This window comes from Bacillus sp. F9_6S_D1_P_5, from assembly GCF_054823925.1.
On record NZ_JBTREW010000013.1, the window covers coordinates 114,550 to 168,520 of the forward strand.

At 35.9% G+C, this 53,971-nt stretch carries 43 protein-coding genes; 27 read left to right on the forward strand and 16 right to left on the reverse strand.

All coding sequences use genetic code 11. From position 1 onward, the window contains the following. Positions 1-26: 26 nt before the first annotated feature. A complete protein-coding gene (gapN, locus tag ACUXEY_RS17485; protein WP_061677872.1) occupies positions 27-1,466 on the reverse strand; it encodes an NADP-dependent glyceraldehyde-3-phosphate dehydrogenase in 1,440 nt (479 codons plus the stop codon). 595 nt (positions 1,467-2,061) lie between these two features. On the opposite strand from gapN, the gene ACUXEY_RS17490 reads away from it, so the two are divergent. The 5 genes from ACUXEY_RS17490 (at position 2,062) to ACUXEY_RS17510 (ending at position 8,337) form a co-directional block, all read left to right on the forward strand. Then, positions 2,062-3,822: an ABC transporter ATP-binding protein gene (locus ACUXEY_RS17490; RefSeq protein WP_461301225.1), complete on the forward strand. Its 1,761-nt coding sequence runs from the start codon at positions 2,062-2,064 to the stop codon at positions 3,820-3,822. After that, positions 3,819-5,819, forward strand: a complete 2,001-nt coding sequence (locus ACUXEY_RS17495) for an ABC transporter ATP-binding protein (protein WP_461301226.1) — start codon at positions 3,819-3,821, stop codon at positions 5,817-5,819. Before ACUXEY_RS17490 ends, ACUXEY_RS17495 begins: the two co-directional genes overlap by 4 nt. 272 nt (positions 5,820-6,091) lie before the next feature. Beyond that, a complete protein-coding gene (locus ACUXEY_RS17500) occupies positions 6,092-6,889 on the forward strand; it encodes an amino acid ABC transporter substrate-binding protein (protein ID WP_000732850.1) in 798 nt (265 codons plus the stop codon). Beyond that, positions 6,876-7,574: an amino acid ABC transporter permease gene (locus tag ACUXEY_RS17505; protein WP_033655982.1), complete on the forward strand. Its 699-nt coding sequence runs from the start codon at positions 6,876-6,878 to the stop codon at positions 7,572-7,574. Before ACUXEY_RS17500 ends, ACUXEY_RS17505 begins: the two co-directional genes overlap by 14 nt. Before the next feature lie 28 nt (positions 7,575-7,602). Further along, entirely contained in the window at positions 7,603-8,337 is a 735-nt protein-coding gene (locus tag ACUXEY_RS17510) for an amino acid ABC transporter ATP-binding protein (RefSeq protein ID WP_098884280.1), read from the forward strand. Between the two features lie 51 nt (positions 8,338-8,388). Here the strand turns inward: ACUXEY_RS17510 and sasP are convergent, their stop codons facing one another. Next, positions 8,389-8,592 (reverse strand): small acid-soluble spore protein, SasP family, encoded by a 204-nt coding sequence (gene sasP / locus ACUXEY_RS17515; protein WP_000013339.1) that lies wholly within the window; start codon positions 8,590-8,592, stop codon positions 8,389-8,391. Positions 8,593-8,979: 387 nt separating this feature from the next. Between sasP and ACUXEY_RS17520 the strand changes: the two genes are divergently transcribed. Next, entirely contained in the window at positions 8,980-9,225 is a 246-nt protein-coding gene (locus ACUXEY_RS17520; RefSeq protein ID WP_071759244.1) for a hypothetical protein, read from the forward strand. A gap of 16 nt (positions 9,226-9,241) precedes the next feature. On the opposite strand, the gene ACUXEY_RS17525 is transcribed toward ACUXEY_RS17520, so the two are convergent. Together ACUXEY_RS17525 and ACUXEY_RS17530 are read right to left on the reverse strand one after the other, a co-directional pair. Continuing rightward, positions 9,242-10,702: a YheC/YheD family endospore coat-associated protein gene (locus ACUXEY_RS17525; protein WP_429600926.1), complete on the reverse strand. Its 1,461-nt coding sequence runs from the start codon at positions 10,700-10,702 to the stop codon at positions 9,242-9,244. 20 nt (positions 10,703-10,722) lie between these two features. Beyond that, complete coding sequence (locus ACUXEY_RS17530; RefSeq protein ID WP_461301227.1) at positions 10,723-11,775, reverse strand: YheC/YheD family protein; 1,053 nt, start codon at positions 11,773-11,775, stop codon at positions 10,723-10,725. Between the two features lie 134 nt (positions 11,776-11,909). Here ACUXEY_RS17530 and ACUXEY_RS17535 point away from each other — a divergent pair, with 134 nt between their 5' ends. Further along, complete coding sequence (locus ACUXEY_RS17535) at positions 11,910-13,046, forward strand: DUF445 domain-containing protein (RefSeq protein ID WP_461301228.1); 1,137 nt, start codon at positions 11,910-11,912, stop codon at positions 13,044-13,046. Between the two features lie 142 nt (positions 13,047-13,188). Then, a complete protein-coding gene (locus ACUXEY_RS17540; RefSeq protein ID WP_461301229.1) occupies positions 13,189-13,545 on the forward strand; it encodes a YlbF/YmcA family competence regulator in 357 nt (118 codons plus the stop codon). A gap of 41 nt (positions 13,546-13,586) precedes the next feature. Here the strand turns inward: ACUXEY_RS17540 and ACUXEY_RS17545 are convergent, their stop codons facing one another. Together ACUXEY_RS17545 and ACUXEY_RS17550 are read right to left on the reverse strand one after the other, a co-directional pair. Next, entirely contained in the window at positions 13,587-14,207 is a 621-nt protein-coding gene (locus tag ACUXEY_RS17545; RefSeq protein ID WP_461301230.1) for an NDxxF motif lipoprotein, read from the reverse strand. Positions 14,208-14,231: 24 nt separating this feature from the next. Continuing rightward, positions 14,232-14,789, reverse strand: a complete 558-nt coding sequence (locus ACUXEY_RS17550) for a DUF1700 domain-containing protein (protein WP_461301231.1) — start codon at positions 14,787-14,789, stop codon at positions 14,232-14,234. Positions 14,790-15,187: 398 nt separating this feature from the next. Here ACUXEY_RS17550 and alsS point away from each other — a divergent pair, with 398 nt between their 5' ends. After that, positions 15,188-16,876, forward strand: coding sequence for an acetolactate synthase AlsS (gene alsS / locus ACUXEY_RS17555; RefSeq protein ID WP_461301232.1), 1,689 nt, complete (start codon positions 15,188-15,190; stop codon positions 16,874-16,876). Positions 16,877-16,892: 16 nt separating this feature from the next. Continuing rightward, positions 16,893-17,651, forward strand: a complete 759-nt coding sequence (gene alsD, locus ACUXEY_RS17560) for an alpha-acetolactate decarboxylase (protein WP_461301233.1) — start codon at positions 16,893-16,895, stop codon at positions 17,649-17,651. A gap of 179 nt (positions 17,652-17,830) precedes the next feature. Here the strand turns inward: alsD and ACUXEY_RS17565 are convergent, their stop codons facing one another. After that, the gene (locus ACUXEY_RS17565; protein WP_461301234.1) at positions 17,831-18,448 is read right to left on the reverse strand and encodes a DNA-3-methyladenine glycosylase; all 618 of its coding nucleotides are present in this window, start codon (positions 18,446-18,448) and stop codon (positions 17,831-17,833) included. 134 nt (positions 18,449-18,582) lie between these two features. Between ACUXEY_RS17565 and ACUXEY_RS17570 the strand changes: the two genes are divergently transcribed. Then, positions 18,583-19,452, forward strand: a complete 870-nt coding sequence (locus tag ACUXEY_RS17570; RefSeq protein WP_461301235.1) for a Cof-type HAD-IIB family hydrolase — start codon at positions 18,583-18,585, stop codon at positions 19,450-19,452. Between the two features lie 40 nt (positions 19,453-19,492). Here ACUXEY_RS17570 and ACUXEY_RS17575 read toward each other — a convergent pair whose 3' ends face one another. Continuing rightward, on the reverse strand, positions 19,493-21,232 hold the full coding sequence (locus ACUXEY_RS17575) for an S-layer homology domain-containing protein (RefSeq protein WP_461301236.1): 1,740 nt from the start codon (positions 21,230-21,232) through the stop codon (positions 19,493-19,495). A 257-nt stretch (positions 21,233-21,489) separates the two neighbouring features. Between ACUXEY_RS17575 and ACUXEY_RS17580 the strand changes: the two genes are divergently transcribed. Then, positions 21,490-22,980, forward strand: coding sequence for a coproporphyrinogen III oxidase (locus tag ACUXEY_RS17580; protein WP_306187301.1), 1,491 nt, complete (start codon positions 21,490-21,492; stop codon positions 22,978-22,980). A gap of 345 nt (positions 22,981-23,325) precedes the next feature. After that, complete coding sequence (locus tag ACUXEY_RS17585; RefSeq protein WP_461301237.1) at positions 23,326-24,882, forward strand: fatty acid--CoA ligase; 1,557 nt, start codon at positions 23,326-23,328, stop codon at positions 24,880-24,882. Positions 24,883-25,458: 576 nt separating this feature from the next. Here ACUXEY_RS17585 and ACUXEY_RS17590 read toward each other — a convergent pair. Further along, positions 25,459-25,656, reverse strand: a complete 198-nt coding sequence (locus tag ACUXEY_RS17590; protein WP_001098287.1) for a hypothetical protein — start codon at positions 25,654-25,656, stop codon at positions 25,459-25,461. 157 nt (positions 25,657-25,813) lie between these two features. On the opposite strand from ACUXEY_RS17590, the gene ACUXEY_RS17595 reads away from it, so the two are divergent. Continuing rightward, positions 25,814-25,942 (forward strand): hypothetical protein, encoded by a 129-nt coding sequence (locus tag ACUXEY_RS17595; RefSeq protein ID WP_276570886.1) that lies wholly within the window; start codon positions 25,814-25,816, stop codon positions 25,940-25,942. A gap of 149 nt (positions 25,943-26,091) precedes the next feature. Here ACUXEY_RS17595 and ACUXEY_RS17600 read toward each other — a convergent pair whose 3' ends face one another. After that, positions 26,092-26,556, reverse strand: coding sequence for a hypothetical protein (locus tag ACUXEY_RS17600; RefSeq protein WP_098759192.1), 465 nt, complete (start codon positions 26,554-26,556; stop codon positions 26,092-26,094). 187 nt (positions 26,557-26,743) lie between these two features. Here ACUXEY_RS17600 and ACUXEY_RS17605 point away from each other — a divergent pair, with 187 nt between their 5' ends. Then, a complete protein-coding gene (locus ACUXEY_RS17605; RefSeq protein WP_461301238.1) occupies positions 26,744-28,222 on the forward strand; it encodes a SulP family inorganic anion transporter in 1,479 nt (492 codons plus the stop codon). A gap of 197 nt (positions 28,223-28,419) precedes the next feature. Next, positions 28,420-28,791, forward strand: a complete 372-nt coding sequence (locus tag ACUXEY_RS17610) for a hypothetical protein (RefSeq protein WP_429600914.1) — start codon at positions 28,420-28,422, stop codon at positions 28,789-28,791. Positions 28,792-28,902: 111 nt separating this feature from the next. Here the strand turns inward: ACUXEY_RS17610 and ACUXEY_RS17615 are convergent, their stop codons facing one another. Then, positions 28,903-29,784 (reverse strand): accessory Sec system S-layer assembly protein, encoded by an 882-nt coding sequence (locus ACUXEY_RS17615; protein ID WP_429605487.1) that lies wholly within the window; start codon positions 29,782-29,784, stop codon positions 28,903-28,905. Positions 29,785-29,798: 14 nt separating this feature from the next. Beyond that, positions 29,799-32,165, reverse strand: coding sequence for an accessory Sec system translocase SecA2 (gene secA2, locus ACUXEY_RS17620; RefSeq protein ID WP_461301239.1), 2,367 nt, complete (start codon positions 32,163-32,165; stop codon positions 29,799-29,801). Positions 32,166-32,448: 283 nt separating this feature from the next. Here secA2 and ACUXEY_RS17625 point away from each other — a divergent pair, with 283 nt between their 5' ends. The 4 genes from ACUXEY_RS17625 (at position 32,449) to ea1 (ending at position 41,651) form a co-directional block, all read left to right on the forward strand. Then, positions 32,449-33,969: a putative polysaccharide biosynthesis protein gene (locus tag ACUXEY_RS17625; protein ID WP_461301240.1), complete on the forward strand. Its 1,521-nt coding sequence runs from the start codon at positions 32,449-32,451 to the stop codon at positions 33,967-33,969. Positions 33,970-34,110: 141 nt separating this feature from the next. Further along, positions 34,111-35,208 (forward strand): polysaccharide pyruvyl transferase CsaB, encoded by a 1,098-nt coding sequence (gene csaB / locus ACUXEY_RS17630; RefSeq protein ID WP_429600910.1) that lies wholly within the window; start codon positions 34,111-34,113, stop codon positions 35,206-35,208. Between the two features lie 684 nt (positions 35,209-35,892). Next, positions 35,893-38,337 carry an S-layer protein Sap gene (gene sap / locus ACUXEY_RS17635; RefSeq protein WP_461301241.1) on the forward strand — a complete coding sequence of 815 codons (2,445 nt, stop codon included), beginning with the start codon at positions 35,893-35,895 and terminating at the stop codon, positions 38,335-38,337. 725 nt (positions 38,338-39,062) lie between these two features. Beyond that, the gene (ea1, locus tag ACUXEY_RS17640; protein ID WP_461301242.1) at positions 39,063-41,651 is read left to right on the forward strand and encodes an S-layer protein EA1; all 2,589 of its coding nucleotides are present in this window, start codon (positions 39,063-39,065) and stop codon (positions 41,649-41,651) included. A 96-nt stretch (positions 41,652-41,747) separates the two neighbouring features. Here ea1 and patB1 read toward each other — a convergent pair whose 3' ends face one another. Together patB1 and ACUXEY_RS17650 are read right to left on the reverse strand one after the other, a co-directional pair. Continuing rightward, positions 41,748-42,938 (reverse strand): secondary cell wall polysaccharide O-acetyltransferase PatB1, encoded by a 1,191-nt coding sequence (patB1, locus tag ACUXEY_RS17645; protein WP_461301243.1) that lies wholly within the window; start codon positions 42,936-42,938, stop codon positions 41,748-41,750. Positions 42,939-43,059: 121 nt separating this feature from the next. Further along, on the reverse strand, positions 43,060-44,475 hold the full coding sequence (locus ACUXEY_RS17650) for an MBOAT family O-acyltransferase (protein ID WP_429600906.1): 1,416 nt from the start codon (positions 44,473-44,475) through the stop codon (positions 43,060-43,062). Between the two features lie 228 nt (positions 44,476-44,703). Between ACUXEY_RS17650 and ACUXEY_RS17655 the strand changes: the two genes are divergently transcribed. Beyond that, positions 44,704-46,161, forward strand: a complete 1,458-nt coding sequence (locus tag ACUXEY_RS17655; RefSeq protein WP_461301244.1) for an MBOAT family O-acyltransferase — start codon at positions 44,704-44,706, stop codon at positions 46,159-46,161. Between the two features lie 9 nt (positions 46,162-46,170). Beyond that, positions 46,171-47,202, forward strand: a complete 1,032-nt coding sequence (locus ACUXEY_RS17660; RefSeq protein ID WP_461301245.1) for a hypothetical protein — start codon at positions 46,171-46,173, stop codon at positions 47,200-47,202. Positions 47,203-47,242: 40 nt separating this feature from the next. On the opposite strand, the gene ACUXEY_RS17665 is transcribed toward ACUXEY_RS17660, so the two are convergent. Then, positions 47,243-48,622: an O-antigen ligase family protein gene (locus tag ACUXEY_RS17665; protein WP_461301246.1), complete on the reverse strand. Its 1,380-nt coding sequence runs from the start codon at positions 48,620-48,622 to the stop codon at positions 47,243-47,245. Positions 48,623-48,921: 299 nt separating this feature from the next. Here ACUXEY_RS17665 and ACUXEY_RS17670 point away from each other — a divergent pair, with 299 nt between their 5' ends. The 3 genes from ACUXEY_RS17670 to ACUXEY_RS17680 all read left to right on the forward strand — a co-directional run bounded on the left by ACUXEY_RS17670 (position 48,922) and on the right by ACUXEY_RS17680 (position 50,637). Beyond that, positions 48,922-49,710 carry an enoyl-CoA hydratase gene (locus ACUXEY_RS17670; RefSeq protein WP_461301247.1) on the forward strand — a complete coding sequence of 263 codons (789 nt, stop codon included), beginning with the start codon at positions 48,922-48,924 and terminating at the stop codon, positions 49,708-49,710. A 265-nt stretch (positions 49,711-49,975) separates the two neighbouring features. Continuing rightward, positions 49,976-50,293 (forward strand): hypothetical protein, encoded by a 318-nt coding sequence (locus ACUXEY_RS17675; RefSeq protein ID WP_429600903.1) that lies wholly within the window; start codon positions 49,976-49,978, stop codon positions 50,291-50,293. A gap of 17 nt (positions 50,294-50,310) precedes the next feature. Beyond that, positions 50,311-50,637: a nucleoside triphosphate pyrophosphohydrolase gene (locus tag ACUXEY_RS17680; protein ID WP_429600902.1), complete on the forward strand. Its 327-nt coding sequence runs from the start codon at positions 50,311-50,313 to the stop codon at positions 50,635-50,637. A gap of 21 nt (positions 50,638-50,658) precedes the next feature. On the opposite strand, the gene ACUXEY_RS17685 is transcribed toward ACUXEY_RS17680, so the two are convergent. Further along, positions 50,659-50,835 carry a hypothetical protein gene (locus ACUXEY_RS17685; protein WP_461301248.1) on the reverse strand — a complete coding sequence of 59 codons (177 nt, stop codon included), beginning with the start codon at positions 50,833-50,835 and terminating at the stop codon, positions 50,659-50,661. A 126-nt stretch (positions 50,836-50,961) separates the two neighbouring features. On the opposite strand from ACUXEY_RS17685, the gene ACUXEY_RS17690 reads away from it, so the two are divergent. Both ACUXEY_RS17690 and ACUXEY_RS17695 read left to right on the forward strand, forming a co-directional pair. Continuing rightward, positions 50,962-52,011, forward strand: a complete 1,050-nt coding sequence (locus ACUXEY_RS17690) for a M42 family metallopeptidase (protein ID WP_461301249.1) — start codon at positions 50,962-50,964, stop codon at positions 52,009-52,011. A 240-nt stretch (positions 52,012-52,251) separates the two neighbouring features. Then, positions 52,252-53,841 carry an N-acetylmuramoyl-L-alanine amidase gene (locus ACUXEY_RS17695; RefSeq protein ID WP_429600899.1) on the forward strand — a complete coding sequence of 530 codons (1,590 nt, stop codon included), beginning with the start codon at positions 52,252-52,254 and terminating at the stop codon, positions 53,839-53,841. Positions 53,842-53,971 lie beyond the last annotated feature (130 nt).

Consider the following 53,971-nt stretch of genomic DNA (forward strand, 5'->3'; position numbering starts at 1 on the left):
AACTAGATCAGCTTCTACATATAAGATTAAACTAAGTTTAATACAGTTACTTTTTCACGTGTCATAGACTCAAGGCTCTTACGAATACCTTGTGCGCCCATACCTGAACCTTTTACACCGATGAATGGGAAGTGGTCAGGGCCGCGCTCTGTGCGTCCGTTAATTTGAACAGAACCAGTTTCGATTTTGTTAGCAATTGCAAATGCTTTGTTAATGTCTTTTGTGAAGACACTTGCTTGTAAGCCGAACTCTGATTTGTTAGCAATCTCAATTGCTTGCTCATCTGAAGAAACACGGATGATTGGAAGGATTGGGCCGAATGGCTCTTCCCAAGCAACTTTCATTTCTTCTGTTACGTGGTCGATTAATGTTGGGTAAATTAAGTTACGCTCACGTTTGTTACCGATAACGATTGTAGCACCTTTTTCAACAGCATCGTCAACTAAACCTTGAACGAAGTCAGCAGACTTGTCGTCGATTAATGGAACGATTGTGCTGTCTTGTTCTGGAGATCCAACTGATAGTTCAGCTACTTGCGCTTTTAATAAGCTAACAAGCTCGTCTGCTACGTTTTCGTGTACAAGTACACGTTTAATAGCTGTACAACGTTGACCAGAGTAAGAGAATGCACCGCTTACGATATGGTTTGCAGCATCTTGTAAGTCAGCATCTTCACGAACGATACCAGGGTCTTTACCACCAAGTTCTAATACAAGTGGAATCATTGCAGCTTTTTTCGCTAAATGTTTACCTGTGTTTGTACCGCCTGTGAACGATACCATATTGATGCCTTCGTGCTCTACTAAGTAGTCACCAATTACAGAACCGCGTCCTGTCGCTACGTTTACAAGACCTTTTGGAAGACCGGCTTTATGAAGTGCTTCCACCATTTTAATACCACTAATTGCACCTTGAGTTGCTGGTTTGAAAATAACAGCGTTACCCATAATTAATGCTGGTGCAAGTTTTGCAGCAGATAAGTTTACTGGGTAGTTAAATGGTGCGATTGCCAATACAACACCAAGTGGTGCGCGTTGGATGATCGCAAGTTTCGATTTCGTTCCGCCAGGGAAGCTATCGCCCATCATGCTTTCTCCATGCATATGAAGAGCTTCTTCAATTGTGTAACGAATGAAATCAGCTGTACGAACAACTTCTTTCTTCGCATCTTTATATCCTTTACCGACTTCTTTCATAATGATATCGGCAATTTCATCTTGCATATTTACGAGCTCATCAGCCCATTTATATAAATATTTTGCGCGATCTTGTAGAGAAGCTTCAGCCCATGATTTTTGAGCTTCTTTTGCAGATGCAATTGCTTCATCTACTTCTCCGCGAGTAATTGCTTGTACTTGTCCAATTACTTCGTGTAAGTATGGAGATGGAATTTCGATTGTTTCTCCTGAAGAGCTTTCTCTCCATTCTCCGTTTAAATAAAATTTGTACGTATTGCTAGTTGTCATGATTAGTCCTCCTAAAATAGCAACTTGTAAGAGTGAGTATAAGGTGATTGTAGGGGGTTTGATAACATTTTTCAAATGAAATGTTTGTGAAAACGATTTCTTATTCTTTTTTTATTTTGTATGCCCTTTCTTACAGAACATTCTCTTATTTCAAAATGATGTAGCACATATTTTTATTCGGTGTGTAAAAAAACAATTGACAGAATACTCAATAAAGTTGTAAGATTATAAATGGAAAATAAATGAAGGGGGTGTGCGTAATGATTGTAATCGTAAATGTAATGGGCTTAGCTCTGTTAAATGGCAGAAAACATTCATATCATTACGCAACCCGTACGGATATATAGGGCATCTTTGTCTTATAAAAAGCGTACGTTGCGTATATCGTAACGTACGCTTTTTATGCATTCCTGTGCATATCGTCAAGCGGCGGTATGCTTTTTTTTGTTTATTTTCCCTTGTTTAGTTCCGATAAAAAACTTTGGAAGGTGGAAAAATGTGATGAGATTGTATGGGTTACGAAATGTAAATGTGATGGGTCTGGATAGCGGATAAAGAATGAGAGGTAAACGAGAACGAGAAGGGAGAGGTTACATTGTTATCAGTATTACTAAAGTTAAAATGGTTTTTTAAAGAGCATTGGAAGAGATATAGTATCGCCATTGGAGCTCTTTTAATTGTAAATATAGTTGAAGTCATTCCCCCGAAAGTGTTAGGGGTTACGATTGATAATATAAAAACAGGAACGTTATCGAACGATGCTATTATACAGTCTATTCTTATTTTAATAGGGGTTACGATCGTTGGATATGGTCTTACTTTCGTTTGGCAACATCAGTTGTTTGGTGGTGCATTCGTACTGGAGAAGACGATGCGCTCTAAATTTATGGGGCATTTACTTAAAATGACACCGACGTTTTATCAAAAAAATCGTACTGGTGATTTAATGGCGAGAGCGACAAATGATTTAAAAGCAATTGCTATGACAGCTGGTTTCGGTATATTAACGCTCGTGGATTCGAGTTTATATATGCTTACGATTGTCTTTATGATGGGATTTACAATTAGTTGGGAGCTTACATTTGCGGCACTTATACCGCTTCCGATTATGGCGTATGCGATGAATATATATGGAAAGAAATTGCATGAAAGATTTACAGTTGCGCAAGATGCTTTCGGTGATATGAACGATAAAGTACTAGAATCGATCGCTGGTGTACGCGTTATTCGTGCATACGTACAAGAAAATGCAGATCAAGAAAGATTTCATCATTTAGGAGATGACGTCTACGAAAAAAATATGAAGGTAGCTAGAATCGATGCATTATTCCAGCCGACTGTGAAAATGCTTGTTGGTCTTAGTTATTTAATCGGTTTAGTGTATGGCGCGTATCTTGTATTTCAATCGAAGGTGACACTTGGTGAACTCGTTTCATTTAACGTGTATTTAGGGATGATGATTTGGCCGATGTTTGCAATTGGCGAATTAATTAATGTTATGCAACGAGGAAATGCATCATTAGACCGTGTGAATGAAACGCTAGCGTATGAACCAGATGTAAAGGATCCGAAAAATCCAAAGCTTGTACAAGAGCCGGATTATATTCAGTTTGATGACGTTACCTTTTCATATCCTTCATCAACTGAAACAAATTTAAAGAAGGTTTCATTTACATTAAAACAAGGGGAAACGCTTGGTGTTGTCGGGAAAACAGGAAGTGGAAAAACGACGCTTGTCCGTCAGCTTCTTCGTCAATATCCACTTGGAGATGGGGATATTGCAGTCTCTGATGTGACGTTAGATAAAGTTACGAATGAAAATGTACTCGGCTGGATTGGATATGTACCTCAGGAACATATTTTATTCTCAAAAACAGCGAGGGAAAATATTTTATTCGGAAATAGGGCAGCGACGGAAGAAGAACTCGAGAAAGCAATTGAAATCGCGGCGTTCACAAAGGATTTAGAGTTTTTACCAGAAGGGTTAGAGACGCTCGTTGGAGAGAAGGGTGTTTCTTTATCAGGAGGGCAAAAACAAAGGATCTCGATTGCACGAGCTGTAATTCAAAATCCGGAAATATTAATTTTGGACGATTCTTTATCAGCTGTTGATGCTCGTACGGAAGCAGCAATCATTGAAAATATAAGAACAGAAAGAAGCGGAAAGACGACGATTATTACGACGCATCGTTTATCTGCTGTACAACATGCGGATTGGATTCTTGTTATGGATGAGGGGCAAGTAATGGAAGAAGGTACGCATGATCAGCTTATTAAAAGCGGGGGCTGGTATGCGGAGCAGTTTGAAAGACAACAAGGGGAAAGTGAAAGTGCGGATAGTGGGGTGAAAATATGAGCGTTTCAAAACGATTGTTTCAATATGCGATGAAAGTAAAAGGGACAATTTTTGCAGCGATGCTAATGTTATTTATTTTCGTCATCGCTGAGCTTGCTGGTCCTTTCGTCGCGAAAACGATGATTGACGATCATATCGTTGGAATAGAGAAACCTTGGTATGAAACAGAAAAGAGTGAAGAGGCTGTTTCGTATAATGGCGCCTTTTATAAGCGAAGCGATCGCTTCCAGGAAGGTGAGAAAAAAGGGAAAGAAGTACGCGTGATGCAAGTCGGTTTTCAATATTACTTTGTACCGAACAAAGTGAATGCTGAAGGATCACGTTCTGTAAAAGGTGATATGGTTACCGTTCAAAATGGTAAGGCGGTGCAAGTGTATAAAGCGAAAGCACTAACGAAAGAAGAAGTGTTTGCGTTTTATAAACCAGAAATAAACCGACTATTATTACTGGGTAGTGGCTATTTCGCTTTATTAGTAGTCGTTTCATTATTTGCATACGGAAAGCAATTTTTCCTACAGAAGGCAGCGAACAAAATTATTCAAATTATGAGGGAAGACGTTTTCTCTCATATTCAAACGTTGCCGATTCGTTATTTCGATCATTTACCGGCAGGGAAAATTGTATCGCGTGTAACGAATGATACGGAAGCCATTCGTGATCTATATGTAACGGTGCTGGCGACATTCGTCTCTAGTATCATTTATATTATTGGGATATTTGCTGCGCTATTTTTACTCGATGTAAAATTGGCGACGTTATGTTTACTTATCATCCCGATTTTAATCGTTTGGGCGATTCTTTATAGAAAGTATGCTTCTGTATACAATCATAAAATGCGTTCACGTTTATCTGATATTAATGGAACAGTGAATGAATCCATTCAAGGGATGCCAATTATTCAAGCGTTCCGTCAAGAGCGTGAAACGAAAAAAGAGTTTGAAGAATTAAATGGTGATTATTTTAAATATCAAAATAAAATTTTGAATTTAAATGCAGCAACTTCTCATAATCTAGTGTCTGTATTAAGAAATATCGCTTTCACAGGTGTGATTTGGTATTTCGGTGGCGCTTCATTAAGTGCTACAGGCGTCATTTCGCTAGGGATACTGTATGCATTCGTTGATTATTTAACACGATTGTTCTCACCAATTACAAATATGGTAAATCAGCTTGCTAACTTAGAACAATCGCGCGTTGCATCAGAACGTGTTTTTGAATTGTTAGAGGAAAAAGGGGAAGCGGTAGAAGAGGAACGTATGCCTCGCTTACAAGGAAATGTGAAGTTTGATAATGTGTCTTTTTCTTATAATGGAAAAGATGAAGTGTTAAAAAATATTTCTTTTGAGGCGAAACAAGGCGAGACTGTAGCACTTGTCGGTCATACGGGATCAGGAAAAAGTTCCATTATGAATGTACTTTTCCAGTTTTATGAGTTTGAAAAAGGAAAGCTTACGATTGACGGTCACGACGTAAAAGAGATGCCGAAACAAGCAACTCGCGAACATATGGGAATTGTACTGCAAGATCCGTTTTTATTTAGCGGGACAGTAGCATCTAATGTTAGCTTAGAGAATGAAAAAATTTCAAAAGAACGCATCGTAAAAGCTCTGCGCGATGTTGGTGCTGAAAGATTTGCGAACAATATAAATGAAGAAATTACGGAGAAAGGAAGCACACTTTCCACCGGAGAACGTCAGCTTATATCGTTTGCTAGGGCACTCGCTTTTGACCCAGCTATTTTAATTTTAGATGAAGCAACATCAAGTATTGATACAGAGACGGAAGCGATGATTCAACAAGCGCTAGAAGTTGTGAAAAAAGGGAGAACGACATTTATTATCGCTCACCGACTTTCCACAATTAAAAGCGCAGATCAAATTATTGTGCTTGATAGAGGGACGATTTTAGAAAAAGGGTCTCATGATGAACTAATGAAAAAGCGCGGGCGTTATTACGATATGTACAAAACGCAAATGGAAGGAAATCAGAGCGCTTAATATGTACGGGGGAGAACTTGCGATTTTCGCAAGTTCTTTTTTTAGTGAATCATGGCAGTTAAATAAGAAGTATTATTTTACCTTTCCAACAATAAATGCTATATTAAAAAATGTTACTTATTTTTTGTATGTAGCATTATTTTCCCCTTTTGTTTGATTATGAAGAAAAAGGATAAACTAAATAAGAACATTTTCATTGAAAAATTGTTCAAGATTGCATACAATCAATATAGTTTTTAAATTCCTATCAGAATACTTGGAGGATTACCATCATGAAAAAATTATTTTCAGTACTTGCAGTAACTACATTAGCGATCGGGATTGTAGCGGGCTGCGGTAAAGAAGAGAAAAAAGATACAGCTAGTCAAGATGCGTTACAAAAGATAAAACAAAGTGGTGAACTTGTAATTGGAACAGAAGGTACATATCCACCGTTCACATTCCACGATTCAAGCAATAAATTAACTGGATTTGATGTTGAATTAGCAGAAGAAGTTGCAAAACGTTTAGGTGTAAAACCTGTATTTAAAGAAACACAATGGGATAGCTTACTTGCTGGTCTAGATGCAAAACGTTTCGACATGGTTGCGAATGAAGTTGGTATTCGTGAAGATCGTCAAAAGAAATATGATTTCTCTAGCCCATACGTTTCATCTTCAGCCGTATTAGTTATTGCGAAAGATAAAGATAAACCTGCTACATTTGCTGATGTAAAAGGATTAAAAGCAGCACAATCTTTAACAAGTAACTATGCGGATATTGCTAAGAAAAATGGCGCGGAAATTACGAATGTAGAAGGCTTTAGTCAAGCAGCAGAATTATTAAATACTGGACGCGTTGATTTCACAATTAATGATAAATTATCAGTGTTAAACTATTTAGAAACGAAAAAAGATGCAAAAATTAAAATTGTAGATACAGAAAAAGAAGCATCACAAAGTGGATTCTTATTCCGTAAAGGTAGCGACAAGCTAGTACAAGAAGTAAATAAAGCGTTAGAAGATATGAAAAAAGACGGTACGTACGATAAAATAGCGAAAAAATGGTTCGGTGAAAATGTATCTAAGTAGTGCATTGGTTTCAGATCGATTGTCTACTTGGATAGATATTATGCAGTCTTCCTTCATGCCTATGCTGAAGGAAGCTGTGTTTACGACAATTCCATTAACGCTTATTACATTTATTATCGGGATTATACTTGCGACGTTAACGGCGCTTGCACGTATTTCAGGTAGTCGTATTTTACAATGGATTGCTCGTATCTATGTATCTATCATTCGCGGAACGCCACTTCTTGTACAGTTATTTATTATTTTCTATGGTCTTCCAACTCTTAATATTGAAGTTGAGCCATATACAGCAGCAGTTATTGGATTCTCATTAAATGTCGGTGCATATGCATCTGAAATTATTCGTGCTTCGATTCTTTCCATTCCGAAAGGGCAGTGGGAAGCAGCTTACACAATTGGAATGACATATCCGCAAGCGCTAAAACGTGTTATTTTACCACAAGCGACGCGCGTATCTATCCCGCCGCTTTCGAATACATTTATTAGTTTAGTGAAGGATACTTCATTAGCATCGTTAATTTTAGTAACAGAAATGTTCCGAAAAGCGCAGGAAATTGCGGCAATGAACTACGAGTTTTTAATTGTTTATTTCGAAGCAGGTCTTATTTATTGGGTAATTTGCTTCTTATTATCTATCGTGCAACAAATATTAGAAAAACGTTCAGAACGTTACACTCTAAAATAACCCTTTCATAAAAGGAGTTTTTGTTTTTATGATTTCAATTCAACATTTACAGAAAAGTTTCGGAGATAATACCGTACTAAAGCATATAGATTTATCAGTTGAGAAGGGAGAAGTTGTTGTTATTATCGGACCATCTGGATCTGGTAAAACGACATTCTTACGTTGTCTCAACGTGCTAGAAACGCCGAACGCTGGTAGTATTCGTATCGGTAATAAAGAGCTCGACTTCTCTCAAAAAGTATCGAAGAAAGATATTGTTAACCTTCGTACGCAAACAGGTATGGTATTCCAGCACCATAATCTATTTCCACATTTAACAGCACTTCAAAATGTAATGGAAGGGCTCGTTACAGTGAAAAAGATGGGGAAAGAAGAAGCGAAGAAAAAAGCAAACTATTTCCTTGAAAAAGTTGGTCTTGCGGATAAAGTAGACTTATATCCATTCCAATTATCAGGCGGACAACAACAGCGCGTTGGAATTGCTCGCGCGCTTGCGATGGAGCCGGAAGTGTTACTATTTGATGAGCCGACGTCAGCACTTGATCCTGAACTCGTTCAAGAAGTTCTGAAAGTAATGAAGGAACTTGCTAAAGAAGGCATGACGATGGTGATTGTAACGCACGAAATGCGCTTTGCACATCAAATTGCAAACCGTGTTATTTTCATGGATGGCGGTGTCGTTGTCGAACAAGGTACACCAGAAGATGTATTTACAAATCCAAAAGAAGAACGTACGAAGAAATTTTTACAAATGTTGCAATAAATGAAGAAAGGTCTCAAGGCATATGCCTTGAGACCTTTTTGCCATATATATTTATTTTTGGAATCCGCCAAGGCTTTGCTCAGCCATTGCAACTAGACGTTTTGTAATTTCGCCACCAACAGAACCGTTAGCACGAGCCGTAGAATCTGCTCCTAATTGTACACCAAATTCTTGAGCGATTTCGTACTTCATTTGGTCGATTGCAGCTGTTGCTCCTGGTACTACTAATTGATTTGAAGAATTTTGGTTTGCCATAGGAATATATCCTCCTTAGAGTTATAAAAATTTTTTTGGTTGGACTAGCTGGAGTTGAACCAGATTATCGCCCCGTTTGGCGCTAATCCATCGGTAATTAAGTTTGTACTCATAGTATGGATGTTACCTAGAAAGATATACGAAATAATAATTTGTAAATTTTGTAAAAAAATCTTAGTCGTTTCGTAAATTATGAAATAAGAGTAATCGTTGTATTTTTTTGAAAGAAGGCTAAACTAAGAGCGATTTGAAATATGTTTTTTGTATCCCGCTACTCTGGGGAAAATCATTAACTTCTTATTTATGACTTATCACACGTATAGTTCTATTTTGAGTAGGAGTGAGACAGAGCGCTCCTATGTACTGATAACGTATGGAGGAATCGTGATGGGAATTTGCCCGCTTTGCAACGCATTAGAATCACAAACATATTCTTGTCAAAATTGCCAAAGTATACTCCAAGATTATGGGAAAACTGTAGATTACATAGACGATTATAGTGCGTATATGGACCAAGAGTTATTAAGTGCAGTAGATGGATTAACAAATAATAATTCAAATGAATACTGCAATCATATTTTTTATTGTGGAGTATGTAATGTGGAAACAGAGGTTGTAGTAAAACTTGTGTAAATAGAAAACTTCCACCTTATGAATGAGGTGGAAGTTTTTGTTTTCGTATTTGTGAGTGAATCATAGGGGACGGGATATGCTTGGTAGTTGAGGAAGCTCCTGATTTTATTTGAGACATTTTTTCTTTTGCATCACGCAAAGAATGTTCAGTTAAGTAGATGGCATATTCGTAAAATAATTGGCGCGTTAGTTCACTTTGTTCTTTTAACTTGGCGTCTTGGAATACAGTTCGCCCAGGTTTAGAGTTCGCTTCAAAGAGCCACGGGTTTTCTTGCGTGTCTAAACCGATATCAAAACCGATTTCTCCAATATTTCCGGTTACTTGCTCATCGAGCGCGTAACTAATTTGTAAAGCTGTATGCTTTAACTTATTTTCAATTTGTACTTGTTTCGTGGAATCCGGAAAAAGTTCTTGCAGTAATTTCGTATCACCACCGCTATTTACATGCGTTGTTAAGCTACCTTTTCCAGCAATTTTTGCGACGATTGCACTGACCATCCATTGGCCGAAATGATTTTTATTTGTATGAATACGAAAATCAACAGGTTGCCCATCGAAGCGAAGCAAGGAAATACCTTGTTGTACGATAAATTTTTTTAAATCATGTCCTTTTAACACATGATTTAGAAGCGTTTCTAATGATTGATACTTTCTTAGTTTGTTTTCTTCATTTTCGCGATAACGACAGTAATAGCAATTCTCTGCTTGAGAATAAAATAGTTGATGAATATTTCTACCGAAGCTGCCGTGAATCGGTTTCATGTAAATCGATTTATACGTTCCGAGAAATCGTTCTACTTGTTCGAAGTGTTGGAATGTTTCTGTGTTTGGTAAGAATGGCATGATTGATTCGTCTTTCATAAGAAGTTGATGCACTTCCCACTTATTAAAAAATCCTGGATTAAACCATGGAATAGCATAGTCATGCTCTAATTTTCTTTTTGCTCTTACAATCGGTTTATAATTTTCGGCTTTGCGATTTGGTAAGCGGTCATAAATGACATTCGGGAAAGGCACTTTTTTCTTAATCCATTTTTCCTCTTGAAAGAAATACCCTTCAATTGTTTCATCTTCCCAGTCTATATGTTGCACACCAAAAACGAATACAAATGGTCGCAAAGTGAATGGCGGCGTGAGTAACTCGCCAAGAGAAGTTGAGCGGTTTCCTAAAGGATTAGAAGAATCATCGTTAAAACCAGTTGTGAAAATACCGATTAATGGTCCGAAAATAATCGTTTCATTTTGTGTGAATGCATGAATGGTAGTGGAATGAGGAAGCAAAAGCTTCTCTGCAATTTGTTTTCCAATAATGATTTCACGAGTAAAGGAATAATGAATTTTTACCTCTTCACTTGCAACATGGCGTACGCCGAAGGAAAGGGATGCAATTGGTGGTGTAATGGAAAAAATATAAGGTAAAGTAATACTATTTGGATGCTCATCTGAAATATTTAATGTATATATGTGCTCTTTCAAAATGAAATTACCTCCTTTCGTTATGGTGTGAAGCGACTAAACTTTAGCGGTCCGTGATATATTTTCTCGGCTAATGAATCACTATGGCGAATGTAATGTTCGTACGGGGGAATCGTGTTGACGTACATAAGCCAAATGGCCCCTTTTTGATCCATAATGGTGGAAAGCTCTAGCTCGAATAAAGAAGAATAAGATTGATCTAATGTTTGAAACACTTCATTTATAATGTCTTGTAAAGCGTCTTGTAATAATTGTACACCGGTACTAGATAATACGTATTTAATTTTTGAAAATGAATGTAGCGAAGAATCATCCGTTGCCGAAAGTAAGAGTTGATTCGGAAATGAGCTTTTTTGTATAAATTGACCGATAACGTTCCACTTCTGTTCTTTATTTTTTTGTAAAATGGTTCGAATATGAAGTGGGTATGTCAATTGATTTGGTGGTTGCAGCATTGTATGGGTAATGTAACGTGCTGAACGTATATTACATTTGTACCAAGATATAAATTCATCTGTCCGTTTGATTGGGACAGAAGTACGATAGGCGGCATTTATCGTATCGATATGAAACGTTTTGTTTTTATAAGCGACCCGGTACAGACTTTCATTGGAATGTGTGTTAGTAGGACGTATAATAATATCTTTTGTTTTTAATAACAGTTTGAAAATGTTTTGTATCGTCGCTATTTCAAATTTTGGTATATAAGGAGATAATTTTTTATTCGTGAGAAATACATCATGCAGTTCGCTTAAGTCAATGAGTGTGTTATTTAAAAAGGTAGTGGAAGCACGGTTGTGTAATGAGTGAATAATTGACTTTGCTTTTTCGAAGTTTGTGTCCTCGTTAAAAGAAGAACGATCGTATATATAAGAAGGAATAGGGAATGTTTGCTCTTTCCATTTTCCTGTATCAGTATCATAAATCAGACCAGAAATAAGATCTGTTTTAGGATCAATACTAAATGGCGTAAACTGGGCAACGACATTATGATAAAGCCGAGCGCGTTTAGCGATTTCGGTGTAATACGTTTGCTCATAATGAGGCTGAGAAGTTAAAATACCAAGAACCAACGAAATCACTCCTTTACTAACAAAATGTTGGCACAATAGGCGAAGCTATATATTGCAAATACGTTTTTATACCATTATACTTTTGTCCGTATGATGATATGCTATAGTTTTGGCGAAGCGAAAGGTTGATTGTAATGAATATATGGTTAAGTATGTTAACGACGACAGGGCTCGGAGCAATTATTGGAGGATTCACAAATCATTTAGCGATAAAAATGTTATTTCGGCCTCATCGTCCTATTTATATTGGGAAATTTCAAGTTCCATTTACACCAGGATTAATTCCGAAGCGCCGCGATGAACTTGCGGTTCAATTAGGAAAAATGGTTGTCGAGCATTTGTTAACGCCAGAAGGAATCGGAAAGAAGTTAACGAATGAAGAGTTTCAAAAAGGTTTAATCCACTGGGCACAAGTAGAAGTGGATAAAGTAATGACGAATGAACAATCACTACGACAAATGTTAGAAAAATGGAACGTAGCGCATGTAGAAAAAGAAGCGACCGAGAAAATTGAACATGTGATTACAGAAAAGATTGAGGCATTTTTAGAAGAGTACTATACATATACATGGGAACAAGCTTTACCCCATTCTGTTCATGAAAAAATTGAGAATGCGATTCCAAATTTCTCGGCGTTTATTTTAGGAAGAGCAACTCAATTTTTTGAAAGTGAAGAAGGGAAAGCACGTCTTTCAAAAATGATTGATGATTTCTTTGCTTCTAGGGGAACGTTGCTTAACTTAGTCGGAATGTTTTTAGGGAATGTAAGTGTAGTGGATCGTGTGCAGCCAGAGGTTATTAAGTTTTTAGCGCAAGATGGCACAAAACAGCTTTTAACTGATGTATTGCAAAAAGAGTGGGAAAAGTTAAAAGGAAGAGATGTAAAAGAATTAGAAACGTTTGTAGAAAAAGAAATGATTGTAAGCTCCATATTGTCAGCAGTTAAAGTTGAGGAAACAGTAAGTAAGTTTTTAAACCAATCTGTGCAGCAAGTATGTGAGCCAGTTCGAGAAACAATTATGGAAAAGGTAGTCCCAAGTGCAGTAACGAAAGGCTTGAAGTGGGGGACAGAAAACGTAGCGAGTATATTAAAGAATCTCCATCTTGCGGAAATTGTCCAGCAAGAAGTGTCCACATTTTCAACGGAGAGACTAGAAGATTTAGTGCTGTCCATTACAAAAAATGAACTAAAAATGATTACGTATTTAGGTGCTTTATTAGGCGGAATGATTGGACTCGTGCAAGGATTATTACTGCTATTCCTTAAATAATAAGATAAGTACATAGAAATAAAAGTGAAATTTCTTCACATCTCTTGCATAGTTTGATATGGTAAGAAGAGGTGCGTATGTAAACGTACTTAAAAGGCAGTGCGCATGACAAGTGCTAGCCTTCTAAAGGAGGAAAAATAAAATGACAAAAAACATTCATGATGTTGCATATGAATTACAAAAAGCAATCGCTGAAAACGAAGATTTCCAAACATTAAAAGCAAGCTACGTAGCAGTACAAGGCGACGCAGCTTCAAAGAACTTATTCGATGAGTTCCGCACAATGCAACTTGGCCTACAACAAAAAATGATGCAAGGTCAAGAAATCACTGAAGAAGATAACCAGAAAGCACAAGAAGTTGTAGCTCGCATTCAACAAGATGCTAAAATTACAAAGTTAATGGAAACTGAACAACGCCTAAACATCGTTATCACTGACGTTAACAAAATTATCATGAAGCCACTTGAAGATTTATATAACGCACAACAACAAGCGTAATAGCAGAAGACGCCCCTCGGATGGGGCGTCTTTTTTGTTTGTTATTTGTGAAAGTACTCCGTTTCAATATTCTTCGCCTTCAAAAATGTTTCAATTTCTTTTTGCTTCCTACCATTCACTTTCTCAAAGCGTTTTGTAAAAGAAAAATTAGTTTTGAATAAGTTACCATCTTGAGCGAGTTTGTCTAATTCTTGCTCTAGTTCTACTGAAAGTGCCGTAGACGCTGAAATGTAATCATGAATTTCCTTCGAAGGTTGTTTGTAATCATCAGGGATCGTATTGTTACTAATAAAATTATGGAAGTTCGCATCGTTTTGTTTTGCTAAATCTACTAGTTGTTTTAATTTCTCCCGATCGGATGCCGTGACTTCCTCGTCAGACATGGCTGACGAAAGTGGGACGATGTTTTCGTATAACTCTCCGCTATAATCTAAATACGTTTTTATATTTTGTTTCATTTCGTCTTCGTTAATCGTTTCGTTCTTTTTTGAGGAACTAAATATAGTTTCTGGAATTTTAATCGTAACATCTTTAATAGATTGCACATCATCTAATTTATCATATCGTATATCATTTGCTTCATTAGATTGTGAATCGTGTGAACAAGCTGATAGAAATAAAATTGTAAGTAACATGAGTGTATATAAAATATGCTTTTTCATATGAATCTCCTTTTACATTCGTTATTATCTTTGTAAAATAGCTACATTCCATTTCAAGTACTTAACTAAAGCTGCGTATAAATGTTTTATCATTTGATAACATATGACAGATATGAGTAAACCGACGCAAAAAGCGATGAACACATTATAAACATCGGAATAACTAATTTGATGAAACCCTTTGAAAAATCCTAGCCCTATTAATAAAATAGGTGAAATGATTAAGAATGGAGTGGCAATGATAAGTGCTAGAAGAATCGGTAATAAAAAGAGTAGTACGAAAAAGGCGATAATGATAAAGGCAAAGTTTAAAACACTTAAGCTCATAACAGAAAATAGTGCGGTTATCATATTTTTGAAGTTTTGTTTCTTGTCAGCGTTTTGTATTGCATAGGAAACATTAAGTTCTTTCGCGATCGTTTTAGGGTTTCCTAGTTTTCTAGCAATTTCTTCTTCACATTTCCCATCTTGTTTCCCACTGATAAAATGAGTTTCATACTCCGAAATAATATCTTTCTTTTCTACATTGGGCATATTCCGCAGGGAAGAACTAAGTTGTTCCAAAAATTCACTTTTGTTCATAACAATCACTTTCCTTTATAGAATGATGAATTAAAGCTGAGAATCTTATCTTTTGAAAGGGGATACGAATCACGAATGCTATTCCAATTAATGGTTATTCCAATATTTACAAATATATCATTTACTAGTGTTCTTTGCAAGGTACTGTAAACCTTTTGGTACCGTGATGAGATGGAAGTTTTTTATGTATTTTTAGAGGAGATATAAAAATGTTATTTTAAGATAAATAAAGGATTGTAAGCGTATTCTCTGGTAGTTGTCAAAATAATGTCAAATTCATATTCTTGGAAAAATAATGTATTTGTAATATAATGATAAATAATACTTCACCACATTAATTAACTAGGTGAAATTAAAAATCTTTATTACACACATTATGAAATAAAGGAATGATTAGTTTGAGTACAGATGTAAAAGCAAACGACGTGAAGACAAAAACAAAAGGAGCAGATCTTGTTGTTGATTGTTTAATTAAACAAGGTGTTACACATGTTTTCGGTATTCCAGGAGCGAAGATTGACTCTGTATTTGATGTACTGCAAGAAAGAGGACCAGAGTTAATTGTTTGTCGTCATGAACAAAACGCAGCATTTATGGCAGCCGCGATTGGTAGATTAACAGGGAAACCGGGTGTGTGTCTTGTAACTTCAGGACCAGGGACATCAAATTTAGCGACAGGTCTTGTTACTGCGAATGCGGAGAGTGATCCCGTTGTTGCTTTAGCTGGTGCAGTTCCGCGTACTGATAGATTGAAACGTACGCATCAATCTATGGATAATGCTGCACTATTCGAACCAATCACAAAATATAGCGTAGAAGTAGAGCATCCTGATAATGTGCCAGAAGCACTATCAAATGCATTCCGAAGTGCGACTTCTACAAATCCAGGCGCTACTTTAGTAAGTCTTCCGCAAGATGTTATGACTGCGGAAACGACTGTAGGGTCTATCGGTGCGCTTTCTAAGCCACAGCTTGGAATCGCTCCCACACATGATATTACATATGTAGTAGATAAAATAAAAGCAGCAAAATTACCGGTTATTTTACTCGGTATGAGAGCGAGCACAAATGAAGTGACGAAAGCTGTTCGTGAATTAATTGCGGATACAGAATTACCTGTCGTTGAAACATATCAAGCAGCTGGTGCCATTTCACGTGAGTTAGAAGATCATTTCTTCGGCCGTGTTGGACTATTCCGTAACCAACCAGGTGATATTTTACTAGAAGAGGCAGACCTTGTTATTTCTATCGGTTATGATCCAATTGAGTATGATCCAAAATTCTGGAATAAACTTGGAGACAGAACGATTATTCACCTTGATGACCATCAAGCAGATATCGATCATGATTACCAACCAGAGCGTGAATTAATTGGCGATATTGCCTTAACAGTAAATAGCATCGCAGAAAAATTACCGAAACTTGTATTAAGTACGAAATCAGAAGCGGTATTAGAACGATTACGCGCGAAATTATCAGAACAAGCAGAAGTTCCAAATCGTCCTTCAGAAGGTGTTACGCATCCGCTTCAAGTGATTCGTACACTTCGTTCTTTAATTAGTGACGACACAACCGTTACATGTGACATCGGTTCCCATTCTATTTGGATGGCGAGATGTTTCCGTTCTTATGAACCACGTAGATTATTATTTAGTAACGGCATGCAAACGTTAGGTGTTGCACTTCCTTGGGCAATCGCTGCTACTTTAGTAGAACCAGGTAAAAAAGTAGTTTCCGTATCAGGTGACGGTGGTTTCTTATTCTCAGCGATGGAGTTAGAAACAGCGGTACGTTTAAATTCTCCAATCGTCCATCTTGTATGGAGAGACGGCACATATGATATGGTTGCATTCCAACAAATGATGAAATACGGCAGAACATCAGCTACAGAGTTTGGCGATGTTGATCTTGTGAAATATGCGGAAAGTTTCGGGGCGTTAGGTCTTCGTGTTAACACGCCTGATGAATTAGAAGGGGTATTAAAAGAAGCACTAGCAGCAGACGGTCCTGTCATTATTGATATTCCAATCGACTACCGTGATAACATTAAATTAAGCGAAAAATTATTACCAAACCAATTAAACTAATGGAGGCAGATTTGAGATGACTGTTGCGCAATTAATCGATATTGATGCAAAAAAAACGAAAATGAGTAATGAAGTATATCAAACATCTACAATGCTTGCGCTATTAGATGGTATATATGATGGTGTGATTAGCTTTGAGGAATTGAAAGAACGTGGTGATTTCGGCATCGGCACATTTGATCAATTAGATGGTGAAATGATCGCGTTTGATAATGAATTTTATCATTTACGTTCAGATGGTTCAGCAGAAAAAGTAGAACCAGAAGAAACAACACCGTTTGCGACTGTAACGTTTTTTGAAAAAGAAATGAGTTATACAGTAGAGCATCCAATGAATCGTGAAGAAGTGGAAGCTTTATTACATGAATTGATGCCTAGTAAAAACCTATTTTATGGTATTCGAATGGATGGTACGTTCCGTGAAGTAAGAACGAGAACTGTTCCAAGACAAGAAAAACCGTATACACCGCTCGTTGAAGTGACGAAATCACAACCAATCTTTTCATTTAAAGATACAGAAGGTACGCTAGCTGGATTTTGGACACCAGATTATGCGCAAGGTATTGGTGTAGCTGGTTTTCACTTACATTATATTGATGATGAAAGAAGCGGAGGCGGACATGTTTTCGATTATGTTGTTGAAAACTGTACGATCCAAATTTGTCAAAAAGCTCATATGCATTTAGCACTTCCAGAAACAGCTGACTTTATGGCGGCTGAATTATCTAGAGAAAACTTAGAGGATAATATTGCGACTGCGGAAGGTGCGGAGTAAAAGGGAGAGACTGTTCCATTTTGGAACAGTCTTCTTTTATTCGTAATGTCATTATTTGTCGGTAAGTCGATATTCCTTGTCGAATCGTTGATATATTTTTAGTTAGGATAGATATATTTGAAAAATCGTTGATATATTGCAAGTTACGATAGATATATTCGGAAAATCGTTGATATCGTTTATTTCTTTGAAACAAATGGATGCCCCTCATAATAAAAACGCCACGGATAATGTACAGCTTCTTCTGCATAGTCGATGTTAATACGAGGTCCTGCTGTTATTTCATATTGTGATGATAGGTGTTCTTCTTCCGGGACGAGTTCAATATGTAATGTGTCACTTTGTAACGATACGCCCCGTTCTACTAAAGTAATTCCGAGTGCACGGCATAGTTTGCCAGGTCCGTTCGTTAAATTTTTATACTGCGCTTTTGTAACGTCTGTTTTGTTGTAGCGCGCTAGTTTTATTTCTTCTATTCCATCTACTGGTTCAAGGGCTCGAATGAGCACTCCTTGCGGGGTACCAATTGGCGCTGTAATGACGTTAAAACAATGATACATACCGTAAATTAAATATACGTAAGCATGTCCTGGTGCACCAAACATAACTTCCGTGCGATCTGTTCGTCTACCTCCGTAACTATGCGCGGCTTTATCATCGGGACCTTTGTATGCTTCTACTTCTACAATGATTCCGCTTCGTTTTACTCCGTCTACAATATGTACAAGTTTCTGTCCGAGTAATTTCTTTGCGACTTCTAACGTATCGCCTTCATAAAAGGAAGGTGGTGCTTGCATTGTACTATCTCCTTTACTAAGTGTATATGTATATAGTAAACCAAATTTTCAGTAGTAATTCTAACTCGTTCTATTTGCTACATTTATTTCATAAATTATGGATAGAGTACAACAGCGAAGAGGGGGAGTGCGACATGATTTATCGCTTACTAGCTCTTAACATAGATGGGACACTACTATACAACAACGGAAAAATTGCAAAAGGATTAAGAGAAACAATTGAATTTGTGAAAAGAAAAGACGTATACGTTACATTATTTACGAGCCGTAATTTTCAATCTGCTCATAAAGTAGCAAAGGCGTTAAAATTAGATTCTATATTAGTGACACACGGTGGTGCTTTCGTTTCAGCAACGTTAGATAAGCCGTATTTTCAAAGAAGATTATCGGAAGAGAAGACGTTTAACATTGTGCAAGTGTTAGAGCACTTTGATTGTAACGTTCGCATTTCTCATGAACGGTTTTCAATCGGAAATCGTGAGAGAAATACACCAAACTTAATTGCACGTACTGTATTATCAAGTGCAGATCCATTATTTTATCCAGTTCAATTTGTAGACTCGTTAGGTGATGCGCTTCGTGATCATCCAGTAGCAGCGCCAAAAATTGATGTTATTTTCCAAAGTAAAGGTGAAAAAGAACGAGGGTTAAATACATTAAGAAAAGCATTTCAAGATATAGAGTATGTTGAGTGCGATTCAAAACGAATAGAAATTTTGCCGCAAAATGTATCAAAATTACGTGGATTACAATTGCTTGGAGAGCATTTAAATATTTCGCTAAACGAAATGGTTGCAATTGGAGATAGTTTAGAAGATCTAGAAGTAATTGAAAATGTAGGACTCGGGGTAGCGATGGGGAACTCGCCTGTAGAGTTAAAGCAAGCAGCCGACTGGATTACACGTTCAAATAGTGAAAATGGTGTAGAGTATATGATTAAAGAACATTTCCGTAAGCAATTCCCGCTTCCGTTTTTGAAGAATCATAAAAATACACCGAAATGATGAAAGAAAAACGTAGCGAAAACGCTACGTTTTTTCATGTTTAAGCTTCAATAACCTTAAGCATTCGATTTAAAAATGCAGCTGCTTCAGCACGTGTTGCTGTGCCTTTTGGTACGAATTCATTACGTTCATTTCCTTTTACGATTCCGTATGCGTAAACATTTTGTAATGCCTTCTTATCGTATGCTAAATCTTGGTCAGTGAATGGTAATTTCATTTCTTTTCTATAAATTGAGTTATATGCTAATGCACGGTCAATCATAATAACAGCTTCATCACGCTTTATTGTAGCGGTTGGATCAAATTTATTATTCCCACGGCCACTAATGATACCTGCGCTAGCGGCACGATTAATGCCGTCTACTAAAGATGGATGTGCTTCGTTTAAGTCTGTAAATTTAGCGTTTCCAGCAGGTAAATTTAAAGCTCTCGACATTAAATTTGCAAATTCAGCTCGTGTTACGAGGCGGTTTGGCCAGTAAGAACCATTTCCGTCACCGAACATGATTTTTCTAGCTGCTAACTGACGAATGTCTTGCTCATACCACCCGCCTGTAATGTCGTCTTTTTCATGAGGGACTTCTGGCGGCGGCATAACATCTTTACGATTTTCATTATAGTAAGCGTTCGTGCCTTTTAAGAAAGCATCCCATTGTCCGCGCTGAATCATAAATGCAGGGCAGTTTTTTCCGCTCCAAAATTGATGCTTTTGAACGTGATCTAGAGATATGTTTAATTCGTTCATTAAATAAGCAGCTAACTTGCGCGCATTTTCAACCGCTTTCGCATAATTTCCATCACTATTCACAGCAATTTCAATTCCGATAGATTCATAGTTTCCTGTCTTATTTCCAGCATGCCAACCAACTTCATTTAATGGAAGGTGTTGATAAATTTCTTTGTCGTCTACTGTAAAATGCCAAGATGCTGAACGATCCGTATTTCCACGTGCTTGGCTATCTAAGTACTTCGCGTGATTTAAAGCGTTAGCACCTTTACTTGTATTAGCAGTTTCATGAATTGTAATGTATTTCGGTTCCATTGCGTAGCCAGGGCGAATGTTTTCATTCCCTTTTGGAACGATCATTTCTTTAAATGTAACACCATAAACGTTATTTGTAGGCAAATTAGATGGTGTTTTGAAGAAAGTTGCGCTTCTCTTTTCGATAGAACCTGTTTTTTCAAATAATGATGCTTTCGTACCTTCAAATGTCGCTGAAGGAGCATAAATCCATTTTTCAGTTCCGTTCGTTTGAATTTTAAACCAATTCCCAGCTTGTTCAGTAGGAGTTACTGTTTGTGGCTGTAACGTCTTTTCTTCTTTAAATGATTGGAAAGGGAACGAATATACTGATGTTTCTTCTGTTACAATTAGTTTTTGATTCGAAAGTTTATGAATCTCTTGTACTTCTAGACTATTACTTTCCTTATTAACCCAGCCAGAACCAAATGTAGTTTGTATATAATATGCATTCCCTTTTTTCTTCGTTGCCTTTACTACCGGTTCAGCAATTTCAATATTTGTTTTGGTTTTTAAGTCGTTTGAATCGTATAGTGGAAGTTTTGTTGATAAGTGGAGAAGATATTCACCCGAGATTTCAAGGTCGTTTTCTTCGTCATGTCTATGCTGTTTTGCATGTTCTTCAATGCTTTTTAAAGCTTGTTCATCCATAGACAATTCCGCAGTTTTCTCTATACTTTCTGCGAATGAATGGGTAGGTGCTATAAATGTTTGTAATGCCAAAGATAGTGCTAAAATGTTGTAAAGCTTTTTTTTCATAGTTGTTTTAACACGTAATAGTCTTTATTGCGTGTTAAGAGTCCTCCTTTATATGTATTTAAATTAGTAGCAAGTACTAATACGTTCTAGATTGTAACAAGAGTATATTACAATGTCTATACAACTAAGAAAAGTTCGTTAAAAATCAATATTAAGTTTGTTTTAAATAGGATATTAAAATAAGGTAAAACCTTCTGTATTGACCTGCAAACGCCCTTCAAGTAAACTAAAGAGAGTTTGCAAATGAAAAGGTGATAATGTTGTTAATTTCAATTAAAACGTTACAAGATGATCGTTTTTTACGTCCGCTGCAAAATATTGGCGGCTTATTTTTTGAAGATAGTACGATTGGATTTGAACAAGAGGAAGCAAATTTAATCGTTGATATACACATTGAAGAGAATGTAAAAGCATCTGCTCGTTTAACAGATGTTGCTACTGGAAATGTGTATGAAGAAACATTCGCGAAAGATTTATCTGCTTTCACAGATGAAAAAGAGCGTATGAAGCAAGTGAAACACGTTGTTTCTTATGTATATCTTTCTGTTCTTCAGCAGTTAACTGGTATTGAACAAAGCTGGGGCATTTTAACAGGAGTTCGTCCGACAAAACTTCTTCATAAAATGCTTCAAAATGGTATGTCAAAAGAAGAAGCACATCAAGAGCTTCGTGAAAGCTATTTAATTCATGAAGAAAAAATTGAACTTCTTCAGCGTATTGTGGATTGCCAATTAGCGGTAGTTCCGGATTTATACCGTTTGAAAGAGGAAGTAAGTATTTATATCGGTATTCCATTCTGCCCAACAAAATGTGCATATTGTACATTCCCGGCTTATGCAATTAACGGACGCCAAGGCTCTGTTGATTCATTCTTAGGTGGTTTACATTATGAAGTTCGTGAAATTGGTAAGTTTTTAAAAGAAAAAGGTGTAACAGTTACGACGATTTATTACGGCGGCGGTACACCGACAAGTATTACAGCAGAAGAGATGGATATGCTGTATGAAGAAATGTATGAAGCGTTCCCAGATGTGAAAAATGTGCGTGAAGTAACAGTTGAGGCAGGTCGCCCAGATACAATTACGCCAGCGAAGCTAGAAGTGTTAAATAAATGGAATATTGACCGTATTAGTATTAATCCGCAGTCATACCATCAAGAAACATTAAAAGCAATCGGACGTCACCATACTGTAGAAGAAACAATTGAGAAGTATCATTTAGCTCGTGAAATGGGAATGAACAATATTAATATGGACTTAATTATTGGTCTTCCTGGTGAAGGGTTAGATATCTTCAAGCATACGTTAGATGAAACAGAAAAGTTAATGCCAGAATCGTTAACAGTTCATACGTTATCATTCAAACGTGCTTCTGAAATGACGCAAAACAAACGTAAATATAAAGTAGCAGGTCGTGAAGAAATTACAGCGATGATGCACGAAGCAGAAGAATGGACGCAAAAGCATAATTACGTACCATATTACCTATACCGTCAAAAGAATATTTTAGGTAACTTAGAGAACGTTGGTTATGCAATGCCGACGCAAGAAAGTATTTACAACATTGTCATTATGGAAGAAGTTCAATCAATTATCGGACTTGGCTGTGGTGCATCAAGTAAATTTGTTCATCCGAAGACAGGTGCAATTACGCATTTCGCAAATCCGAAAGATCCAAAATCATATAACGATGGCTTCGTAAAATATACAGAAGATAAACTGAAAATTTTAGAAGAGCTATTTGTATAAGAAGAAAGAGGTTGTTCCAATTTGGAACAACCTCTTTTTTTATCCTGCTATTTGTGGGAGTCGGGCTGCCCGTAAATGCTCGATCGGTGTGGGCCGATTACAGTTCCACTCTGCTTTGTCAGTTTTTGTCGGTAAGTCGATATATTCGAAAAATCGCTGATATAAATTGAGTTACGGTTGATATATTCAAAAAATCGCCGATATAATTTCACTTACTGACAAGCGGAACCGTTTGTAAAACTATGTCGATAATAATCAGAAAAATTAGTCAAATCATTAGAGGACAATGTCTACTTATGGACGAAATGATAGATTTATGAAAGAGAAAAGGGGGAAATTGTTGGCATGTACATGACGATAGGGAGAATTTTTGATTTATCTGTTGGTAAGTATCCGAATAAAGAGGCGTTAGTGGAACCAGAAAAAAATATTCGCTGGACTTATAAACAGTGGGATGAGCAAATAAATAAAACGGCGCACGCTCTATTAGAAGAAGGAGTAAGAAAGGGAGATACTGTATCTGTTTACTTATATAACTGCCGTGAATTTGTAAACGTTTACTTAGCCTGTGCGAAAATTGGAGCGATCTTTAACCCAATTAATTTCCGCTTAAAAGCAAAAGAAGTATCTTATATTCTTCAGGACGCATCCTCGAAAGTCGTTGTTTTTGAAAAAGCAGTTGAATCAACTGTCGCTATCATTGAACGAGATTTCCCAAATTCGTCTTTTTGGTATGTAGAAGACGATACACCTTCTTATGCAAGTTCCTACCATGAAAAAGTGAATGCAGCATCTTCTGACAAAGTAGATATCGAAATTGATGAAATGGATTATTGTTCTATGCTATATACGAGCGGTACGACAGGTCATCCGAAAGGCGTGTTACATCGCCATCGTGAAATGGCTGAGCATAGTATGATTTGTACGTATTTCTTAAAATATAATAGAGATAGTGCTGGGCTTGTAGTGGCGCCTTTATATCATTGCGGCGAGTTAAATGCTGGAATCATTCCGCGCATTCAAGTTGGTGGAAAGAATGTTATTTTACATCACTTTGATACGGATAGAGTATTACATACGATTCAAGAAGAGAAGATTACGACATTTTTTGCAGCACCGACGATGTGGAATATGTTACTGCAAAAAGATTTAACGCAGTACGATTTAACATCGATGAAGATTGGTATATATGGAGGAGCAGCGATGGCTCCAGCGCTAGTGAAAGAATGTAAAGAACGTCTTTATATTGATCTTGTACAAATATACGGAATGACAGAAATGGGACCAGTAGTTGCGTTTCTCGTAGAAGAAGATCAAATTACGAAAGCAGGTTCAGCGGGAACACCATGCTTTAGTCATGAAATCCGCATTGTAAAACCGAACGAAGATGTACCAGCAGAGCCAGATGATGTATTGCCTCCTTATGAAGTTGGGGAGATTATTTTGCGCGGCCCAACTATGATGGCTGGTTATCATAACCGAGAAGAAGCAAATGCAAAATCGATGTATAAAGGATGGTATCATTCGGGTGATTTAGGTTATTTCGATAAAGATGGATATTTATTCGTCGCAGATCGTGTAGATGATATGGTAATTAGCGGCGGCGTTAATATTTATCCACGTGAAATTGAAGATTTCCTTCATAGTCATCCTGGTATATTAGATGTTGCGGTGCTTGGTGAGCCAGATGAATTATGGGGAGAACGTGTAGTGGCTGTCATTGTAAAGAAAGATGAAGCGATTACAGAAAAAGATTTGGAAATATATTGTAAAGAAAGTGATGAATTAGCAGATTATAAACGCCCACGTCATTATTTATTTGTGGATGAACTTCCTCGTAATGCGAGTGGGAAATTGCAGAAGTTTGTGCTTAGGGAGTCTTTGAAAGGCGCGAAAAAATAGAAAGTTTCGGATGCCTCATATCTACGTAATTTTCGCCTGTTTGTCTGTAAGCAATATCTTTGTTCTTTTGTAGAGGTGGAGAATTAAGTGAAGATCAATCAATCTTCACTTAATTCTCGTTTTTTTGTAATGAAGAGTAATTCGTACATTTGAAACAATGTGAAAGAACTAAAGTGATGTAATGTACAAAAAAAGACACCCTAAGGTGCCTCTTTCCGACTTGAACCATTTTCATTTCATACGAATCTATCCGTATTACCCCTTTGTTATAAGTGTAAACACATACTATAAAACAGAATCGTCTATATACACTAATTGTTAGTTCAAAAAATACAAGAGATTTGAACTTAGTATTGGAGTAACGCCACATCCCCTAAAATGATTGATATGTTACGCCTTTTAAAAGAATCTGCTTTATAGAACGTGTCCACAAGTTATATTTTACTACATGTAATATTCATTTAGTTTATTTTTTGTGAATATGTATAATTACATAAACTTCATAAGGAAATGAGAGTATACTTTATTATTTTGTAATAAAGGAAAAGCCCGCCTACAAAAAATAGGGGGCTTTTCTTATTTTTTATAAATGTTTATTCCAATTATATTATCAGATGAATCTAAACGAACATACACGTCATCTGACAAAAGGTGGGCATTATATATTCTTTGTTTATATGTTGATATCTCGAAGCGTTTTCCATTTGATTCACATTCCAGAATAATCATATCTCCATGTTCTTTCCAATTTACTAATCTAGCAGTTGTATTCATTTTTAATCCTCCTCTAAATCATTTTATGAAAATTAATAGAGATAGTGTGAGGAAGGAGTTTATATAGTCAAAAAGAAAGGTGAAGATATTGAAGAGATAGTAACTTTAAAAAACAAACCATTTAATTATATTAATATAACAGAAGGGAGGGATAGCCATGCAATTAGTTTGTTTTAAAATAGTAAGTGGTCAATACTTCTTATTTGTAGAAGGTATTCAAATTCCTGTACCAATTCCAGCAGCAGCTCTATTAATTGGTTTAGGAATAATTCCACTTTGTTCTTAATGTAAGAACTTTCAGTAGTTCTACTTTTTAATTGAAAAACCCTCAAGCATTCATATACTTGAGGGTTTTTTATTGTTATAAAAATCGTTGAATGAAATGGGGTTCGCAACATTGTTTGATGGTCATGTTGGGATGCCCACTTTCTACTTTTATTTACGTGAAAATCCTTCTTCATCAAGGTATTCCGCAGCTTCTGGATAAGAGTTGAATGTACCATCTAAGTTTACACCAGCGTACACGTTCCACATATCGTCCTCTGAGATAAGAGTAAGGATATGGCCGTCTTCGTTATGCCATTCCTCTTCTTTCGCAGGTTCTGCAGGAACAACTACTTCTTCTTGTGAAAGTAATTCAATTGATTGCTCAATTACTGAGCGTAATTCATCTGCTGAAAATTCGCGGATGTTAACCATACCTTTATCATCTGTTTTGTAACCTTTAATACCACTTGCATATACAAATCCGTTTCCATTTGGATGTAAGTGATAAACAACGTTCTTTTTATCTAAACGACTTTCTTCAAAGTGAAAGTTCACGCGTTTTAATGATACGTTCTTTCTTTCTAATTCTGGGAAAGATTCAATAATCGATAATTTTTCTTCAAAAGTTAGCATAGTGCCTCCAAATATATAATAAAAGATTTAATTTATCTATTATAGCACAGTTACAATGGTTTCCAAAGATGCGGTGTGAGCTTGCAATTGAATACGTTTACGTCACGAGACTGTAAAAAGTGGACTAACGAATGTATTCTTTTAGGTGTACAATGGAACGTGGACTTAATGTGAAGGTGGTTATTATATGTTTCAAAGAATAGCAAAGGAATGTTTAGCTGGTTTTACTGTTGCAATTGTTGCGTTGCCACTTGCCATTGCATTTGGTATTGCTGCAACAGGAACGTCTGAGGGAGCACTAGTCGGATTGTATGGTGCGATTTTTGCAGGTTTATTTGCGGCGTTATTTGGCGGGACACCTGGGCAAGTAACGGGGCCAACTGGGCCGATTACTGTTATCGCAACAGGGGTTATTGCGACGCACGGATTAGAGGCGAGTTTTATAGCCTTTATGATGGCGGGACTGTTTCAAATTTTATTTGGTGTATGTAAGCTTGGTTCTTACGTTCGATACATTCCGTATCCTGTCGTTTCAGGATTTATGAACGGAATCGCATTAATTATTATTTTAGGTGAAATGAAGCATGTGCAAAATAGTTTTCTACTCGTAATATTAACGATTATTGTAATGATTGTTTCTGGAAAATGGATTAAGGCTATTCCATCTAGTTTAGTTGCATTAGTTGGTGTGACAGCTATGCTTCCTTTATTTTCTTCGGCGTTAGAAGGGCTTGCAGTGAAGTTGCCGGTTATCGGAAACTTGTCATTAAATAAGGTGATTGAGAAGATTGGAACGATTCCAGAAGCGATGCCGACGCTTCATATTCCATCTTTAAGCGGAACAGGTGTAGCAGAACTTATTTTACCAGCGCTTAGTATTGCTTTATTAGGATCGATTGACTCGTTGTTAACATCGGTCGTAATGGATAATGTGACGGGTACACGTCATAAAAGTAATAAAGAACTGGTCGGACAAGGTATTGGTAATATGGTGAGCGGGTTGTTTGGCGGATTAGCAGGTGCAGGGGCGACTGTACGGTCTATCGTGAATATAAGAAGTGGTGGTAAAACGGCGCTTTCAGCATGTATGCATAGTGTTATATTATTTATTTTCATTATGGGACTTGGATCGGTCGTACAATACATTCCGCTCGCTGTATTATCAGGTATTTTAATTTTAACTGGTATTGGTATGTTTGATTGGGAAAGTATGAAGAAAATGCATGTAGCACCAAAAGGTGATGTCATTGTTATGCTCGTAACGATGGTTGTCACAGTGAAGTTTGATTTAATGATCGCTGTTGCATTCGGTATTATTCTTTCATTCATCATATACATCGTGAAATGTAAAGAACGTAAAACTTCTATTGTAAAAGAGAAGGACGCAACATATAAAATTAAAGGTCCACTTTCTTTCCTAACAGTGGATCGTGTTTTTTATGCTTTACAAGACGTAAAGTCTCCGGTTGTTTTACGTATGAAAGATGTGCGCTATATGGATGTATCAGGCGCAATGGCTTTGCTGAACTTTGTGGAGCAGTCGGATAAAGTAGGTGCGAGTGTGACACTAGAACAAGTGCCTGCTCATATTGAAAACACGTTAGTAACGATGGCGAGTAATGAGCAGAAAGATAAATTACAGTTTGTAAAAGCTGAAGCTATATAAGTAAATGCCCTCGTATGAGGGTGTTTTTTATTCGGTTTAATATCTCTATATAGAGATATTTTGCGTTTATTGACATTTATTAATCTTAGCAGTATAGTAACATCTTAGATTAGCAATGTGCTATTATAAGAAGGTATATGAATTTTGAGATTCCTTTATATTCAGAAGGAAGAGCTTTAAGCTGGAGGGAATATTTGATGTACAAACAGTTACCACACGGAGTGAAAATCGGGATTACGCGATCAATTGTTGTTTCTTTTGAGAAGTATATGAAAGAAATTGAATGGAATGAAGAAAAATTTGATATGCAGCAATTTGTTGAACAGTGGAAACAATATTTATACACAAAATCAACTTGGATTAATAAAGTAGATGATGAGTTGAAAGAACATCCAGATTTCCATCAAGCGTTAGCAGTGAAAGTGAATGAAAAAATTAACGAGCTTATTAATGAAGAGCCGAGCGAAGAGCAAGTAGAGCAATTAAAGAAAAATAAAGTGAAGCATGTAGATGAAATGTGCAAATTAGAAGCTGAATATCATATTGAACGTTTATTAGTAACGAAATAAATTTTACATAAAGAATAAGCCTGTTCAAGGAGGTGTGATGACCATCTTTTTGAACAGGTTTTTTTGTATGGGAAAGAATAAGAGAGGCTGCTTTTAGAGCAGCCTCTCTTATTAGTCTTGTGGTACAAATGCTTTCCAAGAAGATAGATCCATATCTTCTTTTAATATAGATGAAGCAGGGAAAACAAATGACCACGGTTTTGTAGTGTTCGCTTTAATTTCAAGATTCGGTAACGTGAAAGCACCTTTCACGACAACTGCACCTGATGCATCTTCAATATGAAGTGGAAGTTGCTCTAGTTGAATCGTGTCTTTGCAACCGTTACGAATAAGAAGTGTTGTATGTAAATCACCGTTTTCTTTTCTTGCAGCTTGCAGACCTAGGAAGTTAATTTCACCATCATTTGGAGGTGTTAAATTGTCTACGAAATTACGTAAAGCTTCTTTGCTTGCTTCAGGTAACTGAGCTTCCCAAGATGGATCTAAATCTAATGCATGCTTACTTTCAAGTTCAAATGCTAATTCCCAATCTGTTTGCGATAATGCAGCATCCGTAATTGTTTCTTGCTCAAATGTAAAGATGAATGGCATATTTACATTTGCAGGAATATCGCCAAGTGCAGAAAGGTTAAATGTTTTTCGTGCGCATAGTTTCTGCTCTTTATTTAGAAGAATTAATGTAACCTCTTCGAAAGAAATTGGTTTCGGAACAGTGCTGCGAATAAATACAGCTACGTCATAACCATTATCACGTTTTTCAATTTCAATTCCAGATAAAGAAATTTGATATTCTTGTAAACGTGGAAGTTCTTTATGTAAAAATTGATAAATGTATTTTTGTTCTTGTGCTACTGTACCCCAGCTTGGGTGGAAGTAAAGCGTTGGTTTTACAGTTTTATTTTCAGTATTTGTTTCTTCTTGTCCGAATAATTGATTACTAGAGACAGTCGTATCTTTTCCGCTTTTCTTAGCTCTTTTTAGGAATGATAACATAATCTTTCACCTCGTTATTGTACGTTTTCAGGAGCACCTAAATGTCTTGCAACATAGCGGCACATTTCTTTTTCGAAATTACCATATGTGTATAAAAAGATATCTAAACCTTCTTTTTGATACAGACGAGTAGGGTCTTCTTGTTGATATTGTCTTAGCCCGATGCCTTCTTTTAAGTGGGTCATTGCATCTAAATGATTTACCCAGTTCTGATCTAGGAAATGAAGGGCAACATATCGTAGCGACTGCTGTAAATCAGTATTGCTATTTAGTTCATTTACGCGCTCTTTATAAAGAGATAATGTATCTTTCAAAACGGATTGTAAATCTTCAGGTGAATGTACATTATTCGCTGATAGTGATGGTATGTTTTCTACTGGTAAAATTTCGTTTATACTTGCTGTTAAACGAGAAAAATCCCATTCTTCCGGAAGCATACCCTCTAAAAGGTATTGCTTAGAAATAGCTTCTATAGCATGATCAATCATTGGAATAATGATTTCAATCATATTTGTATTTTCTTGCAATAAGTTATTACGTAATTTATAAATAACGTTACGTTGGTCATTTATTACATCATCTAACTTTAAGTTGTACTCACGCATTGAGAAATGGCTACCTTCACAAATTAATTGTGTACGGTTCACGAAATCATGGACTTTAGAAGTGAGAATCAGTCCTGTTTCATCTGTTTTCAGTGATTTATTTAATTTCTCGACTTCTTCTTGTGCGAAACGTTTTAGCATTTCATCTTCTAAAGAAAGGAAAAACTGAGAGCTACCTGGATCTCCTTGACGACCGGCACGACCTTTTAACTGATTGTCAACACGTCTTGATTCATGGCGTTCTGTTCCAATTACATGTAAGCCACCAATTTCATGGACACCCTCACCTAGTAAAATATCAGTACCTCGTCCGGCCATATTCGTCGCAATTGTAATTTGTCCTTTTTGTCCAGCTGTTGCGATTAAATCCGCCTCTTGTTCTGCGCTTTTTGCATTTAATAATTGATATGTAATATGCGCTTCATCTAAGTAACGAGCAACAGTTTCTGATTGCAGAATAGACATTGTCCCAATTAAAATCGGGCGTCCTTGTTTATTGTGTTTTAGAACATCTTCACGTACAGCTTTATATTTAGCATCGGCTGTTACGTACACGACGTCATTTTTGTCTTCACGAATGATAGGGCGGTTTGTCGGAATCGGCATAACTTCCATGTTATATACACGGTTAAATTCTTTTTCTTCCGTTTTTGCTGTACCTGTCATACCAGATAATGCTGGATACATACGGAAGAAATTTTGAATTGTAATGGACGCTTGTGTTTGGTTTTCTTCAGTGATTTCTAAACCTTCTTTTGCTTCAAGAGCTTGGTGTAAACCATCGCTTAAAGAGCGACCATCCATAACGCGGCCTGTGAAAATATCTACGAGTAGAATTTTTTCATCATGTACAATATAGTCAACATCACATTGGAAAGCGACATGAGCTCGTAATGCTTGAATCATATAATGATATAAAGTTTGATGCTCTAAATCATATAGGTTATCGATATCAAATAAATCTTCTATTTTTGTAATACCGTCTTCTGTAAAACTAGCAGATTTCGTTTCTGCATCGTACGTGTAATGAAGGGTATCCTGGAATGATTTAATAACTTTTGCACATAAATAGTGTAAATCAGAGCTGCTTGATTTCTTACCGGCGATAATAAGAGGCGTTTTCGCTTCATCAATTAAAACGCTATCAATCTCATCGATAATAGCAAAATGATAGGGACGTTGCACCTGCTCATTTTTTGAAGCGGCCATATTATCACGTAAATAGTCAAAGCCAAATTCTGTTCCAATACCATATGTAATATCAGCTTCGTAAGCAAGTTTCTTTTCGGCAGGATCGATTTGAGGAATATTCAATCCAACCTTTAAACCTAGAAATTCATGAACTTGGCCAATTAATTCTTTATCTCGTTTTGCTAAATAGTCGTTTACAGTAATAACGTGAACGCCTTTTCCTTCAAGAGCACGTACGTATGTTGGAAGAGAAGAAACTAATGTTTTTCCTTCGCCCGTTGGCATCTCGGCAATATTACCTTCTAATAGTACAAGGCCACCAATTAACTGTACATCGTAGTGACGTAATCCAAGTACACGCTTTGCAGCTTCACGTACAACAGCGAATGCTTCTACTTTTATATCATCCACTGTTTTTCCATCATGTAGCATGTTTTTAAATGTGATCGTTTTATGACGTAATTCTTCATCAGATAAATCAGATAGTTTTTCTTCTAAATTATTAATTTCTTGAACAAGTTGTTCATATTTTTTTAGTTTTCTCTTTTGAGAATCTCCTAACAGCTTTTTTACCGAATTCAGCATGTTGTAAACACTCCTCTTACTGACAATAGCTACATTATAGCACATGTTTATCCGGAATAAGTAGAAGTAGTAAATTGAAGAAAAAACTGGATAGAAATAAGGTGTTATTGCAAATAGTATATTTGAAAGCCATTAAAGAAAGAGAGTATTCAATGTATAATAAATTTGGTATGATAGCTAAATGAGATAAAGTGAAATTTTTCTAAAAAGAGAAGAATATAGTTATCTCGTTTTATGATGTAATATGTATGAAAATTATATATTGAAAGAAAAGAGCTAGAAGATGAATAATAAGTTTGTGAAAGGCGCTGCGATTTTAACGATTACAACGTTTTTATCGAAAGTGTTGGGAAGTTTTTTTCAAATCCCATTACAAAATATAGCAGGAGATGAAGTGCTGGGGATCTTTCGCCTTGTTTTTCCTGTATATATGATTGCTTTAACTTTATCAGTAGCGGGAGTACCGCTAGCTATATCACAGTTAATTGCTGAACTTCATGAGAAGAATGATAAAGAAGGGATTGCTAAACTATTTACGTCAGCATCTATTATTGGAGTAATATTTGGAGTGCTTGGATTTTCAGTTATTATGATTGGATCCAGCATGTTTGCAAATATGCTTGGCGGACAAGATACGAGACTTCCATTAATTATTACTTCGTTTGCTTTATTAATCGCACCATATATGGCGGTATATCGAGGGTATTTCCAAGGTTTTGGAGATATGATTCCTACCGGAGTGTCACAAGTAATTGAGCAATTCATTCGTGTTTTCTTTATGTTAGCAATTGCATTCTTATTTGTATCTTGGAATAAAGATAGTGATGTTGTAACAGGTGGCGCAATGATTGGTTCTTGCCTTGGGGTAATTACATCACTTATCTATTTAAGATTGAAGTATGTAAAAAGTATATATCGTTATAAAAGCACTACATATTCATTACAAGATTTTAAAAATAATGCAAAAAAGATACTTCAGGTTTCGATTCCAATTGCAATTGGAGCATTATCGATGCCGATGTTAAACTTAGTTGATTCTGTAACGATTCCACATATGTTGCATGAATCTACTACAACGATTCAAGAACAATTTGGTATATATAGTCGTGGCTTTGCGTTTACACAATTAATTGTCGTGTTTGCAAGTGCGATGGTATTTCCGTTAATCCCGTTGTTAACTGCTGCATTAACAAAGAAAGATATAGCGTTAGCAAAACAAACAATTGAACGAACAAATGAGCTTGCTCATGTTTTAACAACGCCGATAACAATCTGGCTTATGGCGCTTACAGTTCCGTTAAATGTTGGATTGTTTACAGATGCTAAAGGGAGCGGCATGTTAGCTATTCTAATTGGTAGTTCGTATTTCACATCACTTATGGTATTATCAATAGGAATTTTGCAAGGAATTAATCGTTCTAAGCAAGCAGCGTGGATTGTTGTTGGAGCGAGTTTTGTAAAAGTCATATTAAATATAGTACTCGTAAGTAAATTTGGCATAACTGGTGCGGCTTATAGTACACTTATCATATATATCATGATTTGTATCGTAAATTATATATACATTCGAAAAGAATTGGCTTATTCGATTCGAATCGGGAGATTTTTTGCTGTAATTGGCGTATCTAGTATAGTAGGGATAGGATTATATTTCACATCTACTGTAATAAATGTGGTAGATTCTAGACTTATTGCAATGATATATAGTGGTTTAGCATTTTGTGTCGCCTTGTTCATATATGGCATATGCGCATTAAAGTTGAACTGGATATCCAAAAAGCAAATTCCATTTTTACGTAAGTGAATTTTCCCATAAATGAGTATGGTTATTTATATGTTTGTGAAAGAAATCAATTTGAAGTTATCCAACTTTTCTTATTAAAGAGTTGATAGCAATTTGTTGCATGACAAAAAGTTGATTGCGAAATGTTGGAGGAGATTAAGAGTGCGGTTAGTTTTATCAGGATATTATGGTTTTTATAATGTTGGGGACGAAGCAATTTTGCAATCAATTATTAAAGCGCTACATGAAGAGGATCCTACTCTGGAGCTTGTTGTACTTTCGAATGACCCTGACTATACGAGAAAAATGTACGGTGTAGAGGCAGTAAATCGTTGGGATATAAGAGCAATTTATAAGGAAATAAAGAGAAGCGATGGTTTAATTAGCGGAGGGGGAAGTCTCCTTCAAGATAAAACGAGTATTAAAAGCATTTTGTACTATACAGGTATTATGCGGATTGCTCGCTTTTTGAAGAAGCCGTATTATATTTATGCGCAAGGAATTGGTCCAATTACGAAAAGACAAAATCGTTTATTAGTGAAATGGCAAGTATCAAAAGCAGCCTACATATCAGTTCGTGATGAAGATTCATTTTTATATTTAAAAGACATGGGTATTAAGAAAGATATCGAACTAGTTCCAGATCCAGTATTGGCATGTCAACCAGAAGGAATGAAGTCGGAGTGGCTGCAAAAACATTCGATTCAAGGGAAAGTAATTGCAGTTAGTGTGAGATATTGGGATGCGAAAGAAGATTATATGAAGAAGCTAGCAGATACGCTGAAAAAATTTAAGCGTGATGGATACCATATTTTATTCGTACCAATGCATGGACCATTTGATCAAAATGCATCACGCGATATTATTAACTTAATGGGAGAAGAAGCTCATATGCTTCCATATAAGCTAGATATTCATGAAAAAATTTCAATTTTGTCGGAATGTTCGCTTCTAATAGGGATGAGACTGCATGCGCTCATACTGTCTGCGGTTGCTAATATTCCTATGGTCGGTATTTCATATGATCCAAAGATTGATTCGTTTTTACAACAAGTAAATCAGCCGATTATCGGAAACGTAGATGGTGACTGGTCCGCTGAAACTTTGTATAATGTGGCCGCGAAACAATTAGAACAAAAAGAATATGTACAAGTAACATTGGAACAAAGAGTAGAAGAATTACGAGAACAAATTTCAACAGCGTCTCGATACATCATAAGTGACTTGAATTCAAAAGAGTCCAAAAAAAGAGGAATGTAACCTTAATTTAAGAGGACATCCTCTTTTTTATTTTTTGAAAAAAAGAAAATGTCGAAAGAAAATAAAGATTTGTAGAAAAATGTCGAATTTAATAATGGGTTTTAAATGCATGCTCATAAAAAAGAAGTTTGAGAGATAAGATGTATGTTTAAAAATCCTAACATTAATATATAGTGAATGTTGGTGTTAGGTGTTTTATTTGGTAAATTATAAGAAAAGAGGTTTAGTAGTTTCAAAAAAATGGGATGGTAAGAAAAATGTCGAATTATATAAAAATTAGTTGTCGATTAATGTCGTAATATCTCTATAGTTAGATGTTGTAATTGGAAACCTTTTTCTGTTATAGTTGTAAATGGTTATAAGAAGATTGTTAAAAATGTAATTCTGGCGCGTTTTTCTATTCATTTAAAATATTCTGATTTTGTAATCTAGACCTTTTAAAATGAAAGTCGAAAAAACGATCGTTTAGAATTGTGAAAATTCACTTTTTTGTCGAATTTAAGGTTTTAAATTGGATGAAAAGGGTGTATGATTTCTTTATGATTCTTTAATACGGGATATTACGTTATTACGTATAAAGAATACTTTAACCACATTTATATCTACTAGTTTCAAAGATAAATAGAATATCTATTTAAAACATTATGGAACTAGTATTACATTCCTAAGGAGGAAATATATAAAATGGCAAAGACTAACTCTTACAAAAAAGTAATCGCTGGTACAATGACAGCAGCAATGGTAGCAGGTGTTGTTTCTCCAGTAGCAGCAGCAGGTAAAACATTCCCAGACGTTCCAGCTGATCACTGGGGAATTGATTCTATCAACTACTTAGTAGAAAAAGGCGCAGTTACAGGTAACGACAAAGGAATGTTCGAGCCTGGAAAAGAATTAACTCGTGCAGAAGCAGCTACAATGATGGCTCAAATCTTAAACTTACCAATCGATAAAGATGCTAAACCATCTTTCGCTGACTCTCAAAACCAATGGTACACTCCATTCATCGCAGCTGTAGAAAAAGCTGGCGTTATTAAAGGTACAGGCAACGGCTTTGAGCCAAACGGAAAAATCGACCGCGTTTCAATGGCATCTCTTCTTGTAGAAGCTTACAAATTAGATACTAAAGTAAACGGTACTCCAGCAACTAAATTCAAAGATTTAGAAACATTAAACTGGGGTAAAGAAAAAGCTAACATCCTAGTTGAATTAGGAATCTCTGTTGGTACTGGCGACAAGTGGGAGCCTAAGAAAACTGTAACTAAAGCAGAAGCAGCTCAATTTATTGCTATGACTGACAAGCAGTTCGGTACAGAAGCAGTAAAAGTTGAATCTGCTAAAGCAGTTACAACTCAAAAAGTAGAAGTTAAATTCAGCAAAGCTGTTGAAAAATTAACTAAAGAAGATATCAAAGTAACTAACAAAGCTAACAACGATAAAGTATTAGTTAAAGAAGTAAAATTATCAGAAGACAAAAAATCTGCTACAGTTGAATTATATAGTAACTTAGCAGCTAAACAAACTTACACTGTAGATGTAAACAAAGTTGGTAAAACAGAAGTAGCTGTAGGTTCTTTAGAAGCAAAAACAATTGAAATGGCTGACCAAACAGTTGTAGCTGATGTGGCAACTGCATTACAATTCACAGTTAAAGATGAAAACGGTACTGAAGTTGTTTCGCCAGAGGGTATTGAGTTTGTAACTCCAGCTGCAGAAAAAATTAATGCAAAAGGTGAAATCACTTTAGCAAAAGGTACTTCAACTACTGTAAAAGCTGTTTACAAAAAAGACGGTAAAGTAGTAGCTGAAAGTAAAGAAGTAAAAGTTTCTGCTGAAGGTGCTGCAGTAGCTTCAATCTCTAACTGGACAGTTGCAGAACAAAATAAAGCTGACTTTACTTCTAAAGATTTCAAACAAAACAATAAAGTTTACGAAGGCGACAATGCTTACGTTCAAGTAGAATTGAAAGATCAATTTAATGTAGTAACAACTGGAAAAGTTGAATATGAGTCATTAAACACAGAAGTTGCTGTAGTAGATAAAGCTACTGGTAAAGTAACTGTATTATCTGCAGGAAAAGCACCAGTAAAAGTAACTGTAAAAGATTCAAAAGGTAAAGAACTTGTTTCAAAAACAGTTGAAATTGAAGCTTTTGCTCAAAAAGCAATGAAAGAAATTAAATTAGAAAAAACTAACGTAGCGCTTTCTACAAAAGATGTAACAGATTTAAAAGTAAAAGCTCCAGTACTAGATCAATACGGTAAAGAGTTTACAGCTCCTATAACAGTGAAAGTACTTGATAAAGATGGTAAAGAATTAAAAGATCAAAAATTAGAAGCTAAATATGTGAACAAAGAATTAGTTCTGAATGCAGCAGGTCAAGAAGCTGGTAATTATACAGTTGTATTAACTGCAAAATCTGGTGAAAAAGAAGCGAAAGCTACATTAGCTCTAGAATTAAAAGCTCCAGGTGTATTCTCTAAATTTGAAGTTCGTGGTTTAGAAAAAGAATTAGATAAATATGTTACTGAGGAAAATCAAAAGAATGCAATGACTGTTTCAGTTCTTCCTGTAGATGCAAATGGATTAGTATTAAAAGGTGCAGAAGCAGCTGAACTAAAAGTAACAACAACAAACAAAGAAGGTAAAGAAGTAGCCGCAACTGATGCACAAGTTACTGTACAAAATAACAGTGTAATTACTGTTGGTCAAGGTGCAAAAGCTGGTGAAACTTATAAAGTAACAGTTGTACTAGATGGTAAGTTAATCACAACTCATTCATTCAAAGTTGTTGATACAGCACCAACTGCTAAAGGATTAGCAGTAGAATTTACAAGCACATCTCTTAAAGAAGTAGCTCCAAATGCTGATATAAAAGCTGCACTTTTAAATATCTTATCTGTTGATGGTGTACCTGCAACTACAGCAAAAGCAACAGTTTCTAATGTAGAATTCGTTTCTGCTGATACAAATGTTGTAGCTGAAAATGGTACAGTTGGTGCAAAAGGTGCAACATCTATCTATGTGAAAAACATGACAGTTGTAAAAGATGGAAAAGAGCAAAAAGTAGAATTTGATAAAGCTGTACAAGTTGCAGTTTCTATTAAAGAAGCAAAACCTGCAACAAAATAATTTAAAATCATTTGATACATGAAATGATCAATAAAAGCCTATGAGAAAATAGACAAAAGTCTATGAGTATCATAGGCTTTTTATTTTGCTCTTATTTCATATACATTTGAGGTTGAAAGGAGTAGTTTTATTGAGAAACAAATCAAAAGCGCTTTCAAAAATAGAAGAATACCTCATTAATATGTAAATTATTTGTAAATTCACACCTTTTCTTGTTAAAAAATCATTCGAAAAGAAGAAGAAATTGTCGAAATAAAATAATTTAAGTCGAATGTAGTCTGAAAATTGTATTTATTGTAAAAAATATTTAAGTGATAAAGTGGAAATATGTGCTATAATTCCAATTGTGTATTCGATATGAAAAATATACGAAGCGCAGTGAGAGTGGTTTATAGGAAAACGGTTTGTTCATTTCTATATTCGAGTATTATTAATATGATAATAATACGATTAAAAGACTGAATTATCAGAATGTGTCGAATTTTCTTTTGATAAAGTTCTTGATAACGAATAGTTTTGTATAGTATGATGAACTTGTTTCATAAAATGGTATTTAACCCTTATATTTACATCTAACGGTTTATATTATTTTTTATGTGAACTACTTTTCATTATAGTATTTTTGTTTGTGTTTTTATTGTTTTATGGCTTTTCTAACTAGCTAGTTTTCAAATTTAATATGATATGAAACTAGTAGCATATTCCTGAAGGAGGAAATTTATAAAATGGCAAAGACTAACTCTTACAAAAAAGTAATCGCAGGTACGATGACAGCGGCAATGGTAGCAGGGATTGTATCTCCAGTAGCAGCAGCAGGTAAATCATTCCCAGACGTTCCAGCTGGTCATTGGGCAGAAGGTTCTATTAACTACTTAGTAGAAAAAGGTGCAATTACAGGTAAGCCAGACGGTACATATGGTCCAACCGAGTCAATCGATCGTGCTTCTGCAGCTGTTATTTTCACCAAAATTTTAAATTTACCAGTTGATGAAAATGCTCAACCTTCTTTCAAAGATGCTAAAAATCTTTGGTCTTCAAAATATATTGCAGCAGTTGAAAAAGCTGGTGTCGTTAAAGGTGATGGAAAAGAAAACTTCTATCCAGATGGAAAGATTGACCGTGCTTCATTTGCTTCTATGTTAGTAAGTGCTTATAACTTAAAAGATAAAGTTAACGGCGAGTTAGTTACGACATTTGAAGATTTATTAGATCATTGGGGTGAAGAAAAAGCAAACATCCTAATTAACCTTGGAATTTCTGTAGGTACTGGTGGTAAATGGGAGCCGAATAAATCTGTATCTCGTGCAGAAGCAGCTCAATTTATCGCATTAACAGATAAAAAATATGGCAAAAAAGATAATGCACAAGCATATGTAACTGATGTGAAAGTTTCTGAACCAACGAAATTAACATTAACAGGAACTGGCTTAGATAAGCTTGCTGCTGAAGATGTAACTCTTGAAGGAGACAAAGCTGTTGCGATTGAAGCAAGTGCTGACGGTAATTCTGCAGTTGTAACACTTGGTGGTAAAGTAGCTCCAAATAAAAATCTTACTGTAAAAGTGAAAAATCAATCATTCGTAACGAAATTTGTATACGAAGTTAAAAAATTAGCAGTAGAAAAACTTACATTTGATGATGATCGTGCTGGTCAAACAGTTGCTTTCAAATTAAACGATGAAAAAGGTAACGCTGATGTTGAGTACTTAAACTTAGCAGATCATGACGTCAAATTTGTAGCAAATAACTTAGATGGTTCAGAAGCAAAAATCTTTGAAGGTGGAGAAGCTACTTCTACTACAGGTAAATTAGCTGTTGGCATTAAGCCAGGTGACTACAAAGTAGAAGTACAAGTTACAAAACGCGGTGGTTTAACAGTTTCTAACACTGGTATTATTACGGTGAAAAACCTTGATACACCAGCTTCTGCAATTAAAAATGTTGTATTTGCGGTAGATGCTGATAATGATGGTGCTGTAAACTATGGTAGCAAGCTTGCTGGTAAAGACTTTGCTTTAAATAGCCAAAACTTAGTTGTTGGTGAAAAAGCATCTCTTAATAAATTAGTTGCTACAATTGCTGGAGAAGATAAAGTAGTTGATCCAGGATCAATTAGCATCAAATCTTCAAACCACGGTATTATCTCTGTAGTAAACAACTACATTACTGCTGAGGCTGCTGGTGAAGCTACACTTACTATTAAAGTAGGTGACGTAACGAAAGATGTTAAATTTAAAGTAACGACTGATTCTCGTAAATTAGTATCAGTAAAAGCTAACCCAGACAAATTACAAGTTGTTCAAAATAAAGCGTTACCTGTTACATTCGTAACAACTGACCAATATGGCGATCCATTTGGTGCTAACTCAGCTGCAATTAAAGAAGTTCTTCCAAAGACAGGTGTAGTTGCTGAAGGTGGATTAGATGTAGTAACAACTGATTCTGGTTCAATTGGTACAAAAACTGTTGGTATTACAGGTAACGAAGTAGGCGAAGGTACAGTTCACTTCCAAAATGGTAATGGCGCTACTTTAGGCTCATTATATGTGAACGTAACAGAAGGTAACGTTGCATTTAAAAACTTTGAACTTGTATCTAAAGTAGGTCAATACGGTGAATCACCTGATACGAAACTTGACCTAAATGTTTCTGATACAGTTGCATATCAATTATCTAAGTACACTTCAGATCGCGTATACTCTGATCCTGAAAACTTAGAAGGTTATAAAGTTGAGTCTAAAAACCCAGCAGTAGCTGAAGCTAAAATTGTTGGAAATAAAGTTGTTGTTAAAGCTTTACAACCAGGTAAAGTTGATATCCACTTAACGAAAAATGGTGCAACTGCTGGTAAAGCAACACTTGAAATCGTTCAAGAGAAAATCGAAATTAAGTCTGTGAACTTCAAGCCAGTTCAAACAGAAAACTTTGTTGAGAAGAAAATCAACATCGGTACTGTGTTAGAGCTTGAGAAGAGTAACCTTGATGATATCGTAAAAGGTATTAACTTAACGAAAGAAACACAACATAAAGTACGTGTTGTAAAATCAGGTGACAACCAAGGTAAACTTTACCTAGATAGAAATGGCGATGCTGTATTAAACGCTGGTGATGTAACACTTGGCGATGTAACAGTATCTCAAACAAGTGATTCTGCACTTCCAAACTTCAAGGCAGACCTTTATGATACTTTAACTACTAAGTACACTGACAAAGGTACATTAGTATTCAAAGTATTAAAAGATAAAGATGTTATTACAAGCGAAATCGGTTCACAAGCTGTACACGTGAACGTGCTTAACAACCCAAATCTATAAGTCGATTATAGATAAAGTGAAAAATCAGTGGGGATTGAATCCCCACTGATTTTTTTATAGAAAAAAGCCTCTTGTACATGTACAAGAGGCTTCTTTCTATTTCTTAAATTTAAACATATCCCCACTCAAATTCGAATCACTATACACGAACAATACCATATTAATGTTGTTATCTTTAATGTATTGATATACATCTTTTTCGTGATAGTGACGTAGGTCGAGGATGGATGTATGTTTAAAGCTTTGTGCTAAGTGTGGCACGATTGCGTTTGCGAATGAGTCTTTTAGGACTAAGGCGCGTACTTCATTTTGTGCATTGTTATTCTCAAAGACGATTTCTGGATAGTCGTCCGTATAATAACCTGCGTAGGAAGTTATATCTTTTTGTTTTTCTACGCCGTATATGTCATCTAATTTTTGATGAACAGTACCTTTCACATCTTTTGCGGTTACGCTTGTGAAGTTGAAACCGTCATTCGGTGTGTAGTAGCACAATTTTTCACCTGTTGCATCGATGAGTTGGTATAGTTGGTTGTTGAAGCTTCCGACTAAATGCTTATTTTGCGCACATGTACGAGTGTAGTCTTCTTTTTTTATTTCTTTTCCTTTATATATAGAAGATTGTTGCCCGATTGTGTTCATTATATATTGGTAGCCTACGAAGGCACCGTCCATATTCCAATGATGGTCTGTTTTGAAATACATGTCCTGTATTTCTTCGTTCGTATAGTTCTGTTTGAATTGCTCCATCAGTTTTATTGGCTTTACGTCAGCTGGAAGTTTTTTTAGAAAATAATTTAAATTGTCCTGTGCATATGTGTGAATATGAGAAGGTAATTTAAATGATAATGCATTCGTTTTTGACGGTGGTAAAGCAAAATAAAACTCAACGTTTTGTTCTTGTAAAAACTGAGATAAATCGTTTATAGCGGGCATTGATTGGTCAATTTCATTATATTTTTTCGTCCACGCTGGGTTTTTAAGGAGCCATTTATCATCAGTCAAAATAATGTCGTTAATGAGAGATTTCCCCATATTAATTTGAGCAATCGTATAGTTTTTAATTAGCTCATCTCGTCCGATTAGTTGATCATTTGTGTATGTTTCAAAATCTTTAAAGAAGCTACCAGTTAGGAGAGCTTCTTTCGTAAGTGCTGGTTTTTGAGCGAGCGGCCGATTTTCAACTGGTGAAATGTCTCGGTCTGTTTTGAGTAACGATAATATGCCAAATGAAAAGATAATGGTGAGAAAACCGATAAACAGGATGAGGTTTCCCAATTTTTTCATAATAACTTTTCCTTCCTACATAAAGTGAAACTTGAATTAGTGGAGGGTGTTCATCCCCCCGCTAATTATGAGCCTTAACTCATTGGGCTTTTAAGGGCTGCCCGGCAAATAGCTGGATAAGTTAAAACCTGAAATAAATAAATGGATTATATGTTGAGTTAATCAAGTACATAACCGAAATCATAAATAATGTTAGTAATAATATAGGACGTACAAATTGCATCGTGAACATGTACGTTTTTGGTGCAAGTTCTAGTATGTTTTTCACTCGTTTTAAAATTGGTGTCGCTGCGATAAAGGCAATGAGAAATACGATAATGTATTCATGTACGTATAACATTGTATTGTCGTCAATGAGAGATTGCCCATCTATGCCGAACATTGCTTTTAAATATTGGAACGAGTAAGCGAAGTTGTCAGCTCGGAAGAACACCCAGCCGATCATAACGATTATTAATACGTATGCATGTTGCAGCGGTTTCCATAGTTTGTTTAATATTTTTTCAAATCCAGCTTTTTCAATTGAAATAATAAAGCCGTAATATAAGCCCCAGGCGATAAAGGTCCAGCTCGCCCCGTGCCATAAACCAGTTAATCCCCATACGATGAAGAGGTTGCGATAATTCGCTAGTTTTGAAACACGGTTTCCGCCGAGCGGGATATATATGTAATCGCGGAACCAAGAGCCAAGTGTAATATGCCATCTTCTCCAAAACTCTGAAATAGATTTAGAGATGTATGGGTAGTTGAAGTTTTTCGGGAAATCAAATCCGAACATTTTTCCAAGTCCGATTGCCATATCAGAGTATCCTGAGAAATCGAAATAAATTTGCAGGGTATAGGCGATAATACCGATCCATGCCGTTCCAACACTTATTTCAGATGGTGGTAAGGCAAATATTTTATCGGCGACAAATCCGACTTGGTTGGCGATTAATATCTTTTTTGCTAGTCCTAGAACGAAAATTTGAATACCTTCTGTGAATCGTTCAAAAGAATGGATGCGCGTTTTAATTTGCTCAGCGACGATATTGTAACGAACAATTGGTCCGGCAATAAGCTGAGGGAAAATAGATATATATAGCGCTAAGTTAAGTGGATTTTTTTGAACATCCCCATCTTTACGGTATATATCGATGACATAGGACATCGCTTGGAATGTATAAAATGAAATTCCAATTGGTAGTGGAATAGGTTCCACATGAATAGATAAGTGCAAGACGTTGTTTAAAATGTCTGTGAAAAATGAAATATACTTAAAATAAGAAAGTAATAGTATATTTCCGACCACAGCCATAATTAAAAATGTGACTTTCATATTTTTTCGTTTATCATAATGATGCACGAGTAGGCCAAAGCAGTAGTTTAATACAATGGAAAAGAGCATTAAAAGAACGAAACGTGGTTCGCCCCATGCATAGAAAATTAAACTAAATGCAAGTAATACGAAATTACGTAGCTCGGCACGCACTATAAAATAGAGAAATAATACGAGAGGTAAAAAGATAAATAAGAAAATCGAACTACTAAATACCAAAGGACTCTCCTCACTTTTTCGAAATACATTTCGTGCAAAAAAAAACCGACATATCTATTATATATTCTTTTATATAATGATGCTTTTAATATTTTAGCATGTTAATAATTCGATTAAAATAATTATTATATATAATAGAAGAAAAGCGGTATGGAATCCTTTTGACACTCGCTATCTGGATAAGATAAGATGAATAAGGTGTGATTTGTTTAGAAGGGAAGAGATGGTGTGTTATTTAACTCGTTTGAGTTTATTTTTTTATTTTTACCGATAGCATTTCTTTTATATTTTCTATTAAATAAATTGGGACAAACTACTTTAGCGAAAGCTTGGCTTGTGGCAGCATCTTTATTTTTCTATAGTTATTGGAATATAAAATATTTGCCGCTTATGTTAATATCGCTCATTGTGAACTACTTTATTGGAATGAGGCTCGTGAAGCATAAGAGTAAATTCCTTTTAACGGTAGGTTTAATATTTAATATAGGGATGCTTAGTTATTTCAAGTATTATGATTTCTTTTTGCAAAATGTGAATTCGTTATTTGGAACTCATTTTACATTATTATCATTAACGTTACCGCTTGCGATTAGTTTCTATACATTCCAAAAGATTGCGTTTTTAGTAGATACATATCGCGGGGAGACGGAGGCATGTCATTTTCTTGATTACGCTCTGTTTGTAACATTTTTCCCGCAACTTATTGCAGGTCCGATTGTGCACCATGCGCAAATTATGCCGCAGTTTGCTGATCGTAGTAAAAAGCGTTGGCAATCAAATTATATCGTTCTCGGTATTTTTGTGTTTGCCATCGGTATTTTCAAAAAAGTAGGGATTGCAGATGTTTTATCTCCCGTTGTACGGGAAGGATTTGATGTACAGCAGTCGCTAACATTTGTTGAAGCGTGGCTTTCATCATTAGCGTTTACATTCCAGCTATACTTTGATTTCAGTGGATATAGCGATATGGCAATTGGGATTGCGTTAATGTTCAATATTAAATTGCCTCAAAACTTTAATTCCCCTTATAAAGCGGTGAGTATACAAGATTTTTGGCATCGTTGGCATATGACATTAAGCCAGTTTTTAACGAAATATGTGTATATTTCTCTTGGAGGGAATCGAAAAGGAATTACGCGTACATACGTCAATATTATGATTGTCTTCTTAATAAGTGGACTTTGGCATGGTGCTGGTTGGACATTTGTTTTTTGGGGATTTCTGCACGGATTAGCTTCTGTCGTTCATCGTTTGTGGAATAAAGCAGGAGGTCGCATGCCGGCTTGGGCAGGATGGCTCGTGACGTTTTTCTTCATTAATATAACGTGGGTATTCTTTAGAGCAACATCGATGCATGATGCGGTGAAAGTGCTAAAAGGAATGTTTGGATTTAATGGATTCGAACTAGCAAATAGCGTGTTCCCGGTATTTATTATTGAGAAACTACAATTTTTAAAAGAGTACGGTGTTTCATTTACTGAAGCATACCATGTTTCATTATTAAATACGGAAATAGTAGCGTACATTTTCGGGGCATTATGTATTAGTTTCTTCTTAAAAAATTCAATTCAGTTAAAAGACTCATTCCGTCCGACAGTATGGACAGCGTTATTTACTGCAATATTACTTGTGTATAGTGTGTTGCATTTAACGAGTATTAGTGAGTTTTTATACTTTAATTTCTAGGTGGAGAATATGAAAAACAAACAGTGGCTTATTTTCGTTTTTGTATGTGTTTTTGTTCCACTTGCTGGTGTTGGAATATTTAATGGCTATGCAGATTCACTTTGGTTATTCTCGCATAAAAATAAGTGGAATGATGTTCAGTTTGGGTTTAATGAGAGACAACAAAAAACGAATTATATAACATATCGTCCGTTTACTTATGATGGCGTTATACTTGGAAGTAGTAGAACGACGTTTATCAATGAAAATGATTTTACCGGATTAAACGCATTTAATTATGCGGTAAGCAGTACAGATCCGCGTGAATATGATGCGTACATTGAATATGCAAAAGAGAGAAAAGGTAGTGAACTATCTTCTATTGTGATTGGTTTAGATTTCCTTGGAACGAACAAAAATAGAGAAATCGGTTTTGATAAACCAGAAGTGTATATTAATGAGGCGCAAAGCTTACTATATCCAATTAAATCGTATGTGAGTATGGATGGGATTACACATTCCCGAAATACAATTCAAAACTCCATTCATCACAATAAAACTATCGATGTATATAATCGTGATAATGTAAAATCGATGCGTGAGTATACGAAAGAAGAGCGCGATGCACAAATTGCCGCGCAAGTAGAGAAATTTAGTAGAGAGATTTATGGCGGGAATTATGAGTATCAAAATATGAAGGAAATATTGGGTACTGTAAAATCTCATAATCCGAATGCAAAGTTTTATATTTTCACAACGCCTGTTTCAGAGCCATTGTTCCGTACGATGATTCAATCAGGACGATGGGAAGAGTATAAAAGATGGCTCCATGATGCTGTCGATGTATTTGGAGAAATACATCATTTCATGTATTTAAATTCAGTAACAAAGAACTTAGATAATTATATGGATGGACATCATTTCAGACCAGAAGTGGGGAAGATGATTGCACATAAAGTTGTAAAAGAAGATGATGATAATGTGCCGAAAGATTTCGGTATTGTTATTACGAAGGATAATATTGATGAGGTGCTAGAGGGAATTCGAGCGTCTTTTCAGTAGAATAAAAAAGAAGCAGTATCCAAATGGATGCTGCTTCTTTCTATTCTATTTCTAAATCAACAATTAAGTAAGCAAGTATTACAACGAAGAAAATACTAACGGCTGGTGCTGTTAACACGTGTCCAGACATAAAGGCGATACCGAGTGATAAGACGAGTGTGCTAGCTAGTAGCATATGTTTTACGCTAAATAGTTTCTTGAAGTTTGTAATCAAGCGAATGAATATTTTTATACCGAAATAAAGAAGCGGCAGTAAGTACATAAGGAAACCAACAATTCCGAATGCAAAGAATAGGTCGTGGAAATCCATTTCGACTAATTTCATTTTCGTTGTATAGTTACCAGCGTAGCCCATTCCAAATAGTTTTTGAGATAGTGGTGCTTCTTTATAGTATTGTTTGTATACTTTTAAAAACTTGTCACGATCACTATAAATTAAACTTTTCATTTCAGAGTCTGTTAGTTCGCCTTGCTTATGTTCTTCTTCTTGAACTTCTTTACCTTCTTTTCGGTCTTTTTCTTCTTGTACTGATTTTTTGTATTCATATATTTGTAAGTGAATGCTCATGTTTTTGGCGATAGGAGTTTGCGGTGTAAGAACGAGTAAACCACCTAATACGACAGCAGCAACAACTGTGTTTACAAGATATGTGAATCCTTTTCCTTCTTTTTTACGATGCATCATATATTGAATGAATGAGAATAGTAGTGCAACGCCGAGCGTAACAATGATTGCACCATATCCTACTTTCGTTCCGACCATAAGGCTTGCATACATTGCGAGTACAGTTGGAATCCAGTAATAGAATTTCGAGAAAGACGTTGTTTTATGAATTGAGTATAAGACAACGATTGGGAACATAATTGCAAAAATAGCACTTAAATCATTCCCCGCAAAGAACCAGCCTCTTGAACCGATCTTTGAGTGCGGGTAGCTTTGGAAGTCTGTACCCGTTACCATCGCTGCAATGAGTGAAATACTCAAAATTAATGTTGCATATAAGAAATAGGTAATCATTTTATGAAATACATATTCGTTATTTTTTAATTCCTTTAGTGCGATAATATATCCAAACAGTAGTACAATTGGATATACACTTTTCAAAATAAATTTCACTTCTTCTCCAAATGAAACTGGAGATTTAACCATTAAATTATTCACAAGGCCGATTGCGAGTACGATGCCAAAGAGACATAAATAAAGAATATACTTTTTCGCGCCTTGTTGTTTATGGTGAAGAAGTAGATAACCTAATGCAAGAAGCATAAAGGCGAAACGGACTATGATTCCGACTGTTGCGCTCATGTGTAATACATAGATTGAAAAAGATGTTAATAAATCTAAGATTGGTTGAAACACGATGAATAGCAGTAGGAAATGCGGGAAGGAATTAGCCGTCTGTTTTAACTTAGTAACCATATGTTCCTCCATTTCTTCATTCCTTTATTTCAGCACCCCTCTATTAATAGGAAGGGGAATGAATTTCTTTTTATATCAGACTTAAGAATACACCATTTCATTGTAATGGTAAATAGATGAGAAGAGGCGATAAACCGACTTTAATTGCTATATTTTTCAACGAAATTGTATGTTTTATACAAGGCTATATACATAATATGAGATTATTAGACAGAAAATTAAGAAAAAAGAAGGGTTTTTTACCTTCTTTCTATAATTATATAAGTATAATCTTTATGTAGAAAAGAGGGGTATATATAATGGAAGTAACAAGTAAAACAGAATCTGTCATTGTGAAATATGAAGGGCACGTTGCAACGGTTATGGTCAATCGCCCAGAGGTGTTAAATGCATTAGATGAGCCAACGTTAAAAGAGCTATTGCAAAAACTGAAAGAAGTAGCGGAGAGTTCTGCGCATATTGTTGTGTTATGCGGGAACGGCCGCGGTTTTTCTGCGGGTGGAGATATTAAATCGATGCTTTCAAGCAATGATGAGAGCAAGTTTGATGGTATTATGAATACTATTTCTGAAGTTGTTGTGACTTTATATACGATGCCAAAGCTTGTGATTAGTGCGATTCATGGACCAACTGCTGGTCTTGGATTAAGTATTGCATTAACAGCTGACTATGTGATGGCGGATATTTCATCCATTATTGCGATGAACTTTATTGGAATCGCTTTAATTCCAGATGGTGGCGGCCATTTCTTCCTGCAAAAGCGCGTTGGTGAAAATATGACGAAGCAAATTATTTGGGAAGGAAAGAAATTATCAGCGACAGAAGCGCTTGATATCGGTTTAATTGATGAAGTAATCGGTGAGGATTTCCAAACAGCTGTGAAGCAAAAAATTAGTGAATGGTCACAAAAACCGATCAAAGCAATGGTTCAAACGAAGCAAATTTTATGTGAAGTCAATCGTTCTAATTTAGAACAAACGTTGCAACTTGAAAAACGCGGTCAATATGCGATGAGACAAACAGCGGATCATAAAGAAGGCATTACTGCGTTTTTAGAAAAGCGTTTGCCAGCATTTAAAGGGGAATAAAGTGAAACTTTAATCAGTGGGGGTTTTCTTCATCCCCCACTGATTATTAGCCCTCACCAATCGGACTTTTATGGGCAGCCCGACCCCCACCTAAATTCTTTGCTTTCGCTGAATTTTGAGGTGGGGGTCTTACTACCCATTAAAGCGGGATAAAGTGAAATTTGAATAAATGATAGTTTTACTACCGGTTAATTTAGAATAAAGGGGAGAAAGTGCTAACACATTTTAGTATAATTGTGTTAGCACTTTTTTTAAGGAGTAATATATGAAGAAACTTATCGGTGTTATCGGCATGATTGTAATAGCATATTATGCTTTACATAGTACACCATCTATGGCGGTGCGAACTGCTCTATTTTTTGAAGGGCATCCAAGCGTTGCGTTTTCTGGCGAAGTGACGAAAGAAAAAGATGTGAAAAAAGAAGCAATTCCAGCTGAGTACCAAACTTTATATGGTAAGGAAGAAGAATCAGAACACTATTTTTTTCCTCACGTAAGGGCACATGGATCAGGAATTGATATGCTTAGTGCATGCGTGAAGAAGAAATGGTTTTTCTATAAAGCAGAGCTCGGATGTTATTAAACATAGGAGGATGAATGATGTCAGCGTATAACAAGTTAGTAAGAGACCGTGTTCCAGAGAAGATTTTAATGTCTGGAAAAACATATACAGCACAAAAATTAACAGGACACGCATACATACAAGCTTTAGCGAAAATTGGAACAGAAGAGATTCGTGAATTTGCTTCTATGAAAGAGCGTGAACATGCGCTTGATTCTCTTGCGGATGCACTGGAAGTAATTATCTCTTTAGCGCGTGCAGAAGGTGCAACAATTGAAGATGTAGAACGTCTTCGTAAGAAAAAAGAAATAGAGCGCGGTGGGTTTGAAAGAGGCATTTATTTATTAGATGTTTCAGAAGAATAGTTTTATAGGGAAAGCATAGTGTTAGTGAGTAACGCTATGCTTTTTTGTTACAATTAAGCTAATAAAGAAGATAGCTGTTAATACCCAGCCAATCGTAATAGAAGTAGTAGTGTGAACTGCATAAGAAACTTGTAAACAAAGTAATGATGCTAAAAACCAAATGAGTGCAATGTGTATATATTTTTTGGATATATTCATATTTTATAACTCCTTTTGTATACTAAAATGAATTTTACTACAATTTAGAAAATTGAGCTATATAAGTAGAGGTTTTCTAGCAAATTTTGTATACTAAATAATAGAAAAAATGAGGAGGAAACGACAATGGCACATCATGCGAAAGAAACGATGGAACTGATTAAAGAGCTTGTCTCTATTCCAAGTCCGTCTGGGAATACAGAAAAAATCATCCGTTTTATTGAAAACTATGTAAGTGAGTGGAACGTAGAAACGAAGCGTAACAATAAGGGCGCTCTTATTTTAACGGTAAAAGGGAAAAATGATGCACAGCACCGTTTATTAACAGCACACGTTGACACATTAGGTGCGATGGTGAAAGAAATTAAGCCTGACGGTCGTCTAAGTCTTTCTATGATTGGTGGATTTCGCTGGAACTCTGTAGAAGGGGAATATTGCGAAATTGAAACATCAAGCGGTAAGACGTATACAGGAACGATTTTAATGCATCAAACATCTGTCCATGTATATAAAGATGCAGGTGAAGCGAAACGCGACGAGAAAAATATTGAGATTCGTATTGATGAGCGTGTATTTTCAGCTGATGAAGTACGCGAATTAGGAATTGAAGTAGGAGACTTCGTTTCATTCGATCCTCGCGTTCAAATTACAGAGAGTGGATACATAAAATCACGTCATTTAGATGACAAAGTAAGTGTTGCGATTTTATTAAAATTAATTAAGAGATTACAAGATGAAAACATAACATTACCATATACAACTCATTTCTTAATTTCTAATAATGAAGAGATTGGATACGGTGGTAACTCTAATATTCCAGAAGAAACGGTTGAGTATTTAGCGGTTGATATGGGAGCGTTAGGTGATGGACAAGCATCTGACGAATATACAGTATCTATTTGTGCAAAAGACTCTAGCGGTCCGTATCATTATGCGCTGCGTAAACATTTAGTAGAGCTTGCGAAGACGAACAATATTGAATATAAAGTAGATATTTATCCGTACTATGGATCGGATGCGTCAGCTGCGATTCACGCTGGATTTGATGTGAAACATGCATTAATTGGAGCGGGTATTGATTCTTCTCATGCATTTGAGCGTACACATGAAAGTTCGATTGCACATACAGAAGCACTTGTTTATGCATATGTATTATCAGAGATGATTGCAGAATAAGAAAAGAAATAGGCTACCTCTAGTAGCCTATTTTTTGTTTGCAGAGAAATCGACTGTATTTAACAAAAAGTAAATTAATTGTAATTTATTTTACAATATTAAGAAAGTAGGTTTACTACATAATTCGAGTATTATAAAATGATAGAGGCGCACTAATTTTTTTTGTCTGAGTTTACTTTGATTTATATATTAAGATTACGCGTTATTAAAAGATGATTGTTGAGAGGAGTATTATTTTTTATGAAGTATCGTGCAGTCGCGGCAGGTATTTTAGCCGCAAGTTTATTATCGTCTCCAGTAAGTAGTTTCGCAGCAGCGAAGAAGTTTTCGGATGTTCCTACATGGGCGCAAGAATCAGTTGATTATTTAGTAGGGAAAAAAGCGCTTGATGGAAAGCCAGATGGAACATTTTCTCCATCTGAAGCAGTAGATAGAGGATCAGCTGCAAAAATTTTAGCAGTCGTTCTTGGTTTACCAATCGATCCAAAAGCAAAGCCATCTTTTAAAGATGCACAAAACCATTGGGCAGCTCCGTACATTGCTGCAGTGGAAAAAGCAGGTGTAATTAGTGGAGATGGTACTGGTAATTTCAGTCCATTCAGCAAAATTAACCGTGCATCTATGGCATCTATGTTAGTACAAGCATACTCATTAGATAAGAAAATTATTGGAGAACTTCCAACACAGTTTGAAGATTTGGGACCTCATTGGGGTAAGAAACAAGCTAATATTTTAGTAGCTTTAGAGATTTCTAAAGGTACGGGAAACGGCTGGAATCCTGAAGGAACTGTAACTCGTGCAGAAGCAGCTCAGTTCATTGCGATGGCTGATCAAAATAAAACAGATACATCAAAAAGAATGTATATGAACAGAAACTTTATTACATATCATCAACCATCATTATCATCTGGTATTACTGATGTTCAGCATAAGCCACAAATGGTTGTAGTGAAAGAACAAAGAGCAAACGGCTGGTTAAAAATTGTAACGAGTAAAGGTGAGAAGTGGACACCTATACAAGAAAAAACAGAAACGATTAATCAAGACTTTACTGCATATGAAACAGCTTCACATAGTTCTAAAGTGCTAGGTACATATAATGCACAAACAGTAACGATTATGGAAGAGAGTGGCAGCTGGATTCGTATCCGCGTAGGCGCTGGTTTCCAGTGGGTTGATAAAAATCAATTAAACCCAGTGAAGCAAGAGAACTTCTTAGAAGGTAAAGCGATTATTATTGATCCAGGTCACGGTGGAATTGACTCGGGTAATCCTGGTTATTATGAGAAAGAAAGTGAAACTGTATTAGATGTATCATTACGATTAAAGAAAGTATTTGAGCAAAAGGCACCATTTACTGTTATGTTCACTCGTACAGATAATACACGTCCAGGAACAAGTGGTCCTGATTCATTAAAGAAACGTGTAGAATTTGCGCAGAAACATAATGGAGATATTTTTGTAAGTATCCATGCCAATGGTTCTGAAAAGAAAAATGGACAAGGAACAGAAACATTATATTATCAGTCAGCAAGAGCAAAAGTAACGAATCCGCATGTAGAAGACAGTATGTTATTAGCACAAAAAATTCAAGACCGTCTTGTAGCAGCACTTGGAACAAAAGATCGTGGTATAAGACATCAGGACTTATACGTAACTAGAGAAAATACAATGCCAGCTGTATTAACAGAATTAGCATTTGTAGATAATAAAAGTGATGCAGATAAAATTGCTACACCAAAACAGAGACAAGCTGCAGCAGAAGCGATTTATCAAGGTATTTTAGATTATTACGAAGCGAAGGGTAATAACGTATCTTCTTTCCGTTAATAAATAAAAAGAGATTGCCAATGGCAGTCTCTTTTACAGAGTGTTGGGAAACCCTGAAGGGGTTCCCAACACTCCGGAATCTTTTTTGATTTTAGTGAAAGAAAACAATATAAAATCATAGAATTTAGAA

Excerpts from the sequence above, each read along its gene's own strand:
- gapN (WP_061677872.1), bottom strand. The coding sequence starts at position 1,466 with ATGACAACTAGCAATACGTACAAATTTTATTTAAACGGAGAATGGAGA.
- ACUXEY_RS17495 (WP_461301226.1), top strand. The coding sequence starts at position 3,819 with ATGAGCGTTTCAAAACGATTGTTTCAATATGCGATGAAAGTAAAAGGG.
- ACUXEY_RS17500 (WP_000732850.1), top strand. The coding sequence starts at position 6,092 with ATGAAAAAATTATTTTCAGTACTTGCAGTAACTACATTAGCGATCGGG.
- ACUXEY_RS17505 (WP_033655982.1), top strand. The coding sequence starts at position 6,876 with ATGTATCTAAGTAGTGCATTGGTTTCAGATCGATTGTCTACTTGGATA.
- ACUXEY_RS17510 (WP_098884280.1), top strand. The coding sequence starts at position 7,603 with ATGATTTCAATTCAACATTTACAGAAAAGTTTCGGAGATAATACCGTA.
- sasP (WP_000013339.1), bottom strand. The coding sequence starts at position 8,592 with ATGGCAAACCAAAATTCTTCAAATCAATTAGTAGTACCAGGAGCAACA.
- ACUXEY_RS17520 (WP_071759244.1), top strand. The coding sequence starts at position 8,980 with ATGGGAATTTGCCCGCTTTGCAACGCATTAGAATCACAAACATATTCT.
- ACUXEY_RS17535 (WP_461301228.1), top strand. The coding sequence starts at position 11,910 with ATGAATATATGGTTAAGTATGTTAACGACGACAGGGCTCGGAGCAATT.
- ACUXEY_RS17540 (WP_461301229.1), top strand. The coding sequence starts at position 13,189 with ATGACAAAAAACATTCATGATGTTGCATATGAATTACAAAAAGCAATC.
- ACUXEY_RS17545 (WP_461301230.1), bottom strand. The coding sequence starts at position 14,207 with ATGAAAAAGCATATTTTATATACACTCATGTTACTTACAATTTTATTT.
- ACUXEY_RS17550 (WP_461301231.1), bottom strand. The coding sequence starts at position 14,789 with ATGAACAAAAGTGAATTTTTGGAACAACTTAGTTCTTCCCTGCGGAAT.
- alsD (WP_461301233.1), top strand. The coding sequence starts at position 16,893 with ATGACTGTTGCGCAATTAATCGATATTGATGCAAAAAAAACGAAAATG.
- ACUXEY_RS17565 (WP_461301234.1), bottom strand. The coding sequence starts at position 18,448 with ATGCAAGCACCACCTTCCTTTTATGAAGGCGATACGTTAGAAGTCGCA.
- ACUXEY_RS17570 (WP_461301235.1), top strand. The coding sequence starts at position 18,583 with ATGATTTATCGCTTACTAGCTCTTAACATAGATGGGACACTACTATAC.
- ACUXEY_RS17575 (WP_461301236.1), bottom strand. The coding sequence starts at position 21,232 with ATGAAAAAAAAGCTTTACAACATTTTAGCACTATCTTTGGCATTACAA.
- ACUXEY_RS17580 (WP_306187301.1), top strand. The coding sequence starts at position 21,490 with ATGTTGTTAATTTCAATTAAAACGTTACAAGATGATCGTTTTTTACGT.
- ACUXEY_RS17585 (WP_461301237.1), top strand. The coding sequence starts at position 23,326 with ATGTACATGACGATAGGGAGAATTTTTGATTTATCTGTTGGTAAGTAT.
- ACUXEY_RS17590 (WP_001098287.1), bottom strand. The coding sequence starts at position 25,656 with ATGAATACAACTGCTAGATTAGTAAATTGGAAAGAACATGGAGATATG.
- ACUXEY_RS17595 (WP_276570886.1), top strand. The coding sequence starts at position 25,814 with ATGCAATTAGTTTGTTTTAAAATAGTAAGTGGTCAATACTTCTTATTT.
- ACUXEY_RS17600 (WP_098759192.1), bottom strand. The coding sequence starts at position 26,556 with ATGCTAACTTTTGAAGAAAAATTATCGATTATTGAATCTTTCCCAGAA.
- ACUXEY_RS17605 (WP_461301238.1), top strand. The coding sequence starts at position 26,744 with ATGTTTCAAAGAATAGCAAAGGAATGTTTAGCTGGTTTTACTGTTGCA.
- ACUXEY_RS17610 (WP_429600914.1), top strand. The coding sequence starts at position 28,420 with ATGTACAAACAGTTACCACACGGAGTGAAAATCGGGATTACGCGATCA.
- ACUXEY_RS17615 (WP_429605487.1), bottom strand. The coding sequence starts at position 29,784 with ATGTTATCATTCCTAAAAAGAGCTAAGAAAAGCGGAAAAGATACGACT.
- secA2 (WP_461301239.1), bottom strand. The coding sequence starts at position 32,165 with ATGCTGAATTCGGTAAAAAAGCTGTTAGGAGATTCTCAAAAGAGAAAA.
- ACUXEY_RS17625 (WP_461301240.1), top strand. The coding sequence starts at position 32,449 with ATGAATAATAAGTTTGTGAAAGGCGCTGCGATTTTAACGATTACAACG.
- sap (WP_461301241.1), top strand. The coding sequence starts at position 35,893 with ATGGCAAAGACTAACTCTTACAAAAAAGTAATCGCTGGTACAATGACA.
- ea1 (WP_461301242.1), top strand. The coding sequence starts at position 39,063 with ATGGCAAAGACTAACTCTTACAAAAAAGTAATCGCAGGTACGATGACA.
- patB1 (WP_461301243.1), bottom strand. The coding sequence starts at position 42,938 with ATGAAAAAATTGGGAAACCTCATCCTGTTTATCGGTTTTCTCACCATT.
- ACUXEY_RS17660 (WP_461301245.1), top strand. The coding sequence starts at position 46,171 with ATGAAAAACAAACAGTGGCTTATTTTCGTTTTTGTATGTGTTTTTGTT.
- ACUXEY_RS17665 (WP_461301246.1), bottom strand. The coding sequence starts at position 48,622 with ATGGTTACTAAGTTAAAACAGACGGCTAATTCCTTCCCGCATTTCCTA.
- ACUXEY_RS17670 (WP_461301247.1), top strand. The coding sequence starts at position 48,922 with ATGGAAGTAACAAGTAAAACAGAATCTGTCATTGTGAAATATGAAGGG.
- ACUXEY_RS17675 (WP_429600903.1), top strand. The coding sequence starts at position 49,976 with ATGAAGAAACTTATCGGTGTTATCGGCATGATTGTAATAGCATATTAT.
- ACUXEY_RS17680 (WP_429600902.1), top strand. The coding sequence starts at position 50,311 with ATGTCAGCGTATAACAAGTTAGTAAGAGACCGTGTTCCAGAGAAGATT.
- ACUXEY_RS17685 (WP_461301248.1), bottom strand. The coding sequence starts at position 50,835 with ATGAATATATCCAAAAAATATATACACATTGCACTCATTTGGTTTTTA.
- ACUXEY_RS17690 (WP_461301249.1), top strand. The coding sequence starts at position 50,962 with ATGGCACATCATGCGAAAGAAACGATGGAACTGATTAAAGAGCTTGTC.
- ACUXEY_RS17695 (WP_429600899.1), top strand. The coding sequence starts at position 52,252 with ATGAAGTATCGTGCAGTCGCGGCAGGTATTTTAGCCGCAAGTTTATTA.